Genomic DNA, 57,193 nt, shown 5'->3' on the forward strand with positions numbered 1-57,193 from the left:
GTGTCGAGCCCGGTCCATTCATTGAGGATTTCACGCGCGCGCGGCACGTCGTCGTTGTTCAGCGCGAGGTGGATGTCCGTGAAGTAATGGCTGAACTGCCGGAAACCGAGCGTGAAGTACAGCACCGCGACGTTCCACAGGAACGCCAGCGCAAAATGGATGTGATACAGCACGTAGTAGACGAGCGCGACGGCCAGCGTCCAGGGCACCACCACCACGAGCCAGGCAAGCAAGCCATGCTTCGGCTTGCCGGCATCGAATCCGTGCGCCGCCGACTCCGCATGGTATTGAAGCAACGCCGATACGGGATTGTTCGGCGATAGCGCTCGTACCTGTTCAATGATCAGAGCCAGCAATACAGAGAAAAAAGTCATGCGGTGCGCCGTGCTTTTCGAGTTTTACGATTGTTATATAACGATAGCACAGGGTCGGATGCGACTGAGCGTGGACCTCGACAAACATCCGACAACCGCACAGTCTGCGTTGGCTTACGCCGCGAGAAAGCGATAGAAGTTGCGCAGCATCGCCGCCGTCGCGCCCCAGATGAAATAGTGGCCGCCTACTGAATTCGCACTTGCGCCGCCGTCGGATTCCAGCGACGCCGTACGCGGATACGGCATGGCGAAAAAGCGCCGCTCGCCGTTTTCCCAGCGGAACACGCGCTCTTCGTGATGCGCGGGGTTCATCAGAAAGGCGAGCGGCACCTCGAAGACTTCGGCCACTTCAAGCGCGTCGGCTTCCAATGTGAACGGCGGGTGCACGAGGCCGATCACCGGCGTGACGCGAAAACCGGTGCCCGTCAGATAGTCGGGCAACGCACCGAGAATCTCGACACGCGACGGATCGAGGCCGACCTCTTCCTGTGCTTCGCGCAGGGCGGTGGCGGTGGCGTCCGCGTCGAATGGCTCCTGACGGCCGCCTGGGAAGCTCACCTGGCCGGCATGATCGTTCAGATGGTCCGCGCGCTGGGTCAGCAGAACGGTCAGGCCGTGATCGCGGACCACCAACGGCACCAATACCGCAGCGACTCGGGGATCGACGTGCGTATCGCGCCAGGGCGCTTCGACAATCGGTTCAGGCGCCCATGAAAGACGCTGTTCGAAGCGTGCGCGCAGACCGTCGGGCGTGAGACGTCCGCCGGACACCGGCGGCAGATCGGCGCCCGTCGCTTCGACAGGCAGGGTTTCAGGTTCAAAGACGGGGCGGATCAACGGGTCTCTCGAACGAGCGGATAGGGGACATGCCGCTATTTTGACCTGGCAAACAAAAAAGCACCCGCGAGGGGTGCTTTTTCTTACAGCATTTACGCTTGGGGAGCAGCGCGGTCTTTCTTCATGACCAGCTTTTCCTTGATCCGGGCCGACTTGCCCGAACGGTCGCGCAGGTAGTACAGCTTCGCACGACGCACATCGCCGCGGCGCTTCACGACGATGCTTGCCAGCAGCGGCGAGTACGTCTGGAACGTACGCTCGACGCCTTCGCCCGACGAAATCTTGCGGACGATGAACGACGAATTCAGACCACGGTTACGCTTGGCGATTACGACGCCTTCGTAAGCCTGAACGCGCTTACGCGTACCTTCAACCACGTTCACGCTGACGATCACCGTATCGCCGGGGGCGAAATCGGGAATAGTCTTATCGCCGAGGGCGCGCGCGATTTCTTCCTGCTCGAGTTTTGCAATCAGATTCATCACTGACTCCTAGGTCCATCTTGTCGGCGTTCGTACCTGCCTTGCGCGGAGTTTGTTTGCGCTCGGCTACGGCCCCGATAGAGGATGGGTTCACATCAGGCGCCGTACACGCATGTGCGGCACCGCCTATGTCCGCTCGAAAGATCGGGGCTTTACGCCTTCGACGCTTCCTTCGCGAGACTCGCGAGCCATGCCTCGTCGGCACGGCTCAACATCTTGTTTTTTCTGGCCTTCACGATCAGATCGGGCCGTTTGTTCAACGTGTTGCGCAACGCTTCACGCCGGCGCCACGCTTCGATTTCCGCATGATGGCCGCCGAGCAGCACATCGGGCACGCGCACGCCGTTGTATTCCTCGGGGCGCGTGTAATGCGGACAATCCAGCAGCACGTCGACGAAACTGTCCTGCACCGCCGATTGCGAGTCGTTCAGCACGCCGGGCAACTGGCGCACGACCGCGTCCATCAAAGCCATGGCCGGCAATTCACCGCCTGACAGCACGAAGTCGCCAAGACTGACTTCTTCGTCCACGACACGGTCGAGCAAACGCTGATCGATCGCTTCATAGCGCCCGCACAACAGAATCAGACCGGGTTCGGCCGCGAACCGCATGACACGCTCGTGGTTCAGCGTAGCGCCTTGCGGCGACATCATCACGACGCGCGATGCACCGATGCCCTGCTCCGCCTGCGCCGCTTTCGCCGCGCCGATCGCGTCTTCCAGAGGCTTGGCCAGCATCACCATGCCAGGTCCGCCGCCGTACGGGCGATCGTCGATCGTGCGGTAGTTGTCGGTGGTGAAATCGCGTGGATTCCACGTGCGCAACGCGTAGCGCTCCTGCTTCGCCGCCCGACTGGTGATACCCCAATCGGTCAGCGCGCGAAACATTTCAGGAAAGAGCGTGACGACATCGAACTGCATCGCTCTCTCCATTCAGCGAATTATTTAGTAATCGGCTTCCCATTCGACGACGATCTGCTTCGCCGCCTGGTCCACCGTTTTGACAAAGACGCCGACGAACGGGATCAAGCGCTCACCGGTGACCGGCTTGCCGCTTTTGTCGGCGGCCGGATATTCGATACGCATTACCGAGTGCGCACCGTTGTCGATCATGTCCGCAACCTTGCCGAGGTGGACCCCGGCAACGTTCACCACATCCAGGCCGAGCAGGTCGACCCAGTAGAATTCGTCGGCTTCGAGAGCCGGGAATTCACTGCGGCTGATATAAACGCGGGAGCCGCGCAGTGCCAATGCGACATCGCGGTCAGTGACGCCGCCCAGATGGGCCACCACACTGTCGCTATGTATTTTCGCCTGCAACGACGGCGCCGACTTGCGCTCGTGACCTTTCAGCAGCCACCAGCGCTTAGCGCTCAGCAACGCGTCGCCGCCATGCCCGGCATCCGCATGAGCGGCTACCTTGACCCAGCCTTTGAGGCCGTAAGCGTCGACGATCGCGCCGACCTCGACCGCGTCGGCCGGCCAGCTTTCGGCCGTTTCCGCGCGCATTTCTGCTGCCCCGGAAGCGGCGCTTGCAACCTTGGCTTTCGCCTTGCCCTCGGCTCGTTCGACCGGCTTGCGGACGAATGCACCGAACGGCGCCTGATCAGACGTCTTCGCACGCGGGGCGGTCCTGGCGGGACCTGAACTACCGGAATCACGCTCAGACATAAGAGAACCTCGCTGCCAGCTTCGACGTCTGCTTCAGCACAACACTTCGCGCATCGGACTGCTCACGCAAGCGGCGCGAGCCGCCGGCCGAACCGACGACGATACGCATGCGAGCGGCCATTAAGCAGCCGGCTGCGCCTTTTGCGCTTCTTTCACGAGACGCTCGACGGTCGGCGACAGTTGTGCGCCAACGCCTTGCCAGTACGTCAGGCGGTCTTGAGCGATACGCAGCGATTCACCCTTCGTAGCGACCGGGTTGTAAAAGCCAACGCGCTCGATGAAGCGGCCGTCACGACGGTTACGCGAATCGGTTGCGACGATGTTGTAGAACGGGCGCTTCTTGGAGCCGCCACGAGCCAAGCGGATGATGACCATACTAGAATCCTTGAAAACCGGGGTTCGGAACGACTGAAACACGCGATTATAGCGGGAAACCAACGCCTTAACAAACACTTACCCGGATAAACTGGGCGACGACGTGGCCCCGGCCATACCGCGGGGCTCCAGATCATATCCAAACGCCCGCACCACCTGATGGAGCGCCTGTGAAATTCCCGCCGCCAACTGTGCTTTTGCTTGCGTTATTCACCCTCTTCGCGCGGCTTGCCGGCCTGGCGCGCTCCTCACGCCTTCGCGCTCGGGCCCGGCGCTCCGCGACAGCCCTGTGGCTCGCCGCCATAGTCCCGCCGGCGCTCGCCGCGCCGCCGATCGAACGCATCAAAGTTCCGCCCGGCTTCCACGTCGAGGTCTTGTCGGACGCCGTACCGAGCGCGCGCGCCATGGCGCTGTCGCCGAAGGGCATTCTCTATATAGGAAGCTTCGACGGCCGCGTCTACGCGCTCGAACTGCAAAACGGACGCGCGACCGCGCGCCATGTGCTCGCCTCCGGCCTCGACATGCCCGTGGGCGTAGCTTGGCGGGATGGCGCGCTGTATGTGTCCGCCGTGTCGAAGATCTTGCGTTTCGATGCGATCGACACCCGTCTGAACAATCCGCCCAAGCCCACCGTCATTACCGATAAATTGCCTGCCGAGACACACCACGGCGCCAAATTCATCGCTTTCGGGCCGGACGGCAAGCTGTATGTGCCGCAAGGCGCGCCGTGCAACGTCTGTCTGAAGGACCGCAGCCGATACGCGCTGATCGGCCGGATGGACCCGGACGGCAGTCATTACGAAGTCGTGGCGCGCGGCATCCGCGACACGGTCGGCTTCGACTGGCATCCGGTGACTCACGAGTTGTGGTTCACCGACAACGGCCGCGACCTGATGGGCGACGACGTGCCGGACGACGAACTCAACCGTGCGCCGCGCGCCGGCATGGACTTCGGTTTTCCGTATTGCCACGGCGTCGGGACGCCCGACCCCGAATTCGGCAAGGATCATCCGTGTAGTTCATTCACGCCGCCAGCGGTCAAGCTCGGCGCGCACGTCGCGGCGCTCGGCATGCGGTTTTATAGCGGCTCGATGTTTCCGCCCGCCTATCGGAACACTATTTTCATCGCCGAACATGGTTCGTGGAATCGCAGCAAGAAAGTGGGCTACCGGGTAGTGCGGGCAACGCTCAACCCGGACGGCGGCGACGCCCGCCAGGAAGTATTCGCCGAAGGTTGGCTCCAGCCCGGCGAAGCCGTGTGGGGCCGCCCCGCCGACGTGCTGCCGATGCCCGACGGCTCGCTGCTGATCAGCGACGATTACGCCGGCGCCGTCTACCGCGTGACGTATTCAGCGCCTTAGGCCGCCGCGGCGCGACCGCCCGCCACGTGCCCGGCAGCGCGTGGCGGGCGTAGAATGCGCACCGGTCCACGCCCACCGGTGCGCCGCTCCTTTCGACCGCCCCGTTACTTCTGCCCTCGCCTACATGTCCACCCTTGCTTCGACTTCATCGCGGTTCAAATCCAAGACAATGACCGCCGCGCTGGCGTTCTTCTTCGGCAGCCTCGGAGCTCACCGCTTCTATCTCCACGGCATGCGCGACATTTATGGCTGGGCTCATTTGCTCGGCACGCTGATAGGCATTCCGGGCGCCATGCTGGTGGTGGCGAGCGAACGCGCTTCGATGCTCGGCTGGGCCTTGGCGTTTCCGGGCGCGGTTTCGCTGCTCGCCGCGTTTCTTGCCGCGATCGTCTACGGGCTGCGTCCCGACGAGAAATGGGATGCGCAGTTCAACGCGCGGACCCAGCGCAAAAGCCGCTCCGGCTGGACCGTCATTTTCGTCGTGATCTTTTCGTTGCTGATCGGCGCGTTCCTGCTGATGACAGGCCTCGCCATTTCATTCCAGACCTACTTCGAAGGCCAGGTGCAAGCAGCTAAAGCACTCTCGCAATAACAGCCGCGCGCCGGCTAGAAAAGATCCAGTTGGGAATTGTCACGCGCCGGTTCGACCCGACGGAAGTGCGACATATCGAGAATGCCGCGGTCACGCCGGTTCAATCCCAGACGGCGCACGGCATTCCGGAAGCGCTGCTTGAGCAGATCCGCCCACAAGCCTTCTCCCTTCATTCGTTTGGAGAAGTCGGAGTCGTAGTCCTTTCCTCCCCGCATATCGCGCACACGGCCCATGACCCGTTCCGCGCGATCGGGAAAATGCGCCGCGAGCCAGTCTTTGAATAGCGGCGCCACTTCCCACGGAAGACGCAGCACGATATAGCTCGCATTGCACGCGCCGGCTTCGGCACACGCCTCCAGCACACGCTCCATATCCGGTTCGGTGACGAACGGGATCACTGGCGCGATGCTGACGCCGACCGGAATGCCCGCCTCACTCAACGTGCGGATGGTGCGCAAACGGCGCGACGGCGTGGCCGCGCGCGGTTCGAGGGTGCGGGCGATTTCCGCGTCCAAGGTGGTAACGGTGATCGCCGCCATGAATTGACCACGCGCCGCCATTGGCGCGAGCAGATCGAGATCGCGCTCGATCAGCGACGATTTCGTGATCGCCGCAAACGGATGGTTGCGCTCGCCAAGCACCTCCACCACCCGCCGCGTGAGCCGTAAATCGCGCTCGACGGGCTGCCAGGCGTCGGTATTGACCCCCAGCGCGATCGGCTCCGGCACGTAGGATTTTTTCGACAGTTCGCGCTGGAGCAATTCCGGCGCGTTCACCTTCGCGTAAATGCGGCTTTCGAAGTCGAGCCCCGGCGACAGCCCCAGATAACTATGCGTGGGCCGCGCAAAACAATAAATACAACCGTGTTCGCAGCCGCGATACGGATTGAGCGACACGCCGAACGGAATGTCCGGCGACGCGTTGCGCGTGAGAATGCTTTTGGCGCGCTCTTCGAACACCTGAGTGCGCAAGGCCTTGGGCTCGCCCTCTTCCTCGGCCGCTGACAGCCAACCGTCGTCCACCGCCTCACGCTGGTCGACTTCGTAGCGGCCTTGCAGATTCGTCACGGCCCCGCGCCCCTTGCGAGGGGTGGGCGGAGCAATCGGAAATTCGGTTGCGAAGCGGATGTGGGAGTTGGTCATGGATAAGCACGCAGAAACGGCGCAAAACACCTGTATAAATATACAGTGTTTACGCCGTTTGTCGAGCCCCGCTTTGCGCGCCGCGAGACGGTTTATTCGCCGACCGCGATCGTTAGCGTTTCCTTGATCTCTTCCATCACCACATAGCTTTTCGACTGCACCGCGCCGGGCAGTTGCAGCAGGATGTCGCCCAGCAGCTTGCGGTAATCGGCCATTTCGCCGATGCGCGCCTTGATCAGATAGTCGAAGTCGCCCGATACGAGGTGGCATTCCAGCACCTCGGGGATCTTCTGCACCTCGCGGCGGAACTGGTCGAACATGTTGCCGCTTTTGTGGTCCAGCGTGATCTCGACGAATACGAGCAGCGCCGCGCCAAGCTCGGCGGGGTTCACGCGCGCGTGGTAGCCGGTGATCACGCCGTCGCGTTCCATTCGCTTGACGCGCTCGATGCACGGCGTAACCGACAGCCCGACCTGTTCCGCGAGGTCTTTCATCGCCATCCGGCCGTCCTGTTGCAGGAGCCGCAGAATCTTGTGATCGAGTTTGTCGAGGGACCGGACCGGTTGGCGCTGTGTACGCATGGTGTTTTTGCTGAAAATCCTGAAAATACAATAACAAAAACTGCCTGACTGTTAATAGTATAGCGGTTAACACTGGTTGATCCGCGTTGTACCTCGTTAATCGAACGAATCCAAACGAATCGGCGAGCGCGCGCCGTCCTATCTCTTCCGTTTCCTGGAGCATCTATGCGAGTCGTCGTTTTGGGCAGTGGCGTCGTCGGGGTGACGAGCGCGTACTATCTGGCGCGCGCCGGCCATGAAGTGACCGTCATCGATCGCGAGGCGGGCCCGGCGCTCGAAACCAGTTTCGCCAATGCGGGGCAAATCTCGCCGGGTTACGCGTCGCCGTGGGCCGCGCCGGGCGTGCCGCTGAAAGCCGTCAAATGGATGTTTCAAAAGCATGCGCCGCTGGCCATTCGGCTCGACGGCACGCAATTCCAGTTGCAATGGATGTGGCAGATGCTGCAGAACTGCACGTCGTCGCGTTATGCGGTGAACAAGGGCCGCATGGTCCGGCTCGCCGAATACAGCCGCGACTGCCTGCAGGCGCTGCGCGCCGAAACCGGCCTTCAGTACGAAGGGCGCACCGGCGGCACGCTGCAGGTGTTCCGCACCCAGCAGCAATTCGACGGCGCCGCGAAAGACATCGCCGTGCTGCGGGAAGCCAACGTGCCGTTCGAACTGCTGTCGCCGGCCGAATTGGCGCAAGCCGAACCGGCGCTCGCCGCGGTATCGCACAAGTTGACAGGCGGACTGCGTCTGCCGGGCGACGAAACCGGCGACTGCCAGATGTTCACCACGCGCCTCGCCGCGCTCGCCGAGCAACTGGGCGTGAAATTCCGCTACAACACGCCGATCGACGCGCTCGCGTTGGCGGGCGACCGCATCGCGGGCGTGCAGTGCGGCGGTGAACTGGTGCGCGCCGATTCGTTCGTCGTCGCGCTGGGTTCGTACTCGACCCGATTCCTGTCCGGTCTGGTCAAGATTCCGGTCTATCCGCTCAAGGGTTATTCGATCACCGCGCCAATCGTCAACGAAGCGGCGGCTCCCGTTTCAACCGTGCTCGACGAAACCTACAAGATCGCGATCACGCGTTTCGACAACCGCATTCGCGTCGGCGGCATGGCGGAGATCGTCGGCTTCGACAAATCGTTGCGCGAGGCGCGCCGCGAAACGCTCGAGATGTGCGTGAACGATCTGTTCCCCGGCGGTGGCGATACGTCGAAGGCGAGCTTCTGGACCGGTCTGCGTCCAATGACGCCCGACGGCACGCCGATCGTCGGCCGCACGCCCGTGCCGAACCTGTTTCTGAACACGGGCCACGGCACGCTGGGCTGGACCATGTCGTGCGGCTCGGGCCAGTTGCTCGCCGACGTGATGTCGGGCAAGCAGCCGGCCATCAAGGCGGACGATCTGTCGGTGCATCGCTATCTCGGCGAGACCGGCAGTGCGCATCGGCCGGCTTATGCTTGAGGTTTAGCGCCTGGCGGTTCGCCAGCGGTCCTCCAAAAACAAACGGCGCCTTCAATCAAGGCGCCGTTGTCGTTTAGCTCAAGCGTGCAACGTCAGAACTGGTCTTCCGACAACGCAAGCACGCCCTCGCCGCCCCTCGCATTGACGATCGACGCTTCCAGCGCCCAGGCCAGCGGCAACACATGCTCCGCGTAAAACTGCGCGGTCGCGATCTTGGCGCCGTAAAACGACGGGTCGTCATCGCGCTTCTGAGCCGCCACGAGCAGCGCGCGCGCCATTTGCCAGCCACCGAGCACGATGCCCGCGAGCTTCAGATACGGCACGCTGCCGGCAAACACCGCGTTCGGATCGCCCTTCGTATTCGCCACAACGAAATCGACCACCGCGCTCAACGAGCGGTGTCCCTGCGCCAGATACGTCTTCATCGAATCGAACGCCGCCCCTTGCTGCGAACCCAGCGCCTCCACCGTTCCCGCAATGCCGGCGAGCAGCGACTTTGCCACCTTGCCGCCGTCACGCACGGTCTTGCGGCCGATCAGGTCGTTGGCCTGAATCGCGGTCGTGCCTTCGTAAATCGGCAGAATGCGCGCGTCGCGGTAATACTGCGCGGCGCCCGTTTCCTCGATGAAGCCCATGCCGCCATGCACCTGCACGCCGAGGCTCGCGACGTCGATCGACAACTCCGTGCTCCAGCCCTTCACGATCGGCACGAGAAATTCGTAGATCGCCTGATGTTCAGCGCGCGTGCCTTCGTCGGGATGACGATGCGCGATATCGCAGTGAGCGGCGGCGACATAGGCGAGCGCGCGCGACGCTTCGGTGAGGCCGCGCATCGTCGCCAGCATGCGGCGCACGTCGGGATGCTGAATGATCGCCACCGGCTGCTTCGCGGAGCCATCCACCGGACGGCTTTGCACGCGATCCTTCGCGTACGCCGCCGCTTTCTGATACGCGCGATCCGACACGGCGACCCCCTGCATCCCCACCGCAAAACGCGCCGCGTTCATCATGATGAACATATATTCGAGGCCGCGATTTTCCTCGCCGATCAGATGGCCGATCGCGCCGCCATGATCGCCGAATTGCAGCACGGCGGTCGGGCTCGCCTTGATGCCGAGCTTGTGCTCGATCGACACGCAATGCACGTCGTTGCGCTCGCCGAGCGAACCGTCTTCGTTGACGAGAAACTTCGGCACGATGAAGAGCGAAATGCCCTTGACGCCCTCGGGCGCATCCGGCGTGCGCGCCAGCACGAGATGGGCGATGTTCTTCGCCATGTCGTGCTCGCCCCATGTGATGAAGATCTTCGTGCCGAACAGCTTGAACGAACCGTCGCCCTGCGGCTCGGCGCGCGTGCGCACCAGCGCGAGATCGGAGCCGGCTTGCGGCTCGGTCAGGTTCATCGTTCCGGTCCATTCGCCGGAAATCAGCTTGGGCACATAGGTCTGTTTTTGCGCTTCGGTGCCGGCGGTGAGCAGTGCTTCGATCGCGCCGTCGGTCAGCAACGGACACAGCGCGAACGACAGGTTCGACGCGTTGAGCATTTCGACGCAGGGTGTCGCGATCAGCTTCGGCAGGCCCTGGCCTTCGTAGTCGACCGGATGCTGCACGCCTTGCCAGCCGCCTTCGGCGAACTGGCGGAACGCGTCCTTGAAACCCGGCGTGGCGGTGACCACACCGTCTTTCCAACTGCTCGGATTGCGATCGCCTTCGACGTTCAGCGGCGCCAGTACTTCGCCGCATAGTTTCGCCGATTCTTCGAGCACGGCCTGAGCCGTGTCGAGGTTCGCGTCCTCGAAGCCTGGCAGCGTCGCGATTTCCTCGAGACCGGCCAGTTCCTTCATCACGAACAGCATGTCCTTGATGGGCGCCGTATAGCTCATTTCAGTTCTCCTCCTGCCTTGATATAAAAAAAGGGCGCCGGACTTGATGGCCCCGCGCCCTTTCCTGTTTTGTCAGACGCCTTTTACGGCGCTGCGGCGTTTAGCCGAGCTCACCAACGAGCTCAGGCACAAGCGTGAACAGGTCGCCCACCAGACCATAATCGGCGACGCTGAAAATCGGCGCTTCCGGGTCCTTGTTGATCGCGACGATCACCTTGCTGTCCTTCATGCCCGCCAGATGCTGGATCGCACCCGAGATGCCGACCGCGATGTACAACTGCGGCGCCACGATCTTGCCGGTCTGCCCGACCTGATAGTCGTTCGGCACGAAGCCCGCATCGACCGCCGCGCGCGAGGCGCCCAGCGCCGCGTTCAGCCTGTCGGCCAGCGGCTCGAGCACCTTCGTGTAGTTCTCGCCATTGCCCAGACCGCGGCCGCCCGAGACGATGATCTTCGCCGAGGTCAGTTCGGGGCGGTCCAGCTTCGTCAGTTCACGGCTCACGAACTGCGAGATGCCCTGGTCCGCCGCGGCGTCGATCTTTTCCACCACTGCATTGCCGCCTTCGGCCGCGACCGCATCGAAACCGGTCGTGCGCACGGTGATGACCTTGATTGCGTCTTGCGACTGCACGGTGGCGATCGCATTGCCCGCATAGATCGGGCGCTCGAACGTGTCGGCCGAATCCACCGCGGTGATGTCGCTGATCTGCGCGACGTCCAGCTTCGCGGCGATACGCGGCGTGATGTTCTTGCCGTAAGGCGTCGCCGGCGCGAGGATGTGCGTGTAGTCCTTCGCGATGTCGAGCACCGTCGCCTCGACGTTTTCCGCGAGGCCCGCTTCCAGTTGCGGCGCGTCGGCCAGCAATACCTTCGACACACCCGCGATCTTCGCGGCCTCGTCCGCCGCGGCCTGCGCGTTGTAGCCCGCCACCAGCACGTGAATGTCGCCGCCGATCTTCTGCGCTGCTGCGATCGTGTTCAGCGTCGCCGGCTTGATCGATGCGTTGTCGTGTTCAGCCAATACAAGATTAACCAGATTCGTCATTTGCCCTGTCTCCGCGTTTTACTTAAAGCACCTTGGCTTCGTTCTTCAGCTTCTCGACCAGCGTCTTCACATCCGCCACCTTCACGCCAGCGGAGCGCTTCGGCGGCTCGGCGACTTTCAGCGTTTTCAGGCGCGGCGTGACGTCAACACCGAGGTCCTCGGGCTTGAGCGTTTCCAGCGGCTTCTTCTTCGCCTTCATGATGTTCGGCAGCGTCACATAGCGCGGCTCGTTCAGGCGCAGATCGGTCGTGACCACGGCGGGCAGCTTGAGCGACAGCGTCTCGGCACCGCCGTCCACCTCACGCGACACGGTCGCCCTGCCGTCGGCCACGACAACCTTCGACGCAAACGTCGCTTGCGGCAGGCTGGCGAGCGCGGCGAGCATCTGGCCGGTCTGGTTCGAATCGTCGTCGATCGCCTGTTTGCCGAGGATGACCAGTTGCGGCTGCTCCCGGTCGACCAGCGCCTTCAGCAGCTTGGCGACCGCCAGCGGCTGCAGTTCCTCGTTCGATTCGATCAGCACGGCGCGGTCCGCGCCGATCGCCAGCGCCGTGCGCAGCGTTTCCTGCGACTGCGTGACGCCGCACGACACCGCGATCACCTCGGTCGCCACGCCCGCTTCCTTCAGACGCACCGCCTCTTCCACCGCGATTTCGTCGAACGGATTCATCGACATTTTCACGTTCGCGATGTCGACGCCCGTGCCGTCCGACTTCACCCGGACTTTCACGTTGTAATCGACCACTCTCTTGACTGGCACCAGGATTTTCATGCACACGCTCCAAAGTTACGAATACGTCAACCCAGCGAACATTATAACGACTGCCCTTGCGGGAGCCTTGTCGCGGGTGCTTTAGCAGGAGGATATCGCTCCCCAGCGGCGTGACGGCAATAGCGAACGATCGTTCTATTTTAATCACGAAAAAACCCGGGTGACAACCCCGGGCTCCGATTCACGACTCTAAATTCGCATTGCCGTCGTGCTTGCCATGTTCACATGGCTGCCGGATTCACCAGGCGGTAATCACCGCGCCGCCGAACTTGCCTTCAACGAACTGCTTCACTTCCGGCGAGTGATACGCCGCAACCAGCTTGGCGACCCACGGCTTGTTCCTGTCGGCTTCGCGAATCGCGATGATGTTCACGTACGGCCCCTTCGGATCTTCGATCGCAATGGCGTCCTGTTTGGGCTTGAGACCCGCTTCCATCGCGAAGTTCGTGTTGATCGCGGCCGCTTCCACGTCGTTCAGCGAACGCGGAATCTGCGCGGCGTCGAGTTCGACGATCTTCAGCTTCTTCGGATTCTCGACGATGTCGAGCGGCGTCGCCTTCAGCCCCGCGTCGGCCCGCAATTTCAGCAGACCCTGTTTTTGCAGCAGCAAGAGTGCCCGGCCGCCATTGGTCGGATCGTTCGGCACCGCGATCTTCGCGCCCGGCTGCAGTTCGGCCAGCGTCTTCACCTTCTTCGAATAGATGCCCATCGGATAAGTGACCGTGTCGGCCACGCGAATCAGCTTGTAGCCGCGGTCCTTCACCTGGGCCTGCAAGTACGGCTCATGCTGGTAGCTGTTCGCGTCCAGATCGCCGCCGGCGAGCGCGGCGTTGGGCTGCACGTAGTCGGAGAATTCGACAACCTTGATGTTCAGACCGTTCTTCGCCGCGACCGTCTTCACGACCTCCATGATCTGCGCGTGCGGACCGCCGGTGACGCCGACCTTGATCGTGTCTTCAGCATGAGCCGCGGTGGTGGCGGCGAACAGCGAGGCGGCGCCGAGCGTGGCGGCCAGCTTGAGGATGAAACGACGTTGCATGATGGACCTTCCGAATCTATCGATTCTGTTTAGCGGGCAACGATGGCCCCTGTTTATTTATGGCTCAAACGACGCACGAGCCAATCCCCGAACGACTGCACCAGTTGCACGAAGACGATCAGAATCACCACGACCGTCAGCATGACCTCCGGCAAAAAACGCTGATACCCGTAACGAATGCCCAGATCGCCGAGTCCGCCGCCGCCGATCGCGCCGGCCATCGCCGAATAGCCGACCAGCGACACGAACGTGATCGTCAAACCGGCGACCACGCCCGGCAACGATTCCGGCAGCAGCACCTTGAAAACGATCTGGCTGGTGGTCGCGCCCATCGCCTGCGCGGCTTCGATCAGGCCGCGGTCGACTTCACGCAGCGCGGTCTCGACCAGACGCGCGATGAACGGTGCGGCCGCGATCGTCAACGGCACCACGGCGGCGGCCGTGCCGATCGACGAACCCACCACCAACCGGGTAAACGGAATCACCGCGACCAGCAAAATGATGAACGGCGTCGACCGCACCGCATTGACCACCACGCCCATCGCGCGATTTACCGCGACGTTCTGCAACACGCCCTGACGGTCCGTCAGATACAGCAGCACGCCGAGCGGCAAGCCCACCAATGCGCCGACCAGTCCGGAAATGCCCACCATCACGAGCGTTTCCCAGAACGACTGGACGAACATATCCAGCATTTCACTCAACATACGAGAGCTCCTCCACCACCACACCCTGTTCACGCAGATACGTCAGCGCCTGCGCCACCTTCTCCGGTTGGCCGCCCGCGAGCACCGCGAGCGAGCCGAACGCCTGCCCCTGGATCTCGTCGATCTGGCCGTGCAGGATGTTGAAGTCGAGCTCGTAACGGCGAATCGTCTCGGACAGTATCGGCTGATCGACGCCCGAGCCGGTGAACGCGAGACGCAGCAGATGACCGCTGCCCGTCTTCAAGCGCTCGGCCACGCGCGCCTTCATGGCGGGCGGCAATTCCTGCGCGATCACGTCGCCGATCAGCGCGCGCGTGACTTCGTGATGCGGCTGCAGGAACACGTCGATCACCTTGCCCTGCTCGACCACGCGGCCCGCGTCCAGCACCGCGACGCGGTCGCAGACCTGCTTGATCACGTCCATCTGGTGCGTGATCAGTACGATCGTCAGGTTCAGTTCGCGATTGATGCGCTTGAGCAGATCGAGAATCGAGCGTGTGGTTTCCGGATCGAGCGCGGAGGTCGCTTCGTCGGAGAGCAGCACTTTCGGCTTGCTCGCCAGCGCGCGCGCAATGCCGACGCGTTGCTTCTGCCCGCCGCTGATCTGCGCCGGATACCGATCCTTCTGCGCCGACAGGCCGACCAGGTCGAGCAGCGGCACCACGTTCGCCTCGATCTCGTCGCGCTTCAGGCCGGCGAGTTCGAGCGGCAGCGCCACGTTCTCGTACACCGTGCGCGACGACAGCAGGTTGAAGTGCTGGAAGATCATGCCGATTTCGCGGCGCGCCTCGCGCAATTGCGCGGCGGGCAGCGTGGTGAGATCGCGGCCGTTGACGACGATGTTGCCTTCGGTGGGCCGCGTCAGCAGATTGATGGTGCGCACGAGCGTACTTTTGCCCGCGCCGCTGCGCCCGATGATGCCGAACACTTCGCCCGGCGGAATCGACAGATTGACGTTGTGCAGCGCTTCGACCCAGCCCCGGGGTCCGGCGAACCGCTGGGAGATATTGCGTATTTCGATCATGGAAAAACGAAACGGCGGAGTTTGTCGGCGAGCGTTGAATGCTCCCGGCAAGCGGCCGCCGTTGCTTTTATTAGGATTTGAGCCGGCAATTCTACCGCAGCCCGACATCCCCTTTAATAATCAATTACGATCTTTTCATAACCAGACGGCATTAAAGCGCTACCCCGGATAAGCAACGATCGCGCGCGCGGGTTCGCTGCGGCTATGATCGGACGGAGTCAATGCAGGACCCACCTCAGACACGACATGGCAGCCATGGAGACAATCCCCACCGGCAATGCAAGGCCCGCCGCGGGCGCCCGCAAAGGCGGCGCCGCGCAGCGCTCGACGGTTACGACAAGCGACGGCGTCGACCTGCCGTTGTATCGCTGGCCGGCCACCGCGCCCCTGCGCGCCACGGTCGCGCTGCTGCACGGGCTCGCGGAACACGCCGGGCGTTACGCGGCGCTCGCGGATCGGCTAAACCCGGCCGGCATCGAACTGGTCGCCGTCGATTTGCGCGGACATGGGCTGGCGCCGGGCAAGCGCGCGCGAATCCGCCGCTTCGACGACTATCTGCTCGACGCCCAGGCCTTGCTCGATGCGGCTGCCACGAGTTGCGCACCGCTCTTTCTGATGGGCCATAGCATGGGCGGCGCAATCGCGGCGCTCTACGCGATCGAGCGGCTGGACGCGAGCGGGCGTCGATTGAGCGGACTGATTTTGTCGAGCCCCGCGCTCGCGCCAGGGCACGACGTTCCGCGTTGGATGCTCAGCTTGAGCCAGTGGATCAGCCGCGTATGGCCGGGTTTCCCGGCGATGAAAATCGACGCCGCCTTGCTCTCGCGCCTTCAGCCGGTGGTGAACGCCAATCGCAACGATCCGCTCGTTCATCACGGCTCGATTGCGGCGCGCACCGGCGCGGAACTGCTGCTGGCGATGGCGCGGATCGAACGCGGCCGCGCGAGCCTGCGCGTGCCGTTATTGATCTATCACGGCACGGCGGACAAGCTCACCGAACCGGAAGGCAGCCGCGCATTCGGCCAGCATGCGGGCTCGCCGGACAAGACGCTCACGCTGCACGAAGGCAGTTATCACGAGACGATGAACGATATGGACCGCGATCGGGTAATCGGGCAATTGATCGAATGGATCGAAGCGCGGGTTGCGAAGCCCTGAGCATGTGATGGTTTTCGAAGCACAGGCCGCGATGCAAAACGCGTTGAACGCCGCCACGGCGGAGGTCGATGGATACCTTGCTAACGCCGTTCAACGCTTCCAGTCGGGCGGGCGTTTGTCGATGAATGCCTGCACGCCTTCGAGCGCCGATTCATCCATCATGTTGCAGGCCATCGTCTGGCCGGCGAGCTGGTAAGCCGCTTCAACGCCCATTTCCAGTTGCCGGTAGAACAGGCCCTTGCCGGCGCTCACGGCTTCCACGGGTTTCGCGCAGATGCGGGTGGCGAGCCGCGCGACTTCGGCGTCGAGCGCGTCCGCCGGGACCACGCGGTTGACGAGCCCTTGCTGCTGCGCTTGCGCCGCGTCGATGAAATCACCGGTGAGCAGCATTTCGAGCGCCGCCTTGCGTGACAGATTGCGCGACAGCGGCACCGAAGGCGTCGCGCAGAACAGCCCCAGATTGACGCCCGACACGGCAAAACGCGCTGTCTCGGCGGCGACCGCCAGATCGCACATCGCGACCAGTTGACAACCAGCCGCCGTGGCGATGCCGTGCACGCGCGCGATCACCGGTTGCGGCAAGCGCTGGATCGTCAGCATCAGCTTTGTGCAGCGCGCGAACAGCGCCTGGTAATAAGCCAGCGACGGCGCCGCGCGCATTTCCTTCAGATCGTGTCCCGCGCAGAACGCGCGGCCCGCGCCGGCGATCACGACTACGCGCGCGTCCGTCCGCGCGATGTCGGTCAATGCTTGTTGCAGGTCGTCGAGCAAGGCTTCGGAGAGCGCGTTGAAGGCATCGGGCCGGTTCATCGTCAGGCGCACGACGCCCGCCACGCCATATGCGTCGCGTTCGATCTCCACCAGTGACGCGCTGCGGATCTCGGCGTTCATGGCTCGCTCCTCATTACGTTGATGCGGCTTGCGCGGTTCGCGCGCCGCCGCGCCTCAGATTCCGGCCAACGCCCGCACGTGCGCGACCACGCTGCGCCCGAGCGCCGACAGGTTATAGCCGCCTTCGAGACAACTGACGATCCTGCCACGCGCATAGCGTTTGGCGATTTCGCGCATCTGGTCGGTGATCCACGCGTAGTCGTCCTCGACGAGGCCCATGTTGCCGAGATCGTCCTCGCGATGCGCGTCGAAACCGGCGGAGATGAAGATCATCTCGGGCTTGAAGTCATGGAGACGCGGCAGCCACAGCAGGTCGACCGCCTCGCGCACGGCCATGCCTTTCGAGCGCGCCGGCATCGGCACGTTGCACATGTTGGGCGCCTGATTCTCGGCACCGGTGTACGGATAGAACGGATGCTGGAAGATGCTGCACATCAGCACGCGCGAATCGCCGGAGAAGGCCGCTTCCGTACCGTTGCCGTGATGAACGTCGAAGTCGATGATCGCGACCCGCTGCAAGCCGTGCACTTCGAGCGCATGACGCGCGGCGATCGCCACGTTGTTGAAGAAGCAGAAGCCCATCGCGCGCGCCGGTTCCGCATGGTGGCCGGGCGGGCGCACGCTGCAGAAGGCGTTGTCGAAACGGCCTTCGATCACGGCATCGGTCGCGGCCACCGCGGCGCCCGCCGCGCGCAACGCGGCTCGCAGGGTATGCGGATTCATCGACGTATCTGGTTCGATCTCGGCGAGGCCTTCGGCGGGCGAACAGTTGCGGATGTAGTCGATGTGCGCCTGCGTATGCACGCGCAGGAGCGCGGCTTCCTCGGCGAGCGGCGGCGACTCGCGCTCGATCAGCGAGTCGATGCGGCTCGCGATCAATTGGTCTTCGATTGCCTGCAGGCGCGCCGGGCATTCGGGATGCCATTGCCCCATATCGTGCAGCAGACAGTCGGCGTGGGAATAAAAGCCTGTTGCCATGATCCTCTTGCGCGGCGCGGCGCCTCGAGGCGCGCGCGGCGTGTCTCCGTAGAGGGCGCGCGCCCTCGGCGCGCCAACATTTATCAACTTACCACACGAGGCGGGTGTGACGTGTCCGGCACAGTTTTGCGGAAGGCGTCGGGTATACTGCCCCGAACCGTTTTCCCTGTCTGTTTTCCTGTCTCTTTCGCACTGCGCCCTCAGCTCACTATGACCGTCAAGCTTGCCCTGTCCGCACGAAACCGGCTACGCATCAAGACTCTCGCCGCCGCCCTCTCCGTCGCATCGTGCATGTTCATGGCAACCAGTCCGGCGATAGCGCAGAGCGCCGGCAAAAAACCACCGCTGCTCGTGCAAAGCCAACCGCAACCCGCGGTGCAGCAAGGGCAAACTTTCGAAGAAGAAATCATCCCGCAGCGCTACGCGAACAATCCCAATGTCGACGCGTTCATCAACGACATGGTCGCGCGCTACGACTTCGACGAAGCCGCGCTGCACGCGCTCTTTGCCGGCGTGAGTTATTCGGCGACCGCCGTCAAGCTCGTGACGCCGTCGCCCACGCCCTCGGTCAAGAACTGGCGCGCGTATCAGTCGCGCTTTCTCGACCAGGTTCGGATCAACGCGGGCGTGCGCTTCTGGCGCGCCAATCAGGCGACGCTGCAACGCGCCTACGAAGAGTTCGGCGTGCCGCCGGAAGTGATCGTCGGCATCATCGGCGTGGAGACGATTTACGGGCGTTTCATGGGCAACTTCCGCGTGCTCGATGCGCTCACCACGCTGACCTTCGACTACCCCGACACCGCCAACCGCGCTGACCGTCAGGCGACCTTCCGCAAGAATCTCGAAGACTACCTGGTGTGGACGCACGATGCGCAGATCGATCCCAACACGGTGCTCGGTTCCTACACGGGTGCGATCGGTATTCCGCAATTCCTGCCGAGCAGCATCGTGCAATACGCGGTGAACTATGACGGCAACAAGCGCATCGACCTGCGCACGAGCGAGGCGGATGCGATCGGCAGCGTGGCGAATTACCTGCGGCAACACGGCTGGGAAAACGGCCGGCCGGTGGTGTGGAAGATCGGCACCGACGCCGGCAGCCTGGGCGTTGCGCAAGCCGCCGCCGACGGCCAGCCCGAGCCGCACTGGCCGCTCGACCAATTGCTGCGCGCCGGGCTGCTGCTGAACGAACCGCAAGTGAATGTCGCCTCGGAAGCCGGCACGCCGGTAACGATCGTGGATCTGCCGTCGCCTGGACGCGGCACCGAGTACATGCTGGGCCTGAAGAATTTCTATGTGCTGACGCGCTACAACCGCAGCTTCTTTTACGCCCTCGCGGTGTATCAGTTGGGCGAGCGGGTCAAGGCGCAGATGGCGTCGAGCGATGCGGTGAATGGCAATGGCAATGCTGCCGTGCCCGGTGCGGCTTCGCAATAAGCCGCGGGCGTTGATTCCCGCGGGCTTGTGAACAAAAAAGCGCCGGTTTTGCCGGCGCTTTTTTGTTGGGCTCGTGTGACCCATGCGGACGTGCATGCGGGAATGTGCGCGTGCTTGCGCGCGCAAACGAATCCGCGACCAACTCCGCTTACGCCGGAAACACCCCGGTCGACAGATACCGGTCGCCGCGATCGCAAACGATGAATACGATTGTCGCGTTCTCGACCTGACGCGCGATGCGCAATGCCACTTCACACGCGCCGCCCGACGAGATGCCGGCGAAGATGCCTTCGACCGACGCCATGCGCCGCGCCATCGCTTCGGCGGCGGCCTGGCTCACGTTCTCGACACGATCCACGCGGCTGCGGTCGAAAATCTTCGGCAGATACGCTTCCGGCCACTTGCGGATGCCCGGGATGCGCGAACCTTCTTCCGGCTGCGCGCCGATGATCTCGATCGCCTGGTTCTTTTCTTTCAGGTAGGTCGACACGCCCATGATCGTGCCGGTCGTGCCCATCGACGATACGAAGTGGGTGATGCGCCCTTCGGTATCGCGCCAGATTTCCGGGCCGGTGCCTTCGATGTGCGAAGCCGGATTGTCCGGATTCGCGAACTGGTCGAGGATGATGCCCTTGCCTTCGCGCTGCATCTGCTCGGCCAGGTCGCGCGCGTATTCCATGCCGCCGGTGACCGGCGTCAAGACGATCTGCGCGCCGTACGCGGCCATGCTTTGACGGCGCTCCACCGACAGATCCTCCGGCATGATCAACACCATCTTGTAGCCGCGGACCGCAGCCGCCATCGCGAGCGCGATGCCGGTGTTGCCGCTGGTCGCTTCGATCAGCGTATCGCCCGGCTTGATGCGGCCACGCGCTTCCGCTTTCTTGATCATCGACAGCGCCGGACGGTCCTTCACCGAGCCCGCGGGGTTATTGCCCTCGAGCTTCGCAAGGACCACGTTGTTGCGGCTGCGGATCTCGTCGTCGGGAAGCCGGACGAGTTGCACGAGCGGCGTATTGCCGATCGTGTCTTCAATCGTTTTGTAAGCCATATGGGTTTTGAACTGTCGATGCGCGGAGTCTTGATTCATCGATTCTAAACTACCGTGCCCGCCGCTGCCGCGCGGCCCTTCTGACCGCATGGATGCAGGCGTTCACCGGCGCGGGCGCGCGAAGCTCGGGGCAAGCGTGCATGACGCCCCGCGTCGAACCGAAAAAAACATGGAAAAACACGCTCGATCCACGCAAAAAGCCCGCGGCCGAGAACCGCGGGAGCCAGTCATCTGCATGACAGCTGAAGGAGTGCTCTTGCCAACTCCAACCATGAAGGGAACGACAGTGACGGGCCGCGTGCGCGGGTGATCATGCCCGCGCACGGCCCGCCTCAGGCTACTTCTTCACCGCCACCGTGGCGTTGCTTTTTTGGGCGTTGCCCGCGTTCGCCGCATTAGCCGCATTCGTCGAAACGGCCGGCTCCTTGGCCTGTGCAGACGCCGCAGCCGGCGTGCCAGCAGCCGCGCCAGCCGGACCGACAGCGAGACCCTCCGCCTGCAGGCGCTCGACGGTATGCCCGCCCATGCCCTTGACGCGCTTGCCGAGATCGGCCGGATCCTTGAACGGACCATGCGCTGTACGCTCGTCGAGAATGGCTTTCGCTTTGGCGGGACCGATGCCCTTGATGCCGCGCAGCGCGTCCTCGTTAGCCGTATTGACGTCGACCGCCGCATACGCGTGGCCGAAAGCGGCCAGCATGGCCGCGGTAACCAGAATTTTTCGAAACATATGGAACCTCCCTCGTACAACCGGTTGGCGACCATCACCAACCGGGAGATTCCAGTGTAAAGAGGTACTCGAAAAATTTACACCTGGCCGAATAGCCAACGTACGTAGCGATCGACACCTTCCTGAACGCTCAGGAACGGCGCGTCGTAACCGGCCGCGCGCAGCTTCGACTGATCGGCTTGCGTGAAGCACTGGTACTTGCCGCGCAATGCATCGGGGAACGGAATGTATTCGATCAACCCGCGCTGCACCTGATCGGCGAGCGACAACGGCGGCTCGTTGTTCAGCGAGCGCAGCGTGTTGACGACCGTCGTGGCGATGTCGTTGAAGGGCTGCGCGCGACCGCTGCCCAGATTGAAGATGCCCGACTTGTCAGGGTTGTCGAAGAAGAACAGGTTGACCTTCACCACGTCTTCAACAGAGACGAAGTCGCGCGTCTGTTCGCCCGCGGCATAGCCGTTGTATTCGCCGAACAGCTTCACCTTGCCCTCGGCGCGGAACTGGTTGAAGTTGTGAAACGCCACCGACGCCATGCGCGCCTTATGCGTTTCGCGCGGGCCGTATACGTTGAAATAGCGGAAGCCGGCAATCTGGCTTTTCGCGCTGGGCAGCACGCGGCGAATCACCTGGTCGAACAGGAATTTCGAATAGCCGTATACGTTCAGCGGCTGCTCGACCTCGCGCTCCTCGACGAAGCGGCTCGATCCGCCATACGTGGCCGCCGACGACGCGTACAGAAACTGGATGTTCTGCGCAAGGCAGACATCGAGCACGTCGCGGCTGTAGCGGAAATTGTTGTCCATCATGTAGCGGCCGTCGGTTTCCATCGTGTCCGAGCAGGCGCCTTCGTGGAAAATCGCGCGCACCTTGCCGAAGTCGCCCCGCTTGAAGCGTTCGACGAATTCGGTCTTGTCGACGTAATCTTCGATCTCGCAATCGACGAGGTTCTTGAACTTGTCGGCGCGTGTGAGATTGTCGACCGCGATGATGCGTTGCTCGCCGCGCTCGTTGAGCGCCTTCACGAGATTGCTGCCGATAAAGCCGGCTGCGCCGGTGACGATGAGAGTCATGATGAGCCTGCGGTAATGAGCTTTGCATGGGATCGGAGCCAGCGCTCAAGCGCTAACCCCGATCGACAGCTTCGGTTGAGCCCCGCGGATCCCTTTTGCGCGCCGTCAAGCAGCGCGAAGCGAGGGACCGGCGGGCCGCATCAATCAAGGAAAGAGTTCGTCGTAGTCGACGGTGGCGGTGCCGAGCTTGCCGACCACGATGCCGGCCGCGCGATTCGCGAGCCCGACCGCCTCGATCAGCGTGAGACCCGCGCCGAGCATGGCGGCGAGCGTGGCAATCACGGTGTCGCCCGCACCCGAAACATCATACACTTCGCGCGCGACGGCCGAAGCGTGCAGGATGCCGTCGTCGGAGAAGAGCGTCATGCCCTCTTCCGAACGCGTGAGCAGCAACGCCTTGAACTGCAAATCGGCGCGCAGCTTCGTCACACGCGCGATCAGATCTTCTTCCGACTTCCATTGCCCGACGACCTCGCGCAACTCGGCGCGGTTCGGCGTGATCAACGTCGCGCCGCGGTAGCGGTCCCAGTCGTCGCCCTTCGGATCGACCAGCACCGGCTTGCCCGCCGCATGCGCCTTCGCGATCATCTGCGTGACATGCGTGAGCCCGCCCTTCGCGTAGTCGGACATGAGGATCACGTCGTGCGAAGGCAGCAGGTCGTCGAAACGCTGGAGGCCCGCGAGCAGCACTTCGTGCGCCGGCGTGTTTTCGAAGTCGACACGCAGCAACTGCTGCTGACGCGACAGCACGCGCAGTTTGATAGTGGTGAGTAGATCCGGATCGCGTTCGAGATGCGGCGTCACGCCGCTTTCGCTGAGCAACTGCACGATGCGCTCGCCGGGTTCGTCGTGGCCGACCACGCACAGCAAACCCGCCTGCGCGCCGAGGGCGACCGCGTTGCGCGCGACGTTCGCCGCGCCGCCGAGGCGGTCTTCCTGCCGCTGGACGTGCACCACGGGCACCGGCGCTTCCGGCGAAATGCGGTTCACGTCGCCGAACCAGTAGCGATCGAGCATCACGTCGCCGACCACCAGCACGCGGGCGGCACCGAGCTGTTTGCGCGGCACCACGGTCAGCGTCGGCGCGAGTGAGGACACAGCGGCCTCAGGCATCGTCTGAGACATCGGCCGAGACTCCAGAGGGTTGGGCATAAGGGCGTCCAATCGAGTGATAGTCGATGCCGAGTTCGGTCATCGCATCCGGTTCGTAGAGGTTGCGGCCGTCGAAAATCAGCGGCGACTTCAGCACCGATTTCAGGTGCACGAAATCCGGACTCTTGAATTCCTTCCATTCGGTCACGATTACGAGCGCGTCGGCGCCGGTGAGCGTTTCGTCCTGCGTATTCGTGAACGTGAGACGCGCAAGCTGGTCCGGCGCATCATGCAGATCCATCGCGAACACGCGGCGCGCTTCGGCTACCGCGACGGGGTCGTATGCGCGTACCTGCGCGCCGCGCTTGAGCAATTCGGCGATCACGCGGCGGCTCGGCGCCTCGCGCATGTCGTCGGTATTCGGTTTGAACGCGAGCCCCCACACGGCGAACGTGCGGCCGCTCAGGTCCTCGCCGAGCGTGGCGGTGACCTTTTGCACCAGCACGTCTTTCTGCCTGTGGTTCACTTCCTCGACCGCTTCGAGAATGCGCAGGTTGTGGCCGCTTTCGCTGGCGGTGCGAATCAGCGCCTGCACGTCCTTCGGGAAACACGAACCGCCGTAGCCCGCGCCGGCATACAGAAAGTGATAGCCGATGCGTGGGTCCGAGCCGATGCCGCGGCGCACCGCTTCGATGTCCGCGCCGACCCGATCCGCGAGATTCGACATCTCGTTCATGAACGAGATGCGCGTGGCGAGCATCGCATTGGCCGCGTACTTGGTGAATTCGGCCGAGCGCACGTCCATCGTCAGCGTGCGTTCGTGATTGCGGTTGAACGGCGTGTACAGACGCTTCATCAGTTCCCGCGCGCGCAGACCGGCTTCGTCGTCGTCGCTGCCGAGCACGATGCGGTCGGGCCGCATGAAATCGTCGACGGCCGCGCCTTCCTTCAGAAACTCAGGATTGGAGACCACCGAGAAGCGATGCTGCGCGCTGTTCGCGAGCCCCCGCTTCGCCAGTTCTTCTTCCACCACGGCTCGCACGCGCTGCGCGGTGCCGACCGGCACCGTCGATTTGTCGACGATCACCTTGAAGCCGTTCATCGTGCGGCCGATGTTGCGCGCCGCTTCGAGCACGTATTGCAGATCGGCCGAGCCGTCTTCGTCGGGCGGCGTGCCGACCGCGATGAACTGCACGTCGCCGTGCGCCACGCTCGCCGCGATATCGGTCGAAAACGTGATGCGCCCCGCCGCGCGTGTGCGGGCGATGATCTCCTGCAAGCCCGGCTCGTGGATCGGCACACCGCCGTTGTTCAGGATGTCGATCTTGCGCTGATCGACGTCGAGGCAAAAAACGTCGTTGCCGAGTTCAGCGAGGCACGCGCCTGTGACGAGGCCGACATAGCCGGTGCCGATAATGGTGATTTTCATACGCTTTCCGGTGGAAGATTCCGGTGATGATTCCCGGCGATGAAGCCGGTCAAGAACACGCCGCGAGATCCGCCCGCGCGGCCGCTGCTGCCATGCGCGCGGCGAGATGGCTGCCGCACCCACGTAGACACCGACGACGTTGGCACGGCCCCCGTCGGGGCGTCAGTTCGATGTCATGATCGGTTCGACTCGACGCGGCGCGTAGGTTTCCCAACCGCTGCAACCGGGGCACTGCCAATAGAATAGCCGCGCCCTGAAACCGCAATTCTGGCACGTGTAGCGCGGCAGATTCTTGGTGCGCTGACGAATCAGCGTGCGCATCAGTTCGAGTTCGCTGCGCCGCGGCTCTTCGGCGACGGCTTGCTGTGCCTCCAGAAGACGCGTCATGCCCGCGAGATTCGGCGACTTCTGCATCTGCGAGCGTGCCAGCGCGTGCGCCGCATCGGGGCCGCGCAGCGACGCGACGTGCTGATACGCGACGTCGAGCAGGTCGTTCGAGGGATAGCGGTCCACCCACGTGGTGAGCAGGTCGGCGCCGTCCTGAGGACGGCCGAGCGCATCGTAAGCCTTCATCAGCTTTTCGGCGACGAGCGGCAGATACGCCGGATTCTGCTCCTCGACGCGCCGCCACTGCGCGATGGCCGCTTCTTGCGCACCGCCGGCCGCGTCGACATCGCCGAACAGGATCGTGGCGCGCACGTTGGTCGGATTCGCTTTCAAGGCGAGGCCGAGTTGTCGGCGCGCCTCATCCGGGTTTTGCTGTTGCAGCGCTTCCTGGGCGAGTTCGCAATGGAATTGCGCGATCTCCTTGTCGAGCGATTCCGAACCCATGGTTTCCAGATGACGCGCGGTGTCGATCGACTTGATCCAGTCCTTCTCGATTTCGTAGATGGTGAGAAGCGCGCGTTGCGCGCCCAGCGCATAGTCGCCGGTCTCGAGCGAACGGAAGGTTTCCTCGGCGCGATCGAGCAGGCCCGCTTTCAGAAAGTCTTGCCCCAGTTCGTAGAGCGCGTGATCGCGCTCGCTGACCGGCAGATCGGCACGGCTCAGCAGGTTTTGATGCACGCGGATCGCGCGGTCGGTTTCGCCGCGGCGGCGAAACAGATTGCCGAGCGCGAAGTGCAACTCGATCGTTTCCGGATCGAGCTTGACGACTTCGATGAAGGCGTCGATCGCCTGGTCCGGCTGCTCGTTGAGCAGGAAGTTCAGGCCGCGAAAATACGAGCGCGGCAAGTTGGCGCTTTCCGACAGCAGCGTCTTGAGGTCGTAGCGCGCAGCCATCCAGCCGAACGCGAATGCGACGGGTATGACCAGCAGCCACCAGAAGTCTAGATCCATGCGATTGATGCAAACGTGCGGGAAAGCGAAAACGGAAAGCCGCGCCCACCAAGGCGCGCGGCGGAAGACAACTTAGATCAGCGGCGGCATGGGCGGCTGTTCGACCACCACCGGGGCCTCGCGCGCCACGCGCAACTCACGCTTGAGCCGGCCGTTTTCCATGCGCAGGCGCAGCATGGCCGGCAGCGACGACACGAGCCCGGCCACCAGCCCCACCACGAAGAACGCCAGGCCGATCAGGATCAAGGGCGCCGACCACGCGTAGCCAGCGAGGAAATTCAGCGTAGCAGGTTGTGTATTGGAGAGCGCGAGCACCAGCAGCAGCACGAACACCAGCACCCGGATCAGCCAAACGATAAATTTCATGAATAGGTCTCTTGACGGCAGTTGCGGGGTGACGCCGGCTTGATGACGCGTCGCGCCACGGTGTTGCCCGCGCCGAAGTGACCCGTATTGTAATTGAAGCCCTCGCGGCTGGGCAGGAACTGGCCGATTGTGGGCTTACGCGAGGTTTATTTTGCGGTGGGCGAAAAAAAAGCGCCCGAAGGCGCTTTTCTGTTTTTTGCCGACTGGCTCTAGCCGCTGACGCTACCAAGGCCACGCTGCTTATCACCCAGCCTGGCATTTAGAGATCGTCGTCCGGCTCTTCAGCCTTCAGCGGCTCTCCCGCACGGCGATCTACCCGCTCGCGCAATTCCTTGCCCGGTTTGAAATGCGGTACGTGTTTCTCGGGTACCAGCACCTTCTCGCCCGACTTTGGGTTACGCCCGACACGGGAAGGACGACGGTTGAGACCGAAGCTGCCGAAGCCGCGAATTTCGATGCGATGACCTTTGGCAAGCGCCTCCGACATCGCATCAAGCATCGTCTTCACCGCGAAGTCCGCATCTTTGAGTACAAGCTGCGGGAATCGCGTAGCCAGCTGGGCGACCAATTCCGATTTGGTCATACTGCAGCAGACCTCTTAAGAAAACGCCGGGCCGCCCCCAATTTTTCCGTTCCGCAGGTCGTCCCCTTGCGGGACTGGTACGAAACGACAGGGTTGGGGGCGCTCCTCAATTACTGGTTCTGACCGTCGAGCTTGGCCTTCAGCAACGCGCCGAGGTTCGTCGTGCCGGTGGCAGCCGAGCCCGAATCCGACGAAGCCAGGCCGCGGATCGCTTCCTGTTGTTCAGCCGAATCCTTGGCCTTGATCGACAGGTTGATACCACGCGACTTGCGATCGATGTTGATGATCATCGCGTTGACCTTGTCGCCTTCCTTCAGCACGTTGCGAGCGTCTTCCACGCGGTCTTGTGCGATTTCGGAAGCGCGCAGGTAACCTTCGACTTCAGCCGACAGCTGAACCACTGCACCCTTCGCGTCCACCGTCTTGACCACGCCGTCGACGATCGAACCCTTGTCGTTCATTGCAACGAAGTTGCTGAACGGGTCGCCTTCGAGCTGCTTGATACCCAGCGAAATGCGTTCCTTCTCGACGTCGATGCCAAGAACGATCGCTTCCACTTCGTCGCCCTTCTTGTACTTGCGAACCGCTTCTTCGCCCGTTTCGCTCCAGGAAAGGTCCGACAGATGAACCAGACCGTCGATGCCGCCCGGCAGACCGATGAAGACGCCGAAGTCGGTAATCGACTTGATTGCGCCTTGCAGCTTGTCGCCCTTCTTGAAGTTGCGGCTGAAGTCGTCCCACGGATTCGGCTTGCACTGCTTCATGCCGAGGCTGATACGGCGGCGGTCTTCGTCGATTTCGAGAACCATGACTTCGACTTCGTCGCCCAGCTGAACAACCTTCGACGGTGCAACGTTCTTGTTCGTCCAGTCCATTTCCGACACGTGGACGAGGCCCTCGATGCCCGATTCCACTTCGACGAATGCGCCGTAGTCGGTGATGTTCGTGACCTTACCGAACAGACGCGTGCCCGACGGGTAACGGCGCGAGATGCCTTCCCACGGGTCGTCGCCCAGTTGCTTGATGCCCAGCGAAACGCGGTTCTTCTCTTGATCGAACTTGAGGATCTTCGCGGTGACTTCCTGGCCAACCGACAGCACTTCGCTCGGGTGACGCACACGACGCCATGCGATGTCGGTGATGTGCAGCAGGCCGTCGATACCGCCGAGGTCCACGAACGCGCCGTAGTCGGTGATGTTCTTCACCACGCCTTCGACGATCGCGCCTTCCTTCAGCGTTTCGAGCAGCTTTGCGCGCTCTTCACCCTGGGTCGCTTCGATCACGGCACGGCGCGACAGCACGACGTTGTTACGCTTGCGGTCGAGCTTGATGACGCGGAATTCCAGCGTCTTGCCTTCGTACGGGGTCGTGTCCTTGACCGGACGCGTATCGACCAGCGAGCCCGGCAGGAATGCGCGGATGCCGTTGACCATGACGGTCATGCCGCCCTTGACCTTGCCCGTGATCGTGCCGGTCACGAGTTCGTTGTTGTCGAGCGCTTTTTCCAGCGACAGCCACGAAGCCAAGCGCTTCGCCTTGTCGCGCGACAGGATCGTGTCGCCATAGCCGTTTTCCAGCGCGTCGATCGCGACGGAAACGAAGTCGCCCGCCTGCACTTCTACCTCGCCCGCGTCATTCAGGAACTCTTCGAGCGGGATGTAGGCTTCGGACTTGAGACCAGCGTTGACGACCACGAAGTTGTGGTCGACACGCACGACTTCGGCGGAAATCACTTCGCCGGCGCGCATGTCTTGCTTGGTCAGCGACTCTTCGAACAGAGCCGCAAAAGATTCGGTATTCGGGGTAGAGGTTTGCAGGTCGGACATAAAAATCAAAATTTGCATGGTTCTCGCGGTGCCCGGCTGGCCGGCTGGCCGGACGGTCAGCAACTTCGGCGAAGAAGGCGAATGCCACGCGGGGTTAAAGGGTTAAAACACGCTCCACGACGATCGCGGAGCACCTACTGATTACGCTACTTCTACTGCGCCCGCTGCTTATGCACAATGCGTACATTCATCAGGCATGCGGGACTAACGCTTCGTACCACTGCACCACTTGCTCAACCGCCTCGTCGATCGACAATGCGGAGGTATCAAGCAGCTTTGCATCCGCTGCAGGCTTGAGCGGCGCGGCAATGCGCTGACTGTCACGCTCGTCGCGCTCACGCAAATCCCGGAGCAAGTCATCTATATTAGCAGAAAACCCTTTTTGGATCAATTGCTTATGTCGTCGCGCCGCGCGGGCCTCGACGCTGGCGGTCATGAATACCTTCAGCACGGCGTCCTGGAAGATCACCGTGCCCATGTCGCGGCCGTCGGCAACCAGCCCCGGTTCCTTGCGGAACGCCCGCTGACGCGCCACCAGCGCGGCTCGCACGGGTGCGTGCACAGCGATCGCGGAAGCGCGGCTGCCGACCTCTTCGGCGCGGATGTCGGCGGAAACGTCGACACCGTCGAGTTGCGCCAGCCCCTCGCGAAACGTGATGTGCAGATCGTCGATGAGTTTTACAAGGGCGTCGGGATCATCCGCCGCGATGTGGTAGCGCACGCTCGCGAGCGCCGCCAGCCGGTACAGCGCGCCGCTGTCGAGCAGGTGGAAGCCGAGGCTCGCGGCAACCAGCGCGGCCACGGTGCCTTTGCCGGAGGCACTCGGGCCGTCGATCGTAATGACGGGCGTCTGGTGAAAGGGACGGGTCGGTTTCATCGAAAAAGTCGCACGTCAGTCGATTCGGGTCGAATCAGGGTTGGGCAAGCGCGGTAAAGCGCTCGAAATAATCAGGAAACGTCTTGCCGACGCACTTGGGGTCGTTGATCCGGACCGGCACGCCGCCGAGGCTCACCAGCGAGAAGCACATGGCCATGCGGTGATCGTCGTAGGTGTCGATCGCGGCGTTCGGAATCAGCTTTTCAGGCGGCGTGACGACGAGGAAATCCTCGCCCTCCTGCACCTTCGCGCCGACCTTGCGCAGTTCGGTCGCCATCGCGGCGATCCGGTCGGTTTCCTTCACGCGCCAGCTGGCGATATTGCGCAGCGTGGTCGTGCCGTCCGCGAACAACGCCGCGACGGCGATCGTCATCGCCGCGTCGGGAATCAGGTTGCAGTCCATGTCGATCGGCTCGAGCTTGCCGTTGTCGTGGCCGACGCCGCGCACCTCGATCCAGTCGTCGCCCATCTGCAGGTTCGCGCCCATCCGGATGAGCGCATCGGCGAAGCCGACGTCGCCCTGAATACTGGCCCGCCCCACGCCCTCCACCCGCAGCGGCCCGCCGCCGAGTGCGCCGGCCGCGAGAAAATACGACGCCGACGACGCATCGCCTTCCACCATGATCGTGCCCGGCGACTGATATCGCTGCCCCGCCGGAACGACGAACTGATGCCAGCCGTGGCGCTCGACCTCGATGCCGAAGCGCGCCATCAGCTTGATCGTGATCTCGATGTACGGCTTCGAGATCAGCTCGCCGTCCACCTGCACGGTGCTCACGCCGCTTTCGGTGCGCAGAAGCGGCAACGTCATCAGAAGCGAAGTCAGGAACTGGCTCGACACGTCGCCGCGTACGCGAATCGGCGCCTCGGCCGAAATCTGCGCCGGGCGAATCCGCAGCGGCGGATAACCTTCGTTCTCTTCGTAGTCGATCCTCGCGCCGATCTGCCGCAAACCGTCCACCAGATCGCCGATCGGCCGCTCGTGCATGCGCGGCACGCCATGAATGCGGTAGTCGCCGCCGTTCACGGCCAACGCCGCGGTCAGCGGACGCACTGCCGTGCCGGCGTTGCCGAGGAACAGATCAGCCGTGCGCGCCGTGAATGCGCCGCGCGTGCCGGTCACGACGCACGTGTCGCCCTCGCGCTTCAGACGCACGCCGAGCTTTTCGAGCGCCTCGAGCATGACGCGCGTGTCGTCGGAGTCGAGCAGATTCGTAATCGTGGTTTCGCCTTCGGCAAGCGCGGCGAGCAGCAGCACCCGATTCGAAATGCTCTTCGAGCCGGGCAGCCGGATCGTGCCGGACGCACGGGAAAATGGTCCGAGATCGAGGAATTCCATGATTGTGTCCAGTTCCGGTTATTTCGACGCGTCGCTGTTGCTCACGCCCGCAGCGCGCTGTTCCTGCCATTCGGTGCGCGCCACGCGCGAGCGCGCGAACACGGCTTCGAGGGCGGCGCCGTCGGCGGCTTCGATCGCCGCGCGCAAGCGCGCGAGCACCGCCGTGTAGGCGTCGAGTTCATCCAGCAACGCGGCGCGATTCGCGACGCACACGTCGCGCCACATTTCCGGGCTCGACGCGGCGATGCGCGTGAAGTCACGGAAACCACCGGCGGCGAATGAAAATTTCAACGCGGCGTCGGGCGAATTGAGAATCTGCTCGACGAGCGCAAACGACAACACATGCGGCAAATGGCTGACCGACGCCAACACGCGGTCGTGCTGCGCCGGGGTCATGTCACGCACGACGGCGCCGGTGGCACGCCACATCGCCGCAACGCGCTCCACCGCTTGGGGCGCGTTCTCCGGCAACGGGCACAACACGACATTGCGGTCGACATACAGGTCGGGCAATGCCGCATCGACGCCGCTCGCTTCACGGCCGGCAATTGGATGCCCCGGCACGAACTGGCCGATGCGCGCGCCGAGCGCCGCGCGGGCCGCCGCGACGACATCCGACTTGGTGCTGCCGGCGTCGGTGACGATCGTGGCCGCGTCGAGAAACGGCGCGATGCGCTCGAGCAACGGCTGCGTCTGCGCGACGGGCGCCGCGAGCAGCACGAAATCGGCGCCGGACAGCGCTTCACGCAACGCGGCGTCGTCATTCAACGCCGCGGCGCCGTCGATCACACCGAGTTCCAAAGCCCGCGCGCTCGACGCGGCCGAACGCCCGACACCGATCACCGCGCGCGCGCCCACCGCCGCGCCCCGCTCGCGCAGCGAGCGCGCAAGCGATCCGCCGATCAGGCCGACCCCAAAAATCACCAGCTTGTTAAAAGAAAACGCGGCCACGTCGGTCACAGAAAAAGCGCGCCTTGATGCCAATGAGGCGCGCGGGTCAAGGATTACCGCTTAGGCGGTGGCGAGCGTTCTTTCCAGCGCCGCAAGGAACGCTTCGTTTTCTTCCGGCAGGCCGATCGTGACGCGCAACCATTGCGGCAGACCATAGTTGCCCACCGGCCGCACGATCACGCCCTGCTTCAGCAATTCGAGGTTGACACGGTTGCCGGCCGCGTCGTCGTTGCCGACGCGCACCAGCACGAAGTTGCCGTCCGACGGCACATACTCGAGACCGAGCTTGTCGAACGCTTCGGTCAGACGGCGATAGCCTTGCGCGTTCAACGCCGCGCTTTTTTCCAGAAACGCCGTGTCGTTCAGCGCCGCGATCGCCGCGGCTTGCGCCAGCGTGTTGACATTGAACGGCTGACGCAGACGATTCAGCAGATCGGTCAACTCAGGCTGCGCGATCGCGAAGCCGACACGCAAGCCCGCCAGACCGAACGCCTTCGAGAACGTGCGCGACACCAGCAGGTTCGGATAACGGCGCACCCACGCGATCGAGTCGTAGCGCTTGGCTTGCGGCAGATATTCCGTGTACGCCTCGTCGAGTACGACCGCCACGTTGCGCGGCACCTTGTCGAGAAACGCCTCGAGTTTCGGACCTTCGATGAACGTGCCAGTCGGGTTGTTCGGATTGGCGACGAAGATCAGGCGCGTGTCGTTCGTAATAGCCGCGAGCATCGCGTCGAGATCGTGACCGTAGTTGACGGCGGGCACGATGATCGCGCGCGCGCCCACGCCTTGCGTGGCCAACGCGTAGACCGCGAACGAATACTGCGCGTAGACGATCGACTGATCCTTTTCCACGAACGCGTGCGCCGCGATTTCAAGGATGTCGTTGCTGCCGTTGCCCAGCGTGATCCAGTCGGCCGGCACGCCGTAGCGTTCGCTCAGTGCCGCCTTCAGCTCGAACGCATTCGCGTCCGGATAGCGGCCGAGTTCGCCGGCTGCCTGCGCCATTGCGCGCTGCGCCGATTCCGGCATGCCCAGCGGGTTCTCGTTCGAGGCGAGTTTCACGATGGTCGCTTCATCGAGGCCGAACTCACGCGCCACTTCCGAAATCGGTTTGCCTGCGACGTAGGGCGCAATCGCGCGCACATAGGAAGGACCGAAAGACGCTGTCATGAAATCTCCGAACGGTTATTAGCTAATGAGTATGCGGTTTGACCTTGCAATGCCGCTGAGCGCCGTTTGAAGCTATCGGGCCCGCGGGTACGAGCCCAGGATCTTCAGGAACGCGGCCTTCTCGCCAAGCTCGACGAGCGCGGCGGCGACCGACGGATCGTCCCGATGGCCTTCGACGTCGATGTAAAAGTAGTACTCCCACGTGCCGACGCGCGCCGGACGCGATTCGAAACGCGTCATCGAAACGCTGTGGCGAGCGAGCGGCTCGAGCAGCTTGAACACCGCGCCCGGCTCGTTCGCCACCGAAACGATCAGCGACGTCTGGTCATGCCCGCTCACGCCCGTGCGCTCCTTGCCGATCATCACGAAGCGGGTGCGGTTGTGCGGGTCGTCCTGGATCTGCGCATACGCGACTTGCAGACCGTAGTGCGTTGCCGCCCGATCGCCGGCGATGGCCGCGACGGTGGGATCTTCTGCCGCCATGCGCGCCGCTTCCGCGTTGCTCGACACCGCCTGGCGCTCCAGATGCGGTGCGTTCGTCGCGAGCCAGCGCTGGCACTGAGCGAGCGCCTGCGCGTGCGCGCACACGCGCGTCACGCCCGCGAGATCGCCGTTTTGCGTCAACAGGTTGTGGTGAATCGGCAAAGCCAGTTCGCCGCCGATCGTCAGCTGGGTTTGCAGCAGCAGATCGAGCGTGCGCGACACCGCGCCTTCGGTGGAATTCTCGACCGGCACGACGCCGAATTCCGCGGCGCCCGCCTCGACCGAGCGAAACACTTCGTCGATCGACGGGCAAGGCAGGCCTTCGATCGACTGACCGAAGTACTCGTGCATCGCCTGTTCGCTATAGGTGCCGACCGGCCCCAGATACGCAGCCTTGATCGTCTTTTCGAGCGCGCGGCTCGCGGCCATGATCTCGCGCCAGATTGCGCTGATATGCTCGCTCGCGAGCGGGCCCTCGCTCATGTCCTGCAAGCGCGCGATCACCTGCTGTTCGCGCTCCGGGCGGAACACCGGCGCGTTGAAGTGCTTCTTCACCTCGCCCACTTCGAGCGCCACCGCCGCGCGCTGATTGAGGAGCGCAATGAGTTGCGCGTCGATCTCGTCGATACGTTCGCGAAGAGGTTTGAGTCGGGTATTGAGTTCGTCGTCCATGCTTGAAAACGGCCTTGCCGGTAGCTGCTGGAAAGATGCGCGCGCCTGAATATCCTGACAGTTTCAGGCGCTGCGCTGTTCGAATTCCTTCATGTATTCGACAAGCGCTTTGACGCCTTCGAGCGGGACAGCGTTATAAATCGACGCCCGCATGCCGCCGGCGGACTTGTGGCCCTTTAGCTGCACCATTCCCCGCGCTTTCGCGCCGGCCAGGAAATCTTCGTTGCGCGACTCGTCAGCGAGGAAAAACGGTACGTTCATCCGCGAGCGCGAGCCGCGCTCGACCTTGTTCAGATAGAAGCCGCTCGAATCGATCGCGTCATACAACAGCTTCGATTTTTCGAGGTTGCGTGCTTCTATCGCGGCTAGGCCACCCTGCTTTTTCAACCACTTGAACACCAGCCCCGCGACGTAAATCGCATAGGTGGGCGGAGTGTTATACATCGAATTATTCTCGGCAACGATCTTCCATTCGAATGCCGACGGACAAATCGCTTGCGCGCGATTGAGCATGTCTTCGCGCACGATCACGACCGTCACGCCCGCCATGCCGATGTTCTTCTGCGCACCGCCGAAGAGCACGCCGTACTTGGCGATGTCCATGGGACGCGACAGGATGTGCGACGATGCGTCGGCCACGAGCGGAATATCGCCGAGATCGGGAATTTCGAAAGTTTCGACGCCGTGGATGGTCTCGTTCGTGCACAGATGCACATAAGCCGGATCGTCCGACAACTGCCATTCCGAACGCTTCGGCGCGCGCGTGAAACCGTCGGCCGTTTGGCCGCTCGCAGCCAGATGCACGGTGCCGTACTTTTGCGCTTCCTTGAAAGACTTTTGCGACCACGAGCCGGTGACGACGAAATCCGCACGCGGCTTTGCGCCCATCAGATTCATCGGCACGATCGCGTTTTCACCCAGACCGCCACCTTGCAGGAACAGGATGCGATGGCTCGCCGGCACCTCGAGCAACTCGCGCAGATCGACGAGCGCTTCCTCGTGGATCGACATGAACTCTTTGCCGCGATGGCTCATCTCCATCACGCTCATGCCGCTGCCTTGCCAATCGAGCATCTCGTCGGCAGCCTGACGCAGCACTTCTTCTGGCATGGCCGCGGGGCCCGCGGAGAAATTAAAGACGCGCATCGTGAGATCCTGGAAGCAGGCGCGAAAACGGGAAATCGCGCAAAAAAACGGCGAAGCTGGGAGCCGCGAAGGCAACCATCATGAAGCTGACAACGCGATCCTGACGACCGCATCGCCAATAATTCCGCGCCGAAAAGAAAATGGCCGTTCGCGCTTGTGCGCAAACAGCCATTATCGCATTGTCGCCGCCAACCCGCCAAACCCCGCATGCCGTATAGCTTGCCGGGCGGCGGCTAGCGCGACATCAGCGCAGCCTTTCGACCTTTAGCTCGCCTGGCAGGCTTACTTCGCCGGCTTGACCGAAGCGACTTCCTTGTCGGCCTGGTCACGCGTTGCCTTGATCGATTGCGGCATGTACTTTTGCATGAGACCGTTCACGACGTCGCGGCCAACCTGGTCTTGCACCTGGATGAACTTGCGGCCGGTCGGGCTCTTGTAGAACGCGGTCAGGTCCTTGATTTCCGACGTGCTGTAGTACTTCGCGTATGCGTCGTATTGAGCTTGCATCGCGTCCTGACGGAAGCTGTCGGTTGCGAACACCTGGCCCGCGCCGTCAACCAGCTTCGGCACCGCATTTTTTTGCAGCGCCGGGACGGAAGCCTGCTTCTGCTTGTCCGTCATCGTCTTGTTTTCGCTCAGGGCGTCCGACAGGATGGCCGGAACCAGTTGCTTGGCTTGCATCTGCGCGCTGTTGCCAATTGCGCCGACGAGCTTCTGCGCGTCGATTGCGTCCAGCAGTTCCTTGATGGCAGCCTGCTTGGCCGGATCAACCGGTGCCGCGGCAGCAGCCGGCGCCGCCGGAGCCTGGCTCTGAAGCGCTTGAGCCATGGCAAGGGTCGGCACGAAAGCAACCAGCAACATCAGTTGTTTGAATCGTTTTTGCATCATTACTCCCTAATAGAAATGAACTTGAACTGCGAGCTGCGCGAGACGCGTATCGGCCCGACACGCCATTATTCTCCGCGCAGCTTTCAACTCGTTACTGAGACTGAAGGCCGCGACACGGATTAAACCGCATCGCCATTTTCACCGCCGTTGTCGCCTTCGGCTGGACCTTCGACGTCGGCTTCCACATCGACATCCGCTTCCGCCTCAGCAACCTGTTGCAGACCTGAAAGCTTGGTCCCTTCGTCAAGGCTGATGAGTGTAACACCTTGGGTTGCGCGTCCCATTTCTCGAATTTCCGACACACGCGTGCGGATCAGCACACCAGTAGTCGTGATCAGCATGATCTGCGCCTCCTGGTCCACCAGCGTGGCGGCGACGACCTTGCCGTTGCGCTCCGACGTCTGGATTGCGATCATGCCCTTCGTACCGCGCCCATGACGCGTGTACTCGGTGATCGGGGTGCGCTTGCCGAAACCGTTCTCGGTTGCGGTCAGCACCGACTGCTGCTCGTCGCCCGCCACCAGCAGCGCGATCACGCTCTGGCCGTCTTCGAGCTGCATGCCGCGCACGCCGCGCGCCTCACGGCCCATCGGCCGCACGTCGTTCTCGTCGAAGCGAACCGCCTTGCCCGAATCGGAGAACAGCATCACGTCGTGCTGGCCGTCCGTGATGGCCGCGCCGATCAGGTAGTCGCCGTCATCCAGACCGACCGCAATAATACCCTTGCGCAACGGTCGGCTAAAGGCTTCCAGCGGGGTCTTCTTTACCGTTCCCAAGGCGGTGGCCATGAACACGAACTTGTCGGCCGAGAACTCCTTGACCGGCAGCACGACCGTAATCTTTTCGCCTTCCTGCAGCGGGAACATATTGACGATCGGCCGGCCGCGCGAATTCCGCGAACCCTGCGGCACTTCGTAGACCTTGACCCAATAAACACGGCCGCGATTCGAGAAGCACAGAATGTGATCGTGCGTGTTGGCGATGAAGAGCGTGTCGATCCAGTCGTCTTCCTTCATGGAAGTGGCCTGCTTGCCGCGACCACCGCGTTTCTGAGCGCGATATTCGGACAACGGCTGCGATTTCACGTAGCCGGTATGCGACATGGTCACGACCATTTCCTGCGGCGTGATCAGATCTTCGGTGTTCAACTCGGTTGCGTTCAACTCGATCTTCGAGCGGCGCGCGTCGCCGAATTCGGCTTTGACCGACGTCAGTTCGTCGACGATGATCGCCGTAATGCGTTCCGGGCGGGCCAGAATGTCCAGCAAGTCGGCGATTTGCGCCATTACTTCGCGGTACTCGCCGATGATCTTGTCCTGCTCCAGACCCGTCAGGCGTTGCAGACGCATCTGCAGGATTTCCTGAGCCTGGGTATCGGAGAGACGGTAGAGTCCGTCGGACTGCATGCCGAAGGACGGATTCAATCCGTCCGGACGATAGGCTTCGCGACCACCGGCCGACGCGTTTTCCGTCTCGGCACGCGCCAACATCTCGCGCACCAGCGACGAATCCCACGGACGCGCCATCAATTCCTGTTTGGCGATCGGAGGAGTTGGCGCGGCCTTGATGATCGCGATGAACTCGTCGATGTTGGCGAGCGCCACCGCGAGGCCTTCGAGCACGTGGCCGCGTTCGCGAGCCTTACGCAGTTCGTATACAGTGCGCCGCGTCAGCACTTCCCGGCGATGCGACAGGAAGCACGACAGCATTTCCTTCAGGTTCAGCAGCTTCGGCTGGCCATCGACCAGCGCGACCATGTTCATGCCGAACGTGTCCTGGAGCTGGGTGGCCTTATACAGATTGTTGAGCACCACCTCGGGCACTTCGCCGCGCTTGAGTTCGATGACGACGCGCATGCCGCTCTTGTCCGACTCGTCGCGGATGTCGGAGATGCCTTCGAGCTTCTTTTCGTTGACCAGTTCGGCGATGCGCTCCAGAAGCGAGCGCTTGTTCACCTGATACGGCAACTCGTCGACGATGATCGCCATGCGCTGGCCGCGATCGATTTCCTCGAAGTGCGTGAGCGCGCGCATCACCACGCGGCCGCGGCCCGTGCGATAGCCGTCGCGCACGCCGGCCACGCCGTAGATGATGCCGGCGGTCGGGAAATCAGGCGCGGGGACGATCTCGATCAGTTCGTCGATCGTGGCTTCCGGGTTCTTGAGCAAATGCTGGCACGCGTCAACGACCTCGTTGAGGTTGTGCGGCGGGATATTGGTCGCCATGCCGACCGCGATGCCGGACGAGCCATTGATCAGCAGATTGGGGATGCGCGCCGGCAGAATGGCCGGTTCGTTTTCGCTGCCGTCGTAGTTCGGCGTGAAGTCGACCGTTTCCTTGTCGATGTCGGCCAGCAGTTCGTGGCCTATCTTCGCCATGCGGATTTCGGTGTACCGCATGGCCGCGGCGTTGTCGCCGTCGACCGAACCGAAGTTGCCTTGGCCGTCCACTAGCATGTAGCGCAGCGAAAAGTCCTGCGCCATCCGGACGATGGTGTCGTAGACAGCCGTATCGCCGTGCGGGTGATATTTACCGATCACATCGCCGACGATACGCGCCGACTTCTTGTAAGCCCGGTTCCAGTCGTTGTTGAGCTCGTGCATGGCGTACAGCACGCGCCGGTGCACCGGCTTCAGGCCATCGCGAACATCGGGAAGCGCACGCCCCACGATCACGCTCATCGCGTAATCGAGATACGAACGGCGCATTTCCTCCTCTAGGGAGATTGGCAGAGTCTCTTTGGCGAATTGATCCATTATCCGTATCTTTTACGTGCCAAGGCGGCAGTAAACCGCGCCTTCGCGTAAGCATTGCAGGCGCAACGCATCACGCGATTCTAACATGCCGCGTATTCCGCCCTGGCGCGGGTACGTATACCTATTAGCGGGCGCGCGTGAAGAGCGCGCCGCCGCCCCACTTTCGAGCCGAAGCAGGCTCGAATTGTGCGTGGCGCAATCCGCCGCTGAGCCATGACTGGCGGCCCGTCCAGGCGATTGCTTTTGTTGCGCATGCACCACAATTGGAGGGCGATTCGATCGGGGGCGGATTTTTTTATCGTCGGAAGGGAACGATATGGCAAAATGCCAACGCACAAAGAGTTAGACACTGCTCGAAGTCTACACAGCACCTTTTTTGTTCTGCACCGATGTTATACTTCGAGCAATGTATGACTTGTCTTCGTCAACAGGCTCGCAGTAAACCTGCGGTAATCTCAATTTCGAGAGGAGAAATATGAATAAACTTTCAAAGCTCGCGTTCATTGCAGCTACCGCGGTTATGGCTGCATCCGCCATGGCACAGTCGGTGCCGGCGTCGCGACAAGCTACGAACGACAACTGGGTGAATGGTACCGGCGAATACGTGTGGATGAACGGCACGAACGAACTCTGCTGGCGCGATGCATTCTGGACGCCGGCAACGGCCAACGCCAAGTGCGACGGCGCCCTGGTTGCTCAGGCTCCGACGCCGCCGGCTCCGGTCGCACCCGCACCGGCCATCACCAGCCAAAAGATCACGTATCAAGCTGACGCACTGTTCGACTTCGACAAGGCGATCCTGAAGCCGGCAGGCAAGGAAAAGCTGAACGATCTCGCATCGAAGATCCAAGGCCTGAACCTGGAAGTCGTCGTCGCAACGGGTTACACGGACCGCATCGGTTCGGACAAGTACAACGACCGTCTGTCGCTGCGCCGCGCTCAAGCTGTCAAGGCATACCTGGTCAGCAAGGGCATCGAATCCAACCGTATCTATACGGAAGGCAAGGGCAAGCGCAACCCGGTCACGACCGGCTGCAACCAGAAGAACCACAAGCAACTCGTCGCCTGCCTCGCACCGGATCGTCGCGTGGAAGTCGAAGTTGTCGGCACTTCGAAGCAGTAAGCTACAAATTACCGCAGTATCGAAAAGCCCCGCTTCGGCGGGGCTTTTTTTGTGTCCGCCCTCTGCGGCGCCAGCCGGTCCCCGAAACGCGGGCGCAATGCCTCCTCTAAATGCTTCGTGGCGCCGATGGACGGCATTTTGCCGCCTCGCCCCTCCGCCTATATACTCACGGTTTATCCTCGAGCACCCTCTCATCGAGGCAGCTTTCGCCATGACCAACGCCGATCCCCACGAACTACAGAAATTTAGCGATCTAGCGCATCGTTGGTGGGACCCGAATGCCGAATTCAAACCGCTGCACGAACTTAATCCGATTCGCCTGAGCTGGATCGACGCCCATGCACATTTGCCCGGCAAGAACGTTCTGGACATCGGCTGCGGCGGCGGCATTTTGTCGGAATCCATGGCAGGACTGGGCGCGCATGTTAAAGGCATTGATCTGTCGAACCAGGCGCTCGGCGTCGCCGATCTTCACAGCCTTGAAAGCGGCGTAACGGTTAGTTACGAAGAAATCGCCGCCGAGGCACTCGCAGCGCGCGAACCGGGAACCTACGACGTCGTTACCTGCATGGAAATGCTGGAGCACGTACCGCAGCCGGCCGCCATTGTCGAGGCATGCAAGACACTGGTGAAACCCGGCGGCTGGGTGTTCTTCTCCACGCTGAACCGCAATGTGAAGTCGTACCTGTTCGCTGTGATCGGCGCCGAATACATCGCGCGAATGCTACCGAAGGGCACCCACGACTACGCGCGGTTCATCCGCCCGTCGGAATTGGCGGGTTTCGTGCGCGCCGCAGGCCTGCGCACGGCCGATATCAAGGGCATTGTCTACAATCCGCTCAGCAAGCATTTCACGCTGTCCGCCGACACGAGCGTGAACTACATGCTCGCCTGCCGCCGCGACGTCTGATCCGCCCCGACCCGCCGGACCTGGACCATTAATGAGCGATCCCACGCCCCTGCCCCAACGCGAAGACAACGACGATGCGCTCGGTCTTTGCCAGGCCGTACTGTTTGACCTGGACGGCACCTTGGCCGACACGGCGCCTGATCTTGCGGCCGCCGTCAACAAAATGCGGCACGATCGCGGCCTCGCGATGGTGCCGCTCGAAAACCTCCGCCCACTTGCTTCCGCGGGAGCGCGCGGGCTGATCTGCGGCGCGTTCGGGATTGGCCCGGAGGATCACGAGTTCGCCTCGATGCGGGAAGAATTCCTCGCTAACTACGAAGCCGACCTGTGCATCGAGACAACGCTGTTTCCGGGCATTCCCGAATTACTCGACGAACTCGACGCACGAGGCGTGCGCTGGGGCGTCGTCACGAACAAGGTCGCGCGGCTCACCGAGCCGTTGATTGCGCAACTCGGCCTCGAGGAGCGCGCGGGCTGCGTGGTGAGCGGCGACACGACGGCGCATTCGAAGCCGCACCCTGCACCTTTGCTGCACGCCGCGCGCGAACTGGACGTAGTGCCCGAGCGCATTGTCTACGTTGGCGACGACCTGCGCGACGTGCAAGCGGGCTTCGCCGCCGGCATGAAGACGGTGGCGGCCGCGTACGGTTACTGCGGCGACGATATTCCGCCGACGCAATGGCACGCACAACACGTCGTGCAATCACCGGCTGAATTGCAAAGACTGCTGCGCGAGATCGGCTAACGTGCGCGCGGACTGCGGTGCGGCCGCGACGGCACAACGCCGCACCGCAAAACAATCAGCGAGGACGCGGCGTTCAAACTGTTGTAAAATTACTGTCGGCCCATAAGTACTGGGCAACGAACCGCGGGGGCGACCTGGTTTCGACAGGGGTTGCGAAGCGGCTAGGGCATGTCGAGGACCCGTCACCTCGTTAATCAATGGGAAAAACGTAACTGCAAACGACGATACGTTCGCACTGGCAGCCTAAGGGCCGCCGTCCTCTGCCTAGTTCACTGACGGGCTAGAGTCGCAAGACCGGTAGCAATACCGACAGAGGTCATATACGTCAGTTAAGCCTTGGCGGTGTCACGACGTCCGGGTCGAAAATCTAGTGAATCGCCGTAGTGCAGCGTGTTCGTCCGCGTCGCTGCGGTTAAATCAAAAGACTGAACTAAACATGTAGAACTGGTCGTAGAGTGCTTCTGGACGCGGGTTCGATTCCCGCCGCCTCCACCAAATTCTGTTCCAGCAGAGTCCTAGAACCCGCGATAGCTTTTGCTTCGCGGGTTTTTTGCTGCCTGTCGCTGTCCTTCCCGCCGGCCACCCGCTCTGCCTGGCTGCCGCAACAAACCCGGGTTCACAAAACACCGCTCAGGGTGGAAGATGCGCCGCATCCGCGCGCGCCGCCGCCCACACGACGCATTTCTCATAGTCCATTCTCCAGTTCTGTCCCAAGGCGACCGTGTCCCCGATCGGCTCGTCGTCGCGAACGGCGAATATCATTTGGGCTTTCACCAGGCCAGCGAGTCGCTTCCGGTGTCAACCCAGCACCAGTTCGTCGGTAAGATTCCCGACCGCTGCGATTGGTCACGCGCTACGCCGCCGGCATTCCCACCGGCACCCGGCATCCACTGGAAGCACGGAAAGCGCGGCAATTGCTGCAGCTTCTCGCCTCGCCCGAAGCCGCCGCCGACATCGCCGGAACCGGTCTCGACCCGCCGAACAAGAAGTGAATGGAATAAACGGCAACGCTCGATCGTTTGTACGTCACGCGCGGCCGCACGCCGCGTTCCGCGCGAGACCAACACCAAAATTCAGGAGCCGACAACATGCGCAAGACTCTCTTCTGCCTCGCCCTTCTCGCACTGCAGCAGACGGCGTTCGCCGAGGCGCCGAAAGTCGTCGACGGCCGCTTCGTCACCGCCGACGGCATGACGCTTTACACCTTCGACAAGGACACCACGCCTGGCGTGAGCGCCTGCACTGGCGGCTGCGTGAATTATTGGCCCGCGGCAACAGCTAGCCCATCGGACAAGCCATCGGGCGACTGGACGCTGATTCCCGGCGCCGACGGCAAGCAGCAGTGGGCGTACAAGGGCCGTCCGCTCTATCGCTACGCGGCCGATAAGCAGGCGGGCGATACGAAGGGAGACGGCTTCAAGGACGTGTGGCATACGGCGAAGCCCTGAACGAGCGTCAGTCCCAAACAGCCAGGCAGTACGCCCAAACGCAAAACGCCGGCAGAACGCCGGCGTTTCGCCAACAAACAGAACCCCCGCTTACTCGTCTTTCGGACACTGCAGGTTGCAGCCGTTCGGGTCGCCCATGTCGCCGCGCTTGCGCTTGGCCGACTTGTTGCCGTGCTGATATTTGTCCGAAGGCGCGGATGCGGCGAACGGCATTTGCGGATGTTCCGCGAGGCGGAACTCGTCCTGCAAGATGCCGCCCGGCACACCGGGCGAATTCTGTGCAAAGGCAACCGAAGCAGTGGCGATCAGCACACCGGCCGTCGCGGCGGCAACGCATGCGTGAAGAAATACTTTCATGTCGATTCAGCGCGTTCGCGCGCGGTTAGGGTCAAAGCGGAAAGCTGAGAGAGTATCCCAAACGGACACCCCGCGCAGTGCCCAACCCTGCTTTATGTTTACAACGGCTTACGCCGCGGCTTCGCCGAGTCCAAACTCCAGGTCGAGCAGCTTGCCGCAGTCGCGCGGATCGTAGCCTTCGAGGTGGTCGACGCTCTGCCGGAACGCCGCGCCGCGCAGCAATTCGATCACCGTCGCGAGCGGCCCGCGCTCGAGCCGCGCGCGGTCGCACGCGAAGTAATAGTCTTCGTCGACGACCGGAATGAAGTCGAGCCCGAAATGATGCGCGGCGGGCTCCACGCCGAAGCCCGCATCCGCCATGCCGCTCGCCACGAACGCCGCGATCGCCGAGTGCGTGAGCTCGGTCGACGCATAGCCGTTGACGCGATCCGGATCGACCCCGACCTTGCGTAGCGCAAGATCGAGCAGCATGCGCGTGCCCGAGCCGGGCTGGCGAGTGACGAAGCGAATATCGTCGCGCGCGAGATCGCTCAGGCCGCCGATTCCCTTCGGATTGCCCTTGCCGAGGAAGAGCCCCTGCTTGCGCCGCGTCAGATGCACGAGCACATGACGCTGCGGATCCAGCCAGCGCCGATAGGTATCGGCACAGACCGCGCGAAACTCGCCGAGCGGCAAATGAAAGCCGGCCAGATCGCACTCGCCGCGCGAGAGCGCAATGACCGAGTCGGCGCTGTCGCGGTACTTGATATCGACCGGCAGATCGTTGGCGACCAACGTCGTGACGAGCGCGGCCACTGCGTAGCCATGCGACGCGTGAATGCGCACGTTCTCGGTGGGCGGCGCGAGCCAGCGGTTCAGATCGCTTGCCACCTCGCTCGCGAGCGCCCGCATGTTGCCGTCGAGCCGCTCGCCGCACAAACGTTGCGCGCGCAGCACCGCTTGCCCGAGTTCGGAGAGCACGGAGCCGCGGCCGCGTTCCTTCGCGATCAGAGGACCGCCCAAACGCTCCTCGATACCACGCAGCAAACCCCACGCGTGACGGTAGGACAAACCCTTAAGCGTCGCCGCCTGCGCGATGCTGCCGGACTCGTCCACCAACGCGAGCAGCGGCACCACGTCCGACAGGCTTACCTCCCGGCCGTCCGGACCCTTCACCACCAGTTGTGCCTGGCACTCTATCCTGATCATATATGCTCAATCATTTCCTATTGCGCAAGCCGTTCCTGCCGCATATCGTTGGGTATCTTATATATCTAACAAGCAAAGCATACGTGCACGCATTATGAATCACAAGTGCATATATATGACTTTGGAGGAGCCCCCACTTGGACGATTCAAACGCCATCGCGCCGGAGCAGATCGTGCAGCGTCACGCACAACCGGGAATGTCGCTGCTAGCGGTACTGCACGCGATTCAGGACGAACTCGGCTACGTGCCGCCTGACACGGTCGCGCCGCTCGCACGAGCGATGAACCTGTCGCGCGCGGAAGTGCACGGCGTCATCACCTACTACCACCACTTTCGCACGCATCCCGCCGCGCCTGTCACGGTGCAACTGTGCCGCGCCGAGGCATGCCGCAGCATGGGCACCGAAGCGCTCGCGCAGCATATCGAGGCGCATACCGGTTGTCGATTCGACGCGGAGCATCAGCATGATGCGACGGTCGAACTGGAATCGGTGTACTGCCTCGGCCAGTGCGCGCTGTCACCGGCGCTGATGCTCAACGGCACCTTGCACGCCAGGGTCACGCCGCAGAAGTTCGACGCCATCTTCGCGGCCGCCAGCAAATGTGTGGAGGTGACGGCATGACGCGCATCTACGTTCCCTGCGACTCCTCCGCGCTGGCGCTCGGCGCCGATGCGCTTGCCGAAGCGATCGCGGCCGAGGCCGCACGCCGCGGCATCGAAATCGAACTGGTTCGCAACGGGTCGCGCGGCCTGCTGTGGCTCGAGCCGCTCGTCGAGGTCGCAACCGCGGCAGGCCGCATCGGCTACGCCAACATCGAGGCGAGCGACGTCGCGGCGCTCTTCGACGCCGGCTTCGTGGAAGGCGGCGAGCATGCGCGGCGCGTCGGCGTGGTCGACGACATTCCCTACCTGAAGAAGCAGCAGCGCCTGACCTTCGCGCGCATCGGCATCACCGATCCGCTTTCGACCGACGATTACGCCGCTCACGGCGGCCTCGAAGGTCTGCGCAACGCATTGCAAACCGACGGCGACGCCGCCTGCGAAGCCTTGATCGAATCCGGTCTGCGCGGCCGCGGCGGCGCGGCCTTCCCGGCCGGCATCAAATGGCGCACGGTGCGCGGCGCCAAGGCGGCGCAGAAGTACATCGTCTGCAATGCGGACGAAGGCGACTCCGGCACCTTCTCCGATCGCCTCGTGATGGAAAGCGATCCCTACGTGCTGATCGAAGGGATGATCATCGCGGGCGTCGTGACCGGCGCGACGGTCGGCTACATCTACGTGCGCAGCGAATATCCGCATTCGATCGCGACGCTCGAAGCCGCGATCGCCAAGGCGCGCGCCGCCGGCTGGCTCGGCGACAGCGTGCTCGGCTCGGCGCATCGCTTCGACCTGTTCGTGGCGAAGGGCGCCGGCGCTTACGTGTGCGGCGAGGAAACCGCGTTGCTCGAATCGCTCGAAGGCAAACGCGGCATCGTGCGCGCGAAGCCGCCGGTGCCCGCGCTCGTCGGTCTGTACGGCCAGCCCACGGTGATCAACAACGTCATCACGCTCGCCACCGTGCCGATCATCTTCGCGCGCGGCGCGGCGTTCTACAAAGACTTCGGCATGGGCCGTTCGCGCGGCACGCTGCCGTTCCAGCTCGCCGGCAACGTGAAGCAAGGCGGCCTGGTCGAACTCGCGTTCGGCGTAACGCTGCGCGAACTGCTGTACGACTACGGCGGCGGCACGGCAAGCGGCCGGCCGGCGCGCGCGGTGCAGGTGGGCGGCCCGCTCGGCACGTATCTGCCGGAAAGCCAGTGGGACATTCCGATGGACTACGAGGCGTATGCGTCGGTCGGCGCGGTGGTCGGCCACGGCGGCCTCGTCGTGCATGACGACACGTCGAACCTCGCCGAACTCGCGCAGTACGCGATGCATTTCTGCGCGCTCGAATCCTGCGGCAAGTGCACGCCATGCCGGATCGGCTCGACGCGCGGCGTCGAGGTGATCGCACGGATCCGCAACGGCGATACCTCCACGCGGCAAGTGCAGTTGCTGCGCGATCTGTGCGACACGATGGTGTCCGGATCGCTGTGCGCGATGGGCGGCATGACGCCGTTCCCGGTTCTCTCCGCGCTCGACCATTTCCCCGAAGACTTCGGTCTCGCCAACCTAGACGATAGCGCGCCCAAAGCGGCCGCGGCCTGACCCAGGAGCCCCACCATGTCCGACATGCTCAACTCCCCTGCCGGCGGCTGCGGCTCCGGCAACTGCGCGTGCAAATCGCAAGCGCAACAACGCGCGACCCGCTCGGTGTACGACGACACCGACTACGGCACGCCGGCGCGCCACGCCGACATCGACGTGACGCTCGAAATCGACGGCCAGTCGATCACCGTTCCAGCGGGCACTTCGGTGATGCGCGCCGCCGCCGAGGCCGGCGTGAACGTGCCGAAGCTCTGTGCGACCGATTCGCTCGAACCGTTCGGCTCGTGCCGTCTGTGTCTGGTCGAGATCGAAGGCAAGCGCGGCTATCCCGCGTCGTGCACGACGCCGGTCGAAGCCGGCATGAAGGTCCGCACGCAAACGGATCGTCTGCAATCGCTGCGCCGCAACGTGATGGAGCTGTACATCTCCGATCACCCGCTCGATTGCCTCACCTGCCCCGCCAACGGCGACTGCGAACTGCAGGACATGGCGGGCGTGACCGGCTTGCGCGAAGTGCGCTACGGCTTCGACGGCGCGAATCACCTGAAGGACAAGAAAGACGAATCGAATCCGTACTTCACGTATGACCCGTCGAAGTGCATCGTCTGCAATCGCTGCGTGCGCGCGTGCGAGGAAACGCAAGGCACGTTCGCGCTGACCATCGCCGGGCGCGGTTTCGAATCGCGCGTGGCGGCGAGCGAAAACAAGCCGTTCATGGACTCGGAATGCGTGTCGTGCGGCGCGTGCGTCGCCGCGTGCCCGACCGCTACCCTGCAGGAGAAAACCGTCATCATGCTCGGCCAGGCCGAGCACTCGGTTATCACCACTTGCGCGTATTGCGGCGTCGGCTGTTCGTTCAAGGCGGAGATGAAGGGCAACGAGGTCGTGCGCATGGTGCCGCACAAGAACGGCGCGGCCAACGAAGGCCACGCCTGCGTGAAGGGCCGCTTCGCCTGGGGCTATGCAACGCACAAGGACCGCATCACCGAGCCGATGATCCGCGCGAAGATCACCGATCCGTGGCGCGAAGTCAGCTGGGAAGAAGCGCTCGACTACGCGGCTTCGGAGTTCCGCCGCATTCAGGCGAAGTACGGCCGCGACTCGATCGGCGGCATCACGTCGTCGCGTTGCACGAACGAGGAAACCTATCTCGTGCAAAAGCTCGTGCGCGCCGCGTTCGGCAACAACAACGTGGACACCTGCGCGCGCGTGTGCCACTCGCCCACCGGCTACGGCCTGAAGACCACGCTCGGCGAATCGGCGGGCACGCAGACCTTCGCCTCGGTCGACAAAGCCGACGTCATCGTGGTAATCGGCGCGAATCCGACCGACGGCCATCCCGTGTTCGGCTCGCGTCTGAAGCGCCGCGTGCGTGAGGGCGCGAAGCTGATCGTCGTCGATCCGCGCCGCATCGATATCGTCGATACGGCGCACGTGAAGGCCTCGCATCATCTGCAATTGCGCCCCGGCACCAACGTGGCCGTCGTGAATGCGCTGGCTCACGTGATCGTGACCGAAGGCTTGCTGAACGAAGCGTTCGTCGCCGAGCGTTGCGACACGCGCGCCTTCCAGCAATGGCGCGATTTCGTCGCCCTGCCGGAGAACGCTCCGGAAGCGACCGAGGAAGTCACCGGCGTGCCGGCGCAAGCCGTGCGCGAAGCCGCCCGCATCTACGCCACCGGCGGCAACGCCGCGATCTACTACGGCCTCGGCGTCACCGAACACGCGCAAGGTTCGACCACGGTGATGGGCATCGCGAATCTGGCGATGGCCACCGGCAACATCGGCCGCGAAGGCGTGGGCGTGAATCCGCTGCGCGGTCAGAACAACGTGCAGGGCTCGTGCGACATGGGCTCGTTCCCGCATGAGTTGCCGGGCTACCGCCACATCAGCGACACGGTCACGCGCACGCTGTTCGAGCAAGCGTGGAACGTCACGCTGCAGCCGGAACCGGGTCTGCGCATTCCGAACATGTTCGACGCGGCGCTCGACGGCAGCTTCATGGGCCTGTACTGCCAGGGCGAGGACATCGTGCAGTCCGACCCGAACACGCATCATGTATCGGCGGCGCTGTCGTCGATGGAATGCATCGTCGTGCAGGATATTTTCCTGAACGAGACCGCCAAGTACGCGCACGTGCTGCTGCCGGGTTCGTCGTTCCTCGAAAAGGACGGCACCTTCACCAACGCGGAGCGCCGTATCTCGCGCGTGCGCAAGGTGATGCCGCCGCTGCCGGGTTACGCGGACTGGGAAGTGACCATACTGCTCGCGCGTGCGCTCGGCTACGAGATGGACTACACGCATCCGTCGCAGATCATGGACGAGATCGCGCGTCTCACGCCGACTTTCCACGGCGTCTCGTACAAGAAGCTCGACGAGCTCGGCAGCATTCAGTGGCCGTGCAACGAGAACGCACCGGACGGCACGCCGACCATGCACATCGACACCTTCGTGCGCGGCAAGGGCAAGTTCGTCATCACGAAGTTCATCGCGTCGCCGGAAAAGGTCACGCGCAAGTTCCCGCTGCTGCTCACGACGGGCCGCATCCTGTCGCAGTACAACGTGGGCGCGCAAACGCGCCGCACCGAGAACTCGCGCTGGCACGACGAGGACCGGCTGGAAATCCATCCGCACGATGCCGAGGAACGCGGCATCAAGATGGACGACTGGGTCGGCATCGAATCGCGTGCGGGGCAGACCGTGCTGCGCGCCAAAATTACTGAACGGATGCAGCCGGGCGTCGTCTATACGACGTTCCACTTCCCCGAATCAGGCGCGAACGTGATCACCACCGAGAGCTCGGACTGGGCGACCAACTGCCCGGAATACAAGGTGACCGCGGTGCAGGTGATGCCGGTCGAACAGCCGTCGCAATGGCAGAAGGACTACTCGCGCTTCAACACCGAGCAGCTGGATCTGCTGAAGCATCGCGAGTTGGCCAACGTGACGTCGGGCAAGTGAGGCGAGCATGGACAAGCAGAACCTGATCGACATGGCGAACCGGATCGGCGAGTTTTTCGAGTCGATGCCGGATCACGACGAAGCACTCGCCGGCGTCGCCGATCATATCCACCGCTTCTGGGAGCCGCGCATGCGGCGCGCATTGCTGGCGTCGCTGGATCACCCGGACGCCGACGGCATTGCGATGTCGGCGATCGTCAAGGAAGCGCTCGTCAAGCATCGTGAGGCGCTGACGCCGGCTGCGCCCGCCACGGCCTGAGCAGGCGCGGCTGTCACCATGTTTTGGCGCAAGCGGGCGGCAATTGCCGCCCGCCCGCAACCCACCGCAACACCCCGCAGCCAGCACGCGAGGCGGCCCCTCACAGGGCCGCCTGCTCCGGTATCTCGCCACTCACCGCAAACCACGCTTCGCAGTGCCGCGCCAGGCCGTGCAGATCGGAGCCCGTGCGCCCGCGCGCGCTGATGTAGCCGTCCGGCCGCACCAGATAGAACGACGGCCGCGTGCGTCCATACGATTCGGCGAGCGCGGGACCGCCGTCGCCGGTCGTATCCGTGATGCGCCAGATGCGCACCGCGCCCGGCAACAATGTCTCCACTTCGGCGGCGAGCCGCTCCAGTTCCGCGTCCGGCGGCGGCGCGTGCTTCGCCGCGGGATCGAGCGGCGTTTCGTCGACGGGTAACGGCGGCACCAGCAGGAACAGCGAGAAGAACGCCGGGTCGTGCAGATCGTAAATGCAGCCGACGCCCGGCGCGCGGCCGAGCGGTCCGTCCACCACATGCACCAGCGCATCGGGCGCCCGTTCGCCGGCACGCGGGCCGCCGTCGAGCACGCGTTCAAACGTAAGCGGACTCCGCCGGTACTGGATCGACAACTCGCTGATGGTCAGGCGCGCCGCATCGCGCAGCGGCCCAAGCGCGGCGAGCACCGGCATCACGCGCTCGCGCAGCAGCTTCAACGGCCCATGATCGGCCTCGGCCATCTGCGTGATGAAGCCGGTCTGCCGCAGCACGTCGCGTTCGATCGGATGACGTTCGAGATGATAGGTGTCGAGCAAACGGTCCGGCGCCGCGCCCTTTAAAACGAGCGCGAGCTTCCAGCCGAGATTGAACGCTTCCTGAATGCCCGTGTTCATGCCTTGCGCGCCGGCCGGACTGTGGACGTGCGCGGCGTCGCCCGCGAGGAAGATGCGGCCGACGCGCAGCCGCTCGACCATCCGGCTGTTCACATGAAAATACGACGACCACGCGAGATCCGACACGTCGACTCGTTCGCGCACGCGCCGCGCGATCAGCGCCTTGCATGCTTCGAGCGACGGCGCCGGCACGCTGTTGAGCGGCGGCTCGCCCAGCACCGCGGGCGTCGCGAGCGTGGCGCGCGACACGCCGCCAGCAGGCTCGGCCGCATGATCCGCGATCAGACGATGCCGGCCATGGCCCATCGGAAACAACGCGACCAGGCCCTCGCCGGAAGCGAAAATATGGAACTCGTCTTCGGGCCAATCGGTTTCGGCGTGCAGATCGGCGAGCAGGAAAGTCTGCTCGAAGGTCTTGCCCGTGAAGCTCAAACCCAGCCGATGACGGATCGCGCTGTGCGCGCCGTCGGCGGCGATCATGTACGACGGACGCAGCGTTTCCGTGTGGCCGTCCGCGCGCCGCAGCGTCGCCTGAACGCCCGCGGCGCCCTGCGAAAACATGGTCAGTTCGACGCCCCGTTCGACCGTCACGCCGAACTCCGCCAGATGCTCGGTCAGCAGACGTTCAGTCACCGACTGATCGAGAAACAGCAGATACGGATAGCGCGTGTGCAGCGGATCGAAATCGAGCTGCGCGAGCCGCATGCCGTTGGAAAAAAGGTTAGCGGCACGCGCGCGATGACCTCGTTCCAGAAACCGCTCGACCAGCCGATGCTGTTCGAGTAGTTCGAGCGTGCGCGCCTGGATGCCGATGGCCCGCGAGTACGGGTTCGGTCGCATCGCTTTGTCGATCAGACGCACGGGGATGTGGGCACGCGCGAGACTCATCGCCGCGGCAAGCCCGGTGGGCCCCGCCCCGACGATCAGCACCGGCGACGCGTCGTTTGCAGCAGCGTCCATGCAGAACTCCGGAGACAACGGTGCGCTCTAGTGTACGCCGCCAACCGCTTGCTCAACGGTGCGCCGCATCAATCGCGGGGGCGCGGACAAGTGTGCGGCTGTTGCGCTTCGTCGCGATGTCGTGCGCGTGCCGCGCGTCAATGCGCATGCGGCGGATGGTCCATCGCGCAACGATGCTCGGTCGTGCCGAGGTCGACTTGCAGCGTCGCATGCTGCATCGAAAAACGTTCGCGCAGCGTGACGACGATGCCGTCGAGCGATTCGTCGCCGGGATGGCCCGCCGGCATCACGAGATGTGCGCTGAGCGCGTTGCCGGTAGTCGACAGCGCCCAGACGTGAAGATCGTGCACGTCGACGACGCCCGGCTGATCCGCAAGATAGTCGCGAATGCGCTGCATATCGACGCCCGGCGGCACGGCGTCGAGCGCGAGATGCGCCGAATCGCGCAGCAGACCCCAGGTGCCGTACACGATCACCGCGACCACGAGCAGGCTCATCACCGGGTCGAGCCACGTCCAGTTGGTGTAGAGAATCGCGAGGCCGCTGAGCGCGACCGCCGCGGAGACGCCGGCATCCGCGGCCATGTGCAGGAAGGCGCCGCGAATGTTCAGGTCTTCCTTCTGACCGCGCATGAAAAGCCATGCGGAAATCCCGTTGACCACCATGCCCACGGTGGCGACGACGAACACCGCGAGTCCGGCAACCGGCGCCGGATTCATCAGGCGCCCGATCGCCTCGGCGACGATCACGCCGCACGCGAATAGCAGCAGCGCCGCGTTGGCAAGCGACGCGAGAATCGACGAGCTGCCGAAGCCGAACGTGAAGCGTGCCGACGGACGCCGCGTGGCGAGCCATGTGGCGCCCCACGCGAGCAGGAGGCCCAGCACGTCGGAGAGGTTGTGGCCGGCGTCGGCGAGTAGCGCGGTGGAATGCGCGATCACGCCGTAGACGGCTTGCATCACCACGATCGCGACGTTCAGCGCGACGGCGAGCGCGAATGCGCGACCGTGGCCGGCGGCGGGCGCGTGGGCGTGGGCGTGGGCGTGGGCGTGGTGATGGTGGGCGTGGTGATGGTGGGCGTGGCTGTGGCTGCTGCTGTGGCTGCCGCTGCTGTGGCTGCCGTCGCTGTGGCTACCGCCACCGTGGCTGTGGCTATGGCCGACGTGTTCGTCCTCGCGCTCGTCGTCAGGGCGGTTCGGGGCAACGTTGTTCTTCATGTCGGATCCAGAGGAAATTCGCTGGCCGGTTCGGCCACGTGCTCGAGCATCCCGGCCAGCATCGCGCTGATGTGGCGGTCCGCGGCGAGGTAGAACACCTGCTTGCCCTGCCGCTCCGCGCGCACGATTCGCGCGGCGCGCAGCAGCCGCAAGTGGTGGCTCACCAGCGACGGCGACAGACGCAGCGCCTGCGCCAGCGCGCCGACCGCGCGCCGTTCGTCGGCACACGCCAGCACGATGCGCAACCGCGTCGGGTCGCCGAGCAGGCGGAACAGATCGGCCAGCGGCACGAGGGTGTCCGCGGAACGGTCTTCGGGGCTGTTCGGCGGCGCGGAAGAAACCATGACAGGCGGTAGCGTGAGCGTACATATGAACAGGTATTCATACGTTATACATTATTGAGACGACCGGTCAAATCGCAGCGCGGTCCGGCGAGTGTGGGAAAATGCGGCGTTCGTTTCATCCGGCCTACCCTCCCCCGTCATGCAACCTGTATTTGACCGCGCTTTCGCGGCGCATCGTGACGGCCGCCTCGACGACGCCGAACGCGGCTACCGCGCGACGCTCGACGGCAATCCCGCGCACGTCGATGCGTTGCATCTGCTGGGCGTTCTGCGCCACCAGCAAGGCCAGCACGCCGAAGCCGCCGAGCTCGTGCGGCGCGCGGTGAACCTGCGCCCGCAAGACGCCGCGCTGCAACTGAATCTCGGCAACGCCCTGAAGGCGCTCGGCAAACTCGAGGACGCCATCGAACGATTCCGCAACGCGCTGACGCTGGCGCCGTCCTTCCCGATGGCGCACTACAACCTCGGCAACGCCTATGCCGCCGCGGGCCGTCATGAAGACGCCGCCGATGCCTTCGCGAAATCGCTGCGCCTGCAACCGAACGACGCCTCGTCGCACAACAACCTCGGCAATGCGCTGCACGCGCTCGGACGCCACACGGAGGCGATCGCGTCGTTCCAGCGCGCGCTCGAACTGCGTCCCGGCCACGCGGGCGCGCTCAATAACATGGGCATGTCGCTGAACGCGCTGGGTCGCGCGGACGAGGCGATTCCGTGCTTCCAGGCCGCGCTCGCCGCCGAGCCGCGCTTCGTCGCCGCGCACTTCAATCTCGCCAATACCTTCGACGCCACCGGCCGTCACGCCGAAGCGGTCGCGTCATTCGAGGCCGCGCTCGCCTTGCAGCCGAACCTGCCTCCGGCCATCTACGGCATGGGCAATGCGCTCGCGGCGTTGGGGCGTCATGCGCAGGCGCTGCCGTATCTGGAACGCGCGGTCGGTCTCGATCCGCAATTCGCGCTCGCATGGCTGAGCCTCGGCGCCGCGCATCAGGCGCTCGGCGCGCACGCCACAGCGGTGCGCGCATTCGACCAGGCGTTGCGCTTGCGCCCCGACCTCGCGAGCGCGCACATGAACCGCGCGCTGGCGTGGCTCGCATTGCGCGATTTCACACGCGGACTGCCGGAATACGAATGGCGGCTGCAAACGATGGCGCAACCGGCGATCCAGACGCTGCCGCGCTGGCACGGCGAGCCGATCGAGCAGCGCACGCTGTTCATTCATGCCGAACAGGGTTTCGGCGATACGCTGCAATTCGTGCGCTTCGTCCCGCTGGCCGCGCAGCGCGCGGCGCGCGTCGTGCTCGAAGTGCAGCCGCAACTGCTGCCGCTGCTGGCGCCGGCTGCCGAAGCCTGGCGCGTCACGCTGATCGCCCAGGGCGCGCCGCGCCCCGCCGCGGATCTGCAATGCCCGCTGCTGAGCTTGCCGCTCGCGCTCGGCATCACCTACGACACCATTCCGGCGCGCACGCCCTACCTCAGCGTGCCGCCCGCCTATGCCCGCAAATGGCGCGGCTCGCTCGGCGGTCAGGCAAAACGCAAGATCGGCATCGCGTGGTCGGGACGCATCCAGCAAAACGAAACACGTTCGATGCCGCTCGCCGCGCTCGATCCGCTCTTCGCGCTCGAAGGCATCGACTGGATCGTGCTGCAACCGGAACTGAGCGCCGAGGAACGCGCGGCGCTCGACGCACATCCGCGGGCGGCGTCGATTCATCGTTTCGACGAGCGGATCGGCGATTTCGCGGACACCGCGGCGATCATCGCGCGGCTCGACGCGGTGGTGTCGGTGGATACGTCCATCGCTCACCTTACCGGCGCGCTGCGCAAGCCGCTCTGGCTGATGCTGCCGTTCGCCGCGGATTGGCGCTGGTTTGCCGGCGAGACGCGCAGTCCCTGGTATCCGGGCGCGACGCTCGTGCGTCAGCCGCGGCCTGGCGCATGGGGTGAAGTGGTCGAGGCGGTGGCGGACGAATTGCGCCGCAGCTAGGCGCGTCGTTCGCCCGGCGTCGTTCGGCGTCTGCGGGCGATCGCGTTGCCTCGGCGGCGGCAAAAGAAAACCCCGCGTTCTCACGAACGCGGGGTTTTTCTTCAATTGCCCGAATGAACGGGCGACCGTCAGGCCGTCCGATACTGATCGCGTGATCCCGGCGTGCGATACAGCGCCAGCGTCGCAACCAGCCCACAGATCGCCGCAAGGCCCAGGAACAGACCAGGCGCGGCCTTGTTGCCCGTGTCGTGAATCAGCAGCGTCGAAATAGCCGGCGTGAAGCCGCCGATCGTCGTCGCCAGGCTGTAAGCCAGAGAGAAGCCGGCTGTACGCACTTCGACAGGCATGACTTCGGTCAGCGCGACGACCATCGCGCCGTTATAGCTGCCGTACAGGAACGACAGCCACAGTTCGACGCCCAGCAGCCGCGCGAAGGAAGGCTCCGCGACCAGCCATTGCAGCGCCGGATAGGCGGTGACGATCGTCAGCGCGGTGAAGGCGAGCAGCACCGGACGGCGGCCGATGCGGTCCGACAGCGCACCCGCGAGCGGCAGCCAGATCAGGTTCGACAAGCCGATGCAGACGGTGACGACGAGCGTATCGATCGACGAGAGCTTAAGCACTTCCTTGCCGAAGGTCGGCGTGTACGCGGTGATCATGTAGAACGACACGGTGGTCATGATGACCATGCCCATGCCGCCGAGCACGGTGCCCCAGTTGGCGGCCATCGTCTTCACGATCTCACCCATGCCCGGATGATGCTTGCGCGCCTCGAACTCCTCGGTTTCCTTCAGCGAACGGCGGATCAGGAACAAAAACGGCACGATCAGACAGCCAATGAGGAACGGCACGCGCCAGCCCCAGGCGACCATCTGGTCCGCCGGCAGCATCTTGTTGAGCACCACGCCGATCAGCGCCGCGAACACCACGGCAACCTGCTGACTGCCCGACTGCCACGCGCAATAAAAGCCCTTGTTGCCCTTGGTGGCGATCTCCGACAGATACACGGAAACGCCGCCCAGCTCCACGCCGGCGGAGAAGCCTTGCAGCAGACGGCCGAAC

Annotated in this window: 54 protein-coding genes and 1 other RNA gene (2 of these 55 only partly in view); 16 read left to right on the plus strand and 39 right to left on the minus strand. The window is 63.5% G+C overall.

Annotation, left to right across the window (positions count from 1 at the left end):
- The 6 genes from CUJ90_RS13485 to rpsP all read right to left on the minus strand — a co-directional run.
- Positions 1-374: the beginning of a CobD/CbiB family protein gene (locus tag CUJ90_RS13485; protein ID WP_073427196.1), read on the minus strand. Its footprint begins 565 nt before the window's first position; 374 of the gene's 939 nt are visible here — the first part of the coding sequence; the start codon lies at positions 372-374; the stop codon falls past the left edge of the window.
- 114 nt (positions 375-488) lie between these two features.
- Positions 489-1,211: a CoA pyrophosphatase gene (locus CUJ90_RS13490; protein WP_083086531.1), complete on the minus strand. Its 723-nt coding sequence runs from the start codon at positions 1,209-1,211 to the stop codon at positions 489-491.
- A 92-nt stretch (positions 1,212-1,303) separates the two neighbouring features.
- A complete protein-coding gene (gene rplS / locus CUJ90_RS13495; RefSeq protein ID WP_073427194.1) occupies positions 1,304-1,693 on the minus strand; it encodes a 50S ribosomal protein L19 in 390 nt (129 codons plus the stop codon).
- Positions 1,694-1,845: 152 nt separating this feature from the next.
- Positions 1,846-2,613 (minus strand): tRNA (guanosine(37)-N1)-methyltransferase TrmD, encoded by a 768-nt coding sequence (gene trmD, locus CUJ90_RS13500; protein ID WP_083086529.1) that lies wholly within the window; start codon positions 2,611-2,613, stop codon positions 1,846-1,848.
- A gap of 24 nt (positions 2,614-2,637) precedes the next feature.
- Complete coding sequence (gene rimM / locus CUJ90_RS13505; protein WP_073427192.1) at positions 2,638-3,363, minus strand: ribosome maturation factor RimM; 726 nt, start codon at positions 3,361-3,363, stop codon at positions 2,638-2,640.
- Positions 3,364-3,483: 120 nt separating this feature from the next.
- Positions 3,484-3,738 carry a 30S ribosomal protein S16 gene (gene rpsP / locus CUJ90_RS13510; RefSeq protein WP_006050280.1) on the minus strand — a complete coding sequence of 85 codons (255 nt, stop codon included), beginning with the start codon at positions 3,736-3,738 and terminating at the stop codon, positions 3,484-3,486.
- A 170-nt stretch (positions 3,739-3,908) separates the two neighbouring features.
- Between rpsP and CUJ90_RS13515 the strand changes: the two genes are divergently transcribed.
- Both CUJ90_RS13515 and CUJ90_RS13520 read left to right on the plus strand, forming a co-directional pair.
- A complete protein-coding gene (locus tag CUJ90_RS13515) occupies positions 3,909-5,099 on the plus strand; it encodes a PQQ-dependent sugar dehydrogenase (RefSeq protein ID WP_114163010.1) in 1,191 nt (396 codons plus the stop codon).
- A gap of 124 nt (positions 5,100-5,223) precedes the next feature.
- Positions 5,224-5,691 (plus strand): NINE protein, encoded by a 468-nt coding sequence (locus CUJ90_RS13520; RefSeq protein ID WP_114163011.1) that lies wholly within the window; start codon positions 5,224-5,226, stop codon positions 5,689-5,691.
- 14 nt (positions 5,692-5,705) lie between these two features.
- On the opposite strand, the gene CUJ90_RS13525 is transcribed toward CUJ90_RS13520, so the two are convergent.
- Together CUJ90_RS13525 and CUJ90_RS13530 are read right to left on the minus strand one after the other, a co-directional pair.
- Entirely contained in the window at positions 5,706-6,833 is a 1,128-nt protein-coding gene (locus CUJ90_RS13525) for a PA0069 family radical SAM protein (RefSeq protein ID WP_114163012.1), read from the minus strand.
- A gap of 92 nt (positions 6,834-6,925) precedes the next feature.
- Positions 6,926-7,414, minus strand: a complete 489-nt coding sequence (locus tag CUJ90_RS13530; protein WP_073427188.1) for an Lrp/AsnC ligand binding domain-containing protein — start codon at positions 7,412-7,414, stop codon at positions 6,926-6,928.
- Positions 7,415-7,579: 165 nt separating this feature from the next.
- On the opposite strand from CUJ90_RS13530, the gene CUJ90_RS13535 reads away from it, so the two are divergent.
- Entirely contained in the window at positions 7,580-8,866 is a 1,287-nt protein-coding gene (locus CUJ90_RS13535; RefSeq protein ID WP_114163013.1) for a D-amino acid dehydrogenase, read from the plus strand.
- Between the two features lie 92 nt (positions 8,867-8,958).
- Here the strand turns inward: CUJ90_RS13535 and CUJ90_RS13540 are convergent, their stop codons facing one another.
- The 6 genes from CUJ90_RS13540 to CUJ90_RS13565 all read right to left on the minus strand — a co-directional run bounded on the left by CUJ90_RS13540 (position 8,959) and on the right by CUJ90_RS13565 (position 15,336).
- Complete coding sequence (locus tag CUJ90_RS13540; RefSeq protein ID WP_114163014.1) at positions 8,959-10,749, minus strand: acyl-CoA dehydrogenase; 1,791 nt, start codon at positions 10,747-10,749, stop codon at positions 8,959-8,961.
- 100 nt (positions 10,750-10,849) lie between these two features.
- Complete coding sequence (locus CUJ90_RS13545; protein WP_114163561.1) at positions 10,850-11,785, minus strand: electron transfer flavoprotein subunit alpha/FixB family protein; 936 nt, start codon at positions 11,783-11,785, stop codon at positions 10,850-10,852.
- Between the two features lie 31 nt (positions 11,786-11,816).
- Positions 11,817-12,566, minus strand: a complete 750-nt coding sequence (locus tag CUJ90_RS13550) for an electron transfer flavoprotein subunit beta/FixA family protein (RefSeq protein ID WP_073427184.1) — start codon at positions 12,564-12,566, stop codon at positions 11,817-11,819.
- Positions 12,567-12,804: 238 nt separating this feature from the next.
- Positions 12,805-13,605 carry a MetQ/NlpA family ABC transporter substrate-binding protein gene (locus CUJ90_RS13555; protein WP_114163015.1) on the minus strand — a complete coding sequence of 267 codons (801 nt, stop codon included), beginning with the start codon at positions 13,603-13,605 and terminating at the stop codon, positions 12,805-12,807.
- Between the two features lie 53 nt (positions 13,606-13,658).
- Positions 13,659-14,312 (minus strand): methionine ABC transporter permease, encoded by a 654-nt coding sequence (locus tag CUJ90_RS13560; protein ID WP_073427182.1) that lies wholly within the window; start codon positions 14,310-14,312, stop codon positions 13,659-13,661.
- Positions 14,302-15,336 (minus strand): methionine ABC transporter ATP-binding protein, encoded by a 1,035-nt coding sequence (locus CUJ90_RS13565; RefSeq protein ID WP_114163016.1) that lies wholly within the window; start codon positions 15,334-15,336, stop codon positions 14,302-14,304. The genes CUJ90_RS13560 and CUJ90_RS13565 overlap by 11 nt, the downstream gene beginning before the upstream one ends.
- Positions 15,337-15,591: 255 nt before the next feature.
- Here CUJ90_RS13565 and CUJ90_RS13570 point away from each other — a divergent pair, with 255 nt between their 5' ends.
- Positions 15,592-16,494 carry an alpha/beta hydrolase gene (locus CUJ90_RS13570; protein ID WP_114163017.1) on the plus strand — a complete coding sequence of 301 codons (903 nt, stop codon included), beginning with the start codon at positions 15,592-15,594 and terminating at the stop codon, positions 16,492-16,494.
- A gap of 90 nt (positions 16,495-16,584) precedes the next feature.
- Here the strand turns inward: CUJ90_RS13570 and CUJ90_RS13575 are convergent, their stop codons facing one another.
- Positions 16,585-17,385, minus strand: coding sequence for an enoyl-CoA hydratase (locus CUJ90_RS13575; protein WP_114163018.1), 801 nt, complete (start codon positions 17,383-17,385; stop codon positions 16,585-16,587).
- Positions 17,386-17,439: 54 nt separating this feature from the next.
- Entirely contained in the window at positions 17,440-18,363 is a 924-nt protein-coding gene (locus CUJ90_RS13580) for a histone deacetylase family protein (RefSeq protein ID WP_114163019.1), read from the minus strand.
- A gap of 291 nt (positions 18,364-18,654) precedes the next feature.
- On the opposite strand from CUJ90_RS13580, the gene mltB reads away from it, so the two are divergent.
- Positions 18,655-19,800 carry a lytic murein transglycosylase B gene (gene mltB, locus CUJ90_RS13585; RefSeq protein ID WP_244219923.1) on the plus strand — a complete coding sequence of 382 codons (1,146 nt, stop codon included), beginning with the start codon at positions 18,655-18,657 and terminating at the stop codon, positions 19,798-19,800.
- 148 nt (positions 19,801-19,948) lie between these two features.
- Here the strand turns inward: mltB and cysM are convergent, their stop codons facing one another.
- From cysM to gyrA, 17 genes are all read right to left on the minus strand, one after another.
- Complete coding sequence (gene cysM / locus CUJ90_RS13590) at positions 19,949-20,851, minus strand: cysteine synthase CysM (RefSeq protein WP_114163021.1); 903 nt, start codon at positions 20,849-20,851, stop codon at positions 19,949-19,951.
- 337 nt (positions 20,852-21,188) lie between these two features.
- Positions 21,189-21,581, minus strand: a complete 393-nt coding sequence (locus CUJ90_RS13595; RefSeq protein ID WP_114163022.1) for a ComEA family DNA-binding protein — start codon at positions 21,579-21,581, stop codon at positions 21,189-21,191.
- 77 nt (positions 21,582-21,658) lie between these two features.
- Positions 21,659-22,651, minus strand: coding sequence for an ADP-glyceromanno-heptose 6-epimerase (gene rfaD / locus CUJ90_RS13600; protein WP_073427174.1), 993 nt, complete (start codon positions 22,649-22,651; stop codon positions 21,659-21,661).
- Positions 22,652-22,795: 144 nt separating this feature from the next.
- A complete protein-coding gene (gene rfaE1 / locus CUJ90_RS13605; protein WP_114163023.1) occupies positions 22,796-23,803 on the minus strand; it encodes a D-glycero-beta-D-manno-heptose-7-phosphate kinase in 1,008 nt (335 codons plus the stop codon).
- Positions 23,757-25,172 (minus strand): UDP-glucose dehydrogenase family protein, encoded by a 1,416-nt coding sequence (locus tag CUJ90_RS13610; RefSeq protein ID WP_073427172.1) that lies wholly within the window; start codon positions 25,170-25,172, stop codon positions 23,757-23,759. Before CUJ90_RS13610 ends, rfaE1 begins: the two co-directional genes overlap by 47 nt.
- A 162-nt stretch (positions 25,173-25,334) precedes the next feature.
- Positions 25,335-26,510: a lipopolysaccharide assembly protein LapB gene (gene lapB / locus CUJ90_RS13615; protein ID WP_114163024.1), complete on the minus strand. Its 1,176-nt coding sequence runs from the start codon at positions 26,508-26,510 to the stop codon at positions 25,335-25,337.
- A 72-nt stretch (positions 26,511-26,582) separates the two neighbouring features.
- Positions 26,583-26,876 carry a LapA family protein gene (locus tag CUJ90_RS13620; protein WP_073427170.1) on the minus strand — a complete coding sequence of 98 codons (294 nt, stop codon included), beginning with the start codon at positions 26,874-26,876 and terminating at the stop codon, positions 26,583-26,585.
- 259 nt (positions 26,877-27,135) lie between these two features.
- Positions 27,136-27,459: an integration host factor subunit beta gene (locus CUJ90_RS13625; protein ID WP_073427169.1), complete on the minus strand. Its 324-nt coding sequence runs from the start codon at positions 27,457-27,459 to the stop codon at positions 27,136-27,138.
- Between the two features lie 110 nt (positions 27,460-27,569).
- Positions 27,570-29,303 carry a 30S ribosomal protein S1 gene (rpsA, locus tag CUJ90_RS13630; protein ID WP_073427168.1) on the minus strand — a complete coding sequence of 578 codons (1,734 nt, stop codon included), beginning with the start codon at positions 29,301-29,303 and terminating at the stop codon, positions 27,570-27,572.
- A gap of 172 nt (positions 29,304-29,475) precedes the next feature.
- Positions 29,476-30,162, minus strand: coding sequence for a (d)CMP kinase (gene cmk, locus CUJ90_RS13635; RefSeq protein ID WP_114163025.1), 687 nt, complete (start codon positions 30,160-30,162; stop codon positions 29,476-29,478).
- Positions 30,163-30,196: 34 nt separating this feature from the next.
- Positions 30,197-31,501, minus strand: a complete 1,305-nt coding sequence (gene aroA, locus CUJ90_RS33225; protein WP_244219924.1) for a 3-phosphoshikimate 1-carboxyvinyltransferase — start codon at positions 31,499-31,501, stop codon at positions 30,197-30,199.
- Positions 31,502-31,519: 18 nt separating this feature from the next.
- Positions 31,520-32,461 carry a prephenate dehydrogenase gene (locus CUJ90_RS33230; RefSeq protein ID WP_244219925.1) on the minus strand — a complete coding sequence of 314 codons (942 nt, stop codon included), beginning with the start codon at positions 32,459-32,461 and terminating at the stop codon, positions 31,520-31,522.
- Positions 32,462-32,512: 51 nt separating this feature from the next.
- Positions 32,513-33,625 carry a histidinol-phosphate transaminase gene (hisC, locus tag CUJ90_RS13645; protein WP_114163026.1) on the minus strand — a complete coding sequence of 371 codons (1,113 nt, stop codon included), beginning with the start codon at positions 33,623-33,625 and terminating at the stop codon, positions 32,513-32,515.
- A gap of 72 nt (positions 33,626-33,697) precedes the next feature.
- Positions 33,698-34,780: a prephenate dehydratase gene (gene pheA, locus CUJ90_RS13650; protein WP_073427163.1), complete on the minus strand. Its 1,083-nt coding sequence runs from the start codon at positions 34,778-34,780 to the stop codon at positions 33,698-33,700.
- A gap of 63 nt (positions 34,781-34,843) precedes the next feature.
- Positions 34,844-35,926, minus strand: coding sequence for a 3-phosphoserine/phosphohydroxythreonine transaminase (gene serC, locus CUJ90_RS13655; protein WP_114163027.1), 1,083 nt, complete (start codon positions 35,924-35,926; stop codon positions 34,844-34,846).
- 282 nt (positions 35,927-36,208) lie between these two features.
- Positions 36,209-36,811 carry a DUF2059 domain-containing protein gene (locus tag CUJ90_RS13660; protein ID WP_114163562.1) on the minus strand — a complete coding sequence of 201 codons (603 nt, stop codon included), beginning with the start codon at positions 36,809-36,811 and terminating at the stop codon, positions 36,209-36,211.
- Between the two features lie 122 nt (positions 36,812-36,933).
- Positions 36,934-39,570: a DNA gyrase subunit A gene (gene gyrA / locus CUJ90_RS13665; protein ID WP_073427161.1), complete on the minus strand. Its 2,637-nt coding sequence runs from the start codon at positions 39,568-39,570 to the stop codon at positions 36,934-36,936.
- A 475-nt stretch (positions 39,571-40,045) separates the two neighbouring features.
- Between gyrA and ompA the strand changes: the two genes are divergently transcribed.
- The 6 genes from ompA (at position 40,046) to CUJ90_RS13690 (ending at position 43,796) form a co-directional block, all read left to right on the plus strand.
- Entirely contained in the window at positions 40,046-40,693 is a 648-nt protein-coding gene (ompA, locus tag CUJ90_RS13670) for an outer membrane protein OmpA (RefSeq protein ID WP_073427160.1), read from the plus strand.
- Between the two features lie 211 nt (positions 40,694-40,904).
- Positions 40,905-41,603 (plus strand): bifunctional 2-polyprenyl-6-hydroxyphenol methylase/3-demethylubiquinol 3-O-methyltransferase UbiG, encoded by a 699-nt coding sequence (gene ubiG, locus CUJ90_RS13675; protein WP_073427159.1) that lies wholly within the window; start codon positions 40,905-40,907, stop codon positions 41,601-41,603.
- A 31-nt stretch (positions 41,604-41,634) separates the two neighbouring features.
- Positions 41,635-42,348, plus strand: a complete 714-nt coding sequence (gene gph, locus CUJ90_RS13680) for a phosphoglycolate phosphatase (protein ID WP_073427158.1) — start codon at positions 41,635-41,637, stop codon at positions 42,346-42,348.
- Between the two features lie 125 nt (positions 42,349-42,473).
- Positions 42,474-42,843, plus strand: a transfer-messenger RNA (tmRNA) gene (gene ssrA / locus CUJ90_RS13685).
- Positions 42,844-43,190: 347 nt separating this feature from the next.
- On the plus strand, positions 43,191-43,340 hold the full coding sequence (locus tag CUJ90_RS32645) for a hypothetical protein (RefSeq protein WP_161553697.1): 150 nt from the start codon (positions 43,191-43,193) through the stop codon (positions 43,338-43,340).
- A 96-nt stretch (positions 43,341-43,436) separates the two neighbouring features.
- Positions 43,437-43,796, plus strand: a complete 360-nt coding sequence (locus CUJ90_RS13690) for a COG4315 family predicted lipoprotein (protein WP_073427156.1) — start codon at positions 43,437-43,439, stop codon at positions 43,794-43,796.
- Positions 43,797-43,886: 90 nt separating this feature from the next.
- On the opposite strand, the gene CUJ90_RS13695 is transcribed toward CUJ90_RS13690, so the two are convergent.
- Positions 43,887-44,153 (minus strand): hypothetical protein, encoded by a 267-nt coding sequence (locus tag CUJ90_RS13695; protein ID WP_114163028.1) that lies wholly within the window; start codon positions 44,151-44,153, stop codon positions 43,887-43,889.
- A 108-nt stretch (positions 44,154-44,261) separates the two neighbouring features.
- Positions 44,262-45,341, minus strand: coding sequence for a substrate-binding domain-containing protein (locus CUJ90_RS13700; protein WP_073427154.1), 1,080 nt, complete (start codon positions 45,339-45,341; stop codon positions 44,262-44,264).
- Positions 45,342-45,478: 137 nt separating this feature from the next.
- Between CUJ90_RS13700 and CUJ90_RS13705 the strand changes: the two genes are divergently transcribed.
- From CUJ90_RS13705 to CUJ90_RS13720, 4 genes are read left to right on the plus strand one after another with little or no spacing between them, the layout of a single operon-like run.
- Positions 45,479-45,964, plus strand: coding sequence for an NAD(P)H-dependent oxidoreductase subunit E (locus CUJ90_RS13705; RefSeq protein WP_073427153.1), 486 nt, complete (start codon positions 45,479-45,481; stop codon positions 45,962-45,964).
- A complete protein-coding gene (locus tag CUJ90_RS13710; RefSeq protein WP_114163029.1) occupies positions 45,961-47,529 on the plus strand; it encodes a formate dehydrogenase beta subunit in 1,569 nt (522 codons plus the stop codon). The genes CUJ90_RS13705 and CUJ90_RS13710 overlap by 4 nt, the downstream gene beginning before the upstream one ends.
- A 15-nt stretch (positions 47,530-47,544) precedes the next feature.
- Positions 47,545-50,490 (plus strand): formate dehydrogenase subunit alpha, encoded by a 2,946-nt coding sequence (gene fdhF / locus CUJ90_RS13715; RefSeq protein ID WP_114163030.1) that lies wholly within the window; start codon positions 47,545-47,547, stop codon positions 50,488-50,490.
- A gap of 7 nt (positions 50,491-50,497) precedes the next feature.
- Positions 50,498-50,749: a formate dehydrogenase subunit delta gene (locus CUJ90_RS13720; protein ID WP_073427150.1), complete on the plus strand. Its 252-nt coding sequence runs from the start codon at positions 50,498-50,500 to the stop codon at positions 50,747-50,749.
- Positions 50,750-50,849: 100 nt separating this feature from the next.
- Here CUJ90_RS13720 and CUJ90_RS13725 read toward each other — a convergent pair whose 3' ends face one another.
- The 3 genes from CUJ90_RS13725 to CUJ90_RS13735 form a co-directional block, all read right to left on the minus strand.
- A complete protein-coding gene (locus CUJ90_RS13725; RefSeq protein ID WP_114163031.1) occupies positions 50,850-52,583 on the minus strand; it encodes an FAD-dependent monooxygenase in 1,734 nt (577 codons plus the stop codon).
- A 137-nt stretch (positions 52,584-52,720) separates the two neighbouring features.
- A complete protein-coding gene (locus tag CUJ90_RS13730) occupies positions 52,721-53,800 on the minus strand; it encodes a cation diffusion facilitator family transporter (RefSeq protein ID WP_114163032.1) in 1,080 nt (359 codons plus the stop codon).
- Entirely contained in the window at positions 53,797-54,144 is a 348-nt protein-coding gene (locus CUJ90_RS13735) for an ArsR/SmtB family transcription factor (RefSeq protein WP_114163033.1), read from the minus strand. The genes CUJ90_RS13730 and CUJ90_RS13735 overlap by 4 nt, the downstream gene beginning before the upstream one ends.
- A 139-nt stretch (positions 54,145-54,283) precedes the next feature.
- Between CUJ90_RS13735 and CUJ90_RS13740 the strand changes: the two genes are divergently transcribed.
- Positions 54,284-56,131: a tetratricopeptide repeat protein gene (locus CUJ90_RS13740; RefSeq protein ID WP_114163034.1), complete on the plus strand. Its 1,848-nt coding sequence runs from the start codon at positions 54,284-54,286 to the stop codon at positions 56,129-56,131.
- A 128-nt stretch (positions 56,132-56,259) separates the two neighbouring features.
- Here CUJ90_RS13740 and tcuC read toward each other — a convergent pair whose 3' ends face one another.
- Positions 56,260-57,193, minus strand: partial view of an MFS transporter gene (tcuC, locus tag CUJ90_RS13745; RefSeq protein WP_114163035.1) — the 3' portion only. 368 nt of this gene lie beyond the right edge of the window; 934 of the gene's 1,302 nt are visible here — the last part of the coding sequence; the start codon falls outside the window, past its right edge; it ends in the stop codon at positions 56,260-56,262.

The organism is Paraburkholderia terricola (assembly GCF_003330825.1).
Classification (GTDB): Bacteria; Pseudomonadota; Gammaproteobacteria; order Burkholderiales; family Burkholderiaceae; genus Paraburkholderia; species Paraburkholderia terricola.

Coding starts and splice junctions, on each gene's coding strand:
- rplS (WP_073427194.1), bottom strand. CDS start 1,693: ATGAATCTGATTGCAAAACTCGAGCAGGAAGAAATCGCGCGCGCCCTC.
- trmD (WP_083086529.1), bottom strand. CDS start 2,613: ATGCAGTTCGATGTCGTCACGCTCTTTCCTGAAATGTTTCGCGCGCTG.
- rimM (WP_073427192.1), bottom strand. CDS start 3,363: ATGTCTGAGCGTGATTCCGGTAGTTCAGGTCCCGCCAGGACCGCCCCG.
- rpsP (WP_006050280.1), bottom strand. CDS start 3,738: ATGGTCATCATCCGCTTGGCTCGTGGCGGCTCCAAGAAGCGCCCGTTC.
- CUJ90_RS13520 (WP_114163011.1), top strand. CDS start 5,224: ATGTCCACCCTTGCTTCGACTTCATCGCGGTTCAAATCCAAGACAATG.
- CUJ90_RS13525 (WP_114163012.1), bottom strand. CDS start 6,833: ATGACCAACTCCCACATCCGCTTCGCAACCGAATTTCCGATTGCTCCG.
- CUJ90_RS13530 (WP_073427188.1), bottom strand. CDS start 7,414: ATGCGTACACAGCGCCAACCGGTCCGGTCCCTCGACAAACTCGATCAC.
- CUJ90_RS13535 (WP_114163013.1), top strand. CDS start 7,580: ATGCGAGTCGTCGTTTTGGGCAGTGGCGTCGTCGGGGTGACGAGCGCG.
- CUJ90_RS13540 (WP_114163014.1), bottom strand. CDS start 10,749: ATGAGCTATACGGCGCCCATCAAGGACATGCTGTTCGTGATGAAGGAA.
- CUJ90_RS13550 (WP_073427184.1), bottom strand. CDS start 12,566: ATGAAAATCCTGGTGCCAGTCAAGAGAGTGGTCGATTACAACGTGAAA.
- CUJ90_RS13555 (WP_114163015.1), bottom strand. CDS start 13,605: ATGCAACGTCGTTTCATCCTCAAGCTGGCCGCCACGCTCGGCGCCGCC.
- CUJ90_RS13560 (WP_073427182.1), bottom strand. CDS start 14,312: ATGTTGAGTGAAATGCTGGATATGTTCGTCCAGTCGTTCTGGGAAACG.
- CUJ90_RS13565 (WP_114163016.1), bottom strand. CDS start 15,336: ATGATCGAAATACGCAATATCTCCCAGCGGTTCGCCGGACCCCGGGGC.
- CUJ90_RS13570 (WP_114163017.1), top strand. CDS start 15,592: ATGGAGACAATCCCCACCGGCAATGCAAGGCCCGCCGCGGGCGCCCGC.
- CUJ90_RS13575 (WP_114163018.1), bottom strand. CDS start 17,385: ATGAACGCCGAGATCCGCAGCGCGTCACTGGTGGAGATCGAACGCGAC.
- CUJ90_RS13580 (WP_114163019.1), bottom strand. CDS start 18,363: ATGGCAACAGGCTTTTATTCCCACGCCGACTGTCTGCTGCACGATATG.
- mltB (WP_244219923.1), top strand. CDS start 18,655: ATGTTCATGGCAACCAGTCCGGCGATAGCGCAGAGCGCCGGCAAAAAA.
- cysM (WP_114163021.1), bottom strand. CDS start 20,851: ATGGCTTACAAAACGATTGAAGACACGATCGGCAATACGCCGCTCGTG.
- CUJ90_RS13595 (WP_114163022.1), bottom strand. CDS start 21,581: ATGTTTCGAAAAATTCTGGTTACCGCGGCCATGCTGGCCGCTTTCGGC.
- rfaD (WP_073427174.1), bottom strand. CDS start 22,651: ATGACTCTCATCGTCACCGGCGCAGCCGGCTTTATCGGCAGCAATCTC.
- rfaE1 (WP_114163023.1), bottom strand. CDS start 23,803: ATGCCCAACCCTCTGGAGTCTCGGCCGATGTCTCAGACGATGCCTGAG.
- CUJ90_RS13610 (WP_073427172.1), bottom strand. CDS start 25,172: ATGAAAATCACCATTATCGGCACCGGCTATGTCGGCCTCGTCACAGGC.
- lapB (WP_114163024.1), bottom strand. CDS start 26,510: ATGGATCTAGACTTCTGGTGGCTGCTGGTCATACCCGTCGCATTCGCG.
- CUJ90_RS13620 (WP_073427170.1), bottom strand. CDS start 26,876: ATGAAATTTATCGTTTGGCTGATCCGGGTGCTGGTGTTCGTGCTGCTG.
- CUJ90_RS13625 (WP_073427169.1), bottom strand. CDS start 27,459: ATGACCAAATCGGAATTGGTCGCCCAGCTGGCTACGCGATTCCCGCAG.
- rpsA (WP_073427168.1), bottom strand. CDS start 29,303: ATGCAAATTTTGATTTTTATGTCCGACCTGCAAACCTCTACCCCGAAT.
- cmk (WP_114163025.1), bottom strand. CDS start 30,162: ATGAAACCGACCCGTCCCTTTCACCAGACGCCCGTCATTACGATCGAC.
- aroA (WP_244219924.1), bottom strand. CDS start 31,501: ATGGAATTCCTCGATCTCGGACCATTTTCCCGTGCGTCCGGCACGATC.
- hisC (WP_114163026.1), bottom strand. CDS start 33,625: ATGACAGCGTCTTTCGGTCCTTCCTATGTGCGCGCGATTGCGCCCTAC.
- pheA (WP_073427163.1), bottom strand. CDS start 34,780: ATGGACGACGAACTCAATACCCGACTCAAACCTCTTCGCGAACGTATC.
- serC (WP_114163027.1), bottom strand. CDS start 35,926: ATGCGCGTCTTTAATTTCTCCGCGGGCCCCGCGGCCATGCCAGAAGAA.
- CUJ90_RS13660 (WP_114163562.1), bottom strand. CDS start 36,811: ATGCAAAAACGATTCAAACAACTGATGTTGCTGGTTGCTTTCGTGCCG.
- gyrA (WP_073427161.1), bottom strand. CDS start 39,570: ATGGATCAATTCGCCAAAGAGACTCTGCCAATCTCCCTAGAGGAGGAA.
- ompA (WP_073427160.1), top strand. CDS start 40,046: ATGAATAAACTTTCAAAGCTCGCGTTCATTGCAGCTACCGCGGTTATG.
- ubiG (WP_073427159.1), top strand. CDS start 40,905: ATGACCAACGCCGATCCCCACGAACTACAGAAATTTAGCGATCTAGCG.
- gph (WP_073427158.1), top strand. CDS start 41,635: ATGAGCGATCCCACGCCCCTGCCCCAACGCGAAGACAACGACGATGCG.
- CUJ90_RS13690 (WP_073427156.1), top strand. CDS start 43,437: ATGCGCAAGACTCTCTTCTGCCTCGCCCTTCTCGCACTGCAGCAGACG.
- CUJ90_RS13695 (WP_114163028.1), bottom strand. CDS start 44,153: ATGAAAGTATTTCTTCACGCATGCGTTGCCGCCGCGACGGCCGGTGTG.
- CUJ90_RS13700 (WP_073427154.1), bottom strand. CDS start 45,341: ATGATCAGGATAGAGTGCCAGGCACAACTGGTGGTGAAGGGTCCGGAC.
- CUJ90_RS13710 (WP_114163029.1), top strand. CDS start 45,961: ATGACGCGCATCTACGTTCCCTGCGACTCCTCCGCGCTGGCGCTCGGC.
- fdhF (WP_114163030.1), top strand. CDS start 47,545: ATGTCCGACATGCTCAACTCCCCTGCCGGCGGCTGCGGCTCCGGCAAC.
- CUJ90_RS13720 (WP_073427150.1), top strand. CDS start 50,498: ATGGACAAGCAGAACCTGATCGACATGGCGAACCGGATCGGCGAGTTT.
- CUJ90_RS13725 (WP_114163031.1), bottom strand. CDS start 52,583: ATGGACGCTGCTGCAAACGACGCGTCGCCGGTGCTGATCGTCGGGGCG.
- CUJ90_RS13730 (WP_114163032.1), bottom strand. CDS start 53,800: ATGAAGAACAACGTTGCCCCGAACCGCCCTGACGACGAGCGCGAGGAC.
- CUJ90_RS13735 (WP_114163033.1), bottom strand. CDS start 54,144: ATGGTTTCTTCCGCGCCGCCGAACAGCCCCGAAGACCGTTCCGCGGAC.
- CUJ90_RS13740 (WP_114163034.1), top strand. CDS start 54,284: ATGCAACCTGTATTTGACCGCGCTTTCGCGGCGCATCGTGACGGCCGC.